The organism is Bacillus sp. SRB_331, from assembly GCF_003264175.1.
Taxonomy (GTDB): domain Bacteria; phylum Bacillota; class Bacilli; order Bacillales; family Bacillaceae_G; genus Bacillus_A; species Bacillus_A mycoides.
On sequence record NZ_NADV01000026.1, the window covers coordinates 1 to 57,671 of the forward strand.

Consider the following 57,671-nt stretch of genomic DNA (forward strand, 5'->3'; position numbering starts at 1 on the left):
GTTCAGTTTTCAAAGAACTTGTCTGCCGCTTCAAAAGCGACTTCATCATATTAACATCTTCATTTTTCGATGTCAACTATGTTTTGAATTTCTTTTTTGTCGTTTTCTGCGTTTCCGCATCAGCGACGTTTATTAATATACCATCATGGTTTTTAAATAACAAGTATTTTTTATAAAAAAATACAAAAAGTTATCTATCCTACTTTCTTCTATAGAAAGAACCCTTATCCTTTCTACTAAAAACATTCATTTTGATTGTATACAAGTTATTATACACTATCATCAACCAGGCAGTATTTCACAATAACTTCCTAACCTTTAGTCTTCTCCTTTTTTAATTTTATAATTACCATAGTTCTGCTTAAGAAGGACAAATAATCATTTAAATGTAGAGTAACAAAAAACGTGGCCACTATACTAGAGCAAAACTTTAATTCTTGATTTTTCTCTCCAATCAGGAATTTTGCTTCCACAAATAACAAACTTCCCCTCGAAATATTAAATCAAGATTATTGTTAGAATTTTTTTACATTTAATTAATGAAAGATATCCAATTTTTGTTATATAGTAAGAAAGTGCCCACAAAACTATAAATAAACTAATGGAGGAATTATTTTATGGATAGGTTAACAAAATTTTCATTAAAAAACCGAGCCGCTATTATTATTATGGTTTTTCTCATTTCCATACTCGGTGTTTATTCCGGCTCTAAATTACCTATGGAATTTTTACCAAGCATCGATAACCCTGCAATAACTGTTACGACATTATCTCAAGGGCTCGATGCTGAAACGATGACCAAGGACGTAACTGACCCCCTTGAAAAACAATTTCGTAATTTAGAACATATCGATGGCATCACTTCTTCCACACATGAGGGATTATCACGCATCGACATTGCATACACATCCAAGGCAAATATGAAAGACGCGGCACGCGAAGTCGAAAAAACAATTAATACGATTAAATTACCTAAAGATGTAACTAAACCTGTTGTTAGCCAATTAAACACTTCTATGATTCCACTCGCTCAAATTACCATCCAGAAGCAAAACGGATTTTCAAAAGCTGACGAAAAACAAATTGAGAAAGAAATCGTACCACAACTCGAAAGCATTGATGGTGTTGCCAATGTTATGTTTTTCGGAAAATCAACTTCCGAATTATCCATCGTACTTGATCCTAACCAACTAAAAGATAAAAACGTAACATCACAGCAAGTATTAACAGTTTTACAAGGAAAAGAAACTTCCACTCCAGCCGGAGCAATTACCGTTAATAAGGCAGAATACAATCTTCGTGTCATCGGGGATATAAAAAATGTAAATGACATAAAAAATATCACCGTTACACCTCAAGTAAAATTACAAGATGTTGCTCAAATTGAATTAAAACAACATTACGATACAATCTCGCACATAAACGGGGAAGAAGGAACAGGATTAATCATCATGAAAGAGCCGAGTAAAAATGCGGTTGCAATCGGAAAAGAGATTGATAAAAAGATTAAAGATATAAGCAAGCAATATAAAGATCAATTCTCTATTAAACTTTTAGCTTCAACTCATGAGCAAGTTGAAAATGCTGTTACTAGTATGGGAAAAGAAGTAATCCTTGGGGCAATTGCTGCAACTCTCATTATCTTAATCTTTTTACGCAGCTTCCGAACAACACTCATCGCTGTCGTTAGTATTCCATTATCTATTTTATTAACACTATTTTTACTCCATCAATCTAACATCACACTTAACATTCTAACTCTTGGTGGCTTAGCCGTTGCAGTTGGACGTCTCGTCGATGATAGTATCGTTGTCATCGAGAATATTTTCCGTCGTTTACAAAAAGAATCTTTCTCTAAAGATATTATTCTCGATGCAACAAAAGAGGTCGCCGTCGCAATTACCTCTTCTACTTTAACGACAGTCGCCGTTTTTTTACCTATCGGTCTCGTATCGGGAGTAATCGGAAAACTAATGTTACCTATGGTGTTAGCAGTTGTGTATTCTATACTTTCTTCCTTAATTGTGGCATTAACAGTCGTTCCACTTATGGCTTTTTTACTGCTCAAAAAAACAAAACGTCGCAATTCACATTCTTCACCGCGATATGTCACTACATTAAAGTGGGCTCTTTCTCATAAGTTTATCATTCTACTCACTTCTTTTTTATTATTTGCAGGATCGATTGCAGCCTACATACTACTTCCGAAAGCGAACATAAAGTCTGAAGACGATACAATGCTTTCCGTTAACATGACATTTCCAGGTGATTATGATTCTGAAGCTAAAAAACAAAAAGCCTTTGATTTCGAAAAGAAACTCCTCTCTAATTCTGATGTAACAGATGTTATTTTGCGAATGGGATCTAGCGAAGAAGATGCACAATGGGGACAGACAACTCAAAACAATCTTGCAACTATATTTGTAGTCTTTAAAAAAGGATCTAATATCGACCAATATATTAAAGAATTAAAAAAGGATCATAATACTTTTGAACCAGCTGAACTTGATTATATAAAAACGAGTTACTCTGACTCTGGAGGCGGAAACAACTTACAATTTAACGTAACCGCTACTAACGAAACAAATTTAAAAAAGGCCGCTAACATCGTCGAAACAAAACTAAAAGGTATGGACGATCTCTCTAAAGTAAAAACAAATATAGAAGACTCTAAAAAAGAATGGCAAATTCATATCGATCAAACAAAAGCGGAACAACACGGTTTAACACCAGAATTAGTAGCACAACAAGTATCATTCCTTATGAAGAAATCTCCTATTAGGGAAATCTCAATCAATAATGAAAAAACAACTATTATGATAGAACATAAAAAGGCATCCATTAACAAACAAGAAGATATTTTAAACACAAACATACTATCACCTATTAACGGACCAATTCCTTTAAAAGACATTGCAACTATTTCAGAAAAACAACTTCAAACGGAAATTTTCCATAAAGATGGGAAAGAAACGATTCAAATTACCGCAGAAGCTTCAAGTGAAGATTTAAGCAAAGTAAGCGCAGAAGTAAACAAGGCGATAGCCGACTTAGATTTACCTAACGGAGCAAAAGTAAATGTCGCAGGCGCTACTGAATCTATGCAAGAGAACTTCACAGATTTATTCAAAATTATGGGGATCGCAATCGGGATTGTATATTTAATTATGGTTATCACATTCGGGCAAGCACGTGCTCCTTTCGCGATTTTATTCTCTTTACCATTAGCTGCTGTCGGCGGTATTTTAGGATTAATCATTTCAAGAACACCTGTTGACGTAAATTCATTAATCGGCGCATTAATGTTAATCGGGATTGTCGTTACAAATGCTATTGTATTAATAGAAAGAGTGCAACAAAATCGGGAAAACGGTATGGAAACCAGAGAAGCCTTACTAGAAGCAGGATCTACTAGATTACGCCCAATTATTATGACAGCTATAACAACAATTGTCGCTATGCTACCACTCCTCTTCGGGCAATCTCAAGCAGGAAGTATGGTATCGAAAAGTCTGGCCGTCGTTGTAATCGGTGGTTTGGCAGTCTCAACCGTTCTTACATTAGTAGTCGTTCCCGTTATGTATGAACTATTAGATAAAATCGGGAGAAAAAGACGCTCCCGCAGAAAAATAAGCACTTCTACAGAAACACCTGATATTTAAACTAAAAGGCGTTATCTTCAATTATGAAGATAACGCCTTTTTATCCCTCTACCTATCCATAATCCATCACTTTTTTACCATACTTCTCTAGCGGCTCTCCAGAATCTACAATAAGATATTCACCATGTAAAGGCCTTTTACTGCCAGCCAGACATTTTTGAAATGCTACTTTTGTAATTTGACTTATCTTACGTTCACGCGTTTGTAACCTACGATTAATTTCTTCTATATTATTAAGATAACATTCAATATATTTATGTGTAGCCCCATACTTCCGACATAAACCTATTCCTTTTCAAGCATCCCCTCATAGAGACATGAGCTATCTAATATAACACTATGTTCTTGTTCCAACAAAAAACCTATCAGTTTCCACTCAATATCATAGGAGACTCCCCCAACAACTGTCGATTCACTCCCTCTTACCGTTAATGATTTTAATAAATGTCCGTAAAAAAACTCCCTGTTTATAAACAGAGAGTTCTTTTACGGACATTTATGCCGCTTTTACCTTCTTCGTCGTTTTACGACTTTTTTTCGCTCCTGTAAAACGCTTGTGTAATACAGATGCTACGAAACGAGAAATGATATTAAAGAGTAATACCATAATAATTAATACAGCTGCGGATTTTGTTGCAATTAACTTCGCATCCGGGATAATCCCTTCAGAGTTTAATTTCCAAATGTGAACAGCTAACGTTTCAGCTGGTCTAAATGGATTTAAAGGATGCGAGGGGCTCGAGAAGTCCGCTGCTGAATTTAAAATAGGTGATGTTAAACCCGCTGTATAAATTAACGCCGCAGCTTCACCGAATATACGGCCTGCCGCTAAAATAATACCTGTAATGATTTGTGGTAACGAAGACGGGATAATGATGCGGGCAATTGTTTGCCATTTCGTTGCACCTAGTCCAAGACTCGCCTCTTTTACATTATGAGGAACTTCAGAAATCGCATTTTCACAAACACGTGTTAAACCAGGCAAATTCAAAATAGTTAAAGCAAGAGCTCCACCCATTACTGTATATCCCCAGCCTGTCATGGTAACAAATACTAATAAGCCAAATAGTCCAACAACAATAGAAGGTAAAGACGCCATTGTTTCAATACATAAACGAACAAAACTTAAAAAACGACCTTGTTTTGCATACTCCGCTAAATATATTCCAGCCCCTAGTCCAAGAGGAATAGATATAATAAGTGTTATAACAAGCATGTAGAAAGAATTGAATAACTGTGGACCAATTCCCCCACCAGCTCTTGTATTGCTTGGTTCTCCGAATAAGAAACTAGGATCCCAAAATCCCCATCCCTTTTGCAGAATTTCGTACATTAAAAAAGCCAGCAAAGCTACAACTAAAGCTGCAACCCCATAAAAGATACCTGTCCAAACTTTATTTACCGTTCTTGCATTCATTATTATCGCTCACCTCTTTGACCAATCGCTCGAATTACTAAAATAAACAGGAATGAAATAACAAGTAAAATCATTGCTAACGTCCATAGCGCATTGTTCCAAGCTGTTCCGTTCAATGTATTCGTCATATCCATTGTCAGAATACCTGTTAACGTTGCTGTTGGACTATATATTCCTTCCGGTAATTTAATCGTGTTCCCGATTACCATTTGAACCGCTAACGCTTCACCAAAAGCACGCGCTAACCCTAAAACTATACCTGTTAAAATTCCTTGTTTTGCAGCAGGAACAATAACTCGGCTAATCGCTTGCCATTTCGTCGATCCTAGACCGTAAGAAGCTTCCAAGTAATCAAACGGAACAGAGCGTATTGCATCAGAGGCAATACTAGCAATAGTAGGTAAAATCATAATACTCAGGACAATAATACCCGCAATTAAACTAAATCCCACTCCACCGAACGAATCCCGTAATAGAGGAACCAAGATCGTAACCCCTAATAATCCGTATACAACTGATGGAATACCAACTAATAATTCTAAAACAGGCTTTAATACTTTATTCCCAAACTTCGGCGAAATTAAATTCATGAATATAGCAAGAGCTATAGCAATTGGTGCACTAATGACAACAGCACCTAACGACACAAGCGTCGAACCGACAATAAAGATGACAGCACCATACGTACCTTGATCAGCATTTGGATTCCATTTTGTCGAAGTTAACACCTCAGAAAATGAGATACCACTTTGCGTGAAAGATTGAATTCCTTTGCCGCAAATAAACGCAATAATAGCTAATGTAATAAAAACAATAAAGATACCGCAAAACGTAACAAGTGATCTACCTATATATTCACTCTTTACGTAATTAATTTGTTTTTTCCCCTTCATCACAGGACAGACCCCACTTCATAGATTGAAATGAACAGGACTGGCCTTGCAGCCAGCCCCATAAAATTTTATTACTTATTTAATTTAGACATTGGGATGTAACCCATATCTTCTACTTGTTTTTCGAAATCTTTACCTTTTACATAGTCAATGTAAGCTTTTGTCGCTTCTTTTGCCTCACCTTTAGTTACCATGTACTCGTAAGACCAGAATGGATATTTACCAGCAGAGATGTTTTCAACTTTCGGTTCAGCACCATCAATTTTCACAGTTTGCAATGCGCCTTTTTTATCGCCAACCATGTAAGACATTGCTAAATAGCTGATTGAACCTGGAGTAGAGTTAATCGCTTGCTCTACTGCACCGTTAGAATCTTGTGTTGTACCAGTTCCATCATTAATTTTAGCTTCTTTCATAACTGTTTTTTCAAATGTAGCACGTGTACCAGATGAAGCTGGACGATTAATTACATTGATTTTTTCATCTTTTCCGCCTAACTCTTTCCAGTTCGTCACTTTTCCAGTGAAGATATCTTGTACTTGTTTTGCTGTTAAGTTATCAACTTTTACATCTTTATTTACGACAAGTGCGAATGCGATACCCGCTACCTTGTTATCTACTAATTCTTTCGCTTTTTCAGCATCTTTTATTTTATCTGAAGCCGGAACATCCGAATTACCAATTTGTACTGCACCAGATGCTACTTGGTTAATCCCAGTTCCACTACCGCCACCTTGAACTTGAATAGAAACTTTTGAATTTTTCTCCATGAATTTCTTTCCAGCTTCCTCCGCAAGAGGTTGAAGAGCTGTAGAGCCAGCCGCTGCAATCGTACCTGATAATTCTTGTTTTGCATCGCTACCTTTAGCAGCTTCCTTATTATCCGTACTTTCTGCTTTTCCACATCCAACTAATGCACCTGCAACAACTAAAGCCGCTAAAGAAAATTTAATACCCTTTTTCATGATCATGTCTTGTACCCCCATTTGGATTATCACTTTTCGAATTCATCTTCTTTCGAACACAAATTCATTGTAGGACAACAATATTATGTGAGTGTTAAGCAATTTTTAAGTTTAAGTAAATAGAGATAACATCCCATAAAAGCTAGACATTCCAACATTTACAGTTGAAAAAGCCAACAAAACCCACACTAAACACGCAGTATTGTAAATTTATTCTTAACAATGTAAATCCAATGTAAATATTTTTCTTTATTTTGCCCTTTAAGTTAAAACTATATTTACAAATCCACTATATTTTTTAAATTTTACACTCTTACTTTATTTACATTAAGAAGAATTTCAGTAATATTTTTCGGGACAACTCAATAAATTGGAACAATTCTAAAAATATTTGAATATTTTTAAAGTACTAATTGACAGCATCATTAAATGTAGTCTACTATATTAGTATCAAAAAGTTTACCTAAGGAAACTTTTTAAACTAAAACTAAAAATATAGAGATGAGGTAACTTTTATGGTATCGGCTAATACTAAACCCCTTTCCGAATTCAGAACAGGGGAATTTGTACAAATTGAGAAGATACAATTAGAAGGAACTATGAAACGACGTTTATTAGATTTAGGCTTTTTTCCTGGAGCGACAATTAAAGTATTACAACGCAGCCCACTTGGAGACCCAGTCGCTTATCAAGTAAGCAACACAACTATTGCACTGCGTAGTGAAGAAAGCTCCCTTATTTTCGGGGTATTAATAGGAGATGATTTCAGATGAGTAACCATCGTATTGCGTTAGCTGGTAACCCGAATACTGGGAAAAGTACATTATTTAATACTTTAACAGGCTTAAAACAACATACTGGAAACTGGACGGGGAAAACTGTTTTAAAGGCTGAAGGGGAATATAAGCATGGTGGAAATATATATACAATAATAGATTTACCTGGAACTTACTCACTGTATTCAAATTCGGCAGATGAAGAAGTCGCACGAGATTATATTATATTTGAAAAACCAGAAGTAACTGTAGTTGTTATTGACGCAACTGCAATGGAAAGAAATTTAAATTTAGCACTCCAAGTGATGGAAATGACAAACGATGTGGTCATTTGTATTAACTTAATTGATGAAGCCGAGAAAAAAGGAATCATTATTGACGAAAAGAAATTAGCAAAATCACTCGGTGTGCCTGTAGTGAAGATTTCTGCTCGCAACCGAGTAGGCATTGGTCATTTGCTAAATGTCATCGCTAAAGTAGCAAATAAAAAACTCATTCCAACACCAATTAAAATTACTTATAATGAAAAAATCGAAAATATGATTCAAGAATTAGAACCACAAATTTATAAAGTGTTCGGCAATACGTATCCAGCACGTTGGATTGCGTTACGTATTTTAGATGGAGATAAAAATTTCTTAACTGCACTTCAAAAACATCATAACGAACCACTTGTAAGGGAGGTCGTAATAAATGGAATCTCACTCAGCCAGTAAAGCTCTTCCGCTGGACTATATTGTTCAACATGCACAAACACTTTCAAAAGAAGATATACGAGATGATATTGTCGGAGATATTTATCGAACCTCCGCAAGTATATGTAAAGAAGCTGTCCAATATACAAATACCGATAAATTGTATCGTTCTGAAAAACTAGATAAAATTTTCACATCTCCAATCTGGGGATTCCCAATTATGCTCGGTATTTTATCTATTGTTTTTTATCTTACAATTGCAGGCGCTAACGTACCTTCTGATATGATCGCTAAGTTCTTTGGCTGGATAGAAGGATATTTAACATCTTGGTTCCAAGCAGCGCATGCACCTGAATGGTTACATGGCATTTTAATACTTGGTTTATTCCGCGGTACCAGTGCTGTTATAAGCGTTATGTTACCACCAATGGCAATCTTTTTCCCTATGTTCGCACTATTAGAAAACTACGGATATTTACCACGTGTCGCATTTAACATGGACCGCTTATTCAAACGATCTGGTGCACATGGCAAGCAATCTTTAACAATGGCAATGGGATTCGGTTGTAATGCAGCTGCCATCATGTCAACACGTATTATTGAATCACCACGTGAACGTATGCTTGCAATCTTAACAAACAACTTCGTTCCATGTAATGGGCGCTGGCCTATGTTAATTTTAATGGCTTCACTATTTATGGCCGCTGGCTATACAGGAAGTATGCAAACATTTGTTACTGCAGGTGTCGTAGTTGGAATGGTTGTAATTGGTGTTATTATGACATTAACTGTTTCTTGGGTACTATCGAAAACAGCTTTAAAAGGCGTTCCAACTCACTACACACTAGAGTTACCGCCATACCGCAAACCAAAAATTTGGAATACAATTGTACGTGCAACACTCGATAAATCAATATATGTTTTAAAACGAGCTGTAGTTGTAGCTGCCCCTGCAGCTGCATTAACTTGGTTACTTGCTAATATTTTCATCGGTGACACAAGCCTACTTATGTATTTTGTAAACTTTCTAGATCCATTCGCTAAAATGTTAGGACTTGACGGCTTTATTCTAGCTGCATTCATTCTTGGGCTACCAGCTAATGAAATTGTCATCCCGATTTTATTAATGTCTTACTTATCAACTGGCGCTTTAACTGAAATAGATGATTTTAATCAAATTAAAAATCTATTCTTAGAAAATGGTTGGACTTGGTTAACAGCGTTAAACACAATGTTGTTCTCACTCCTTCATTTCCCATGCGGAACAACACTAGTTAACATATATAAAGAAACAAAAAGTGCAAAATGGACATTTTTATCGTTTGCAATCCCTACTGTTATTGCCATTGTTGTTACATTCCTCTCTACACAATTGGTACATTGGTTAGGTCTTGTATAAAAGCAAAGCATACATAGAAGGTATCCCCCTTCACCATATGCTTTGTGCATAAAAGAAACCTGAAATTCATTCAGGTTTCTTTTTATCTTTCCACGGCTGAGCTCCATACGTTGTGATTTTTTTATGAATAAAATATATGGTCCCCGGAAGAATCGCCATTAATATCGTGCAACTAATTCCTAGTCCAGTAAACAACTTAAATCACCTTATTTCACTCTCTTCGGTAAAGCTGAACCTGAATGCTCAATTGTCGGATGAACATGAACAGTAACCTCAGCATTACTAAAATAATTTTCACCTTGATCCCAATTCTTATCTATCTTCTTCCATTCTTTATAATTATGCCGCTTATATACTTCTCCTAACGCTAATACATCTACCTTATATTTTTTTTGAACAAGCTTAATCGATTTTTGGATACGCTTCTCCATTTCCTCCGCAATGGTTTTCTTTAATCGCTTTTCATTCATAATTTGTTTATGATCACTAAAATGTAACTCTGCTAAGGTCCCTTCCAAAGATAAATGGATATCAAACTTCGGTTTTGTAGCATTTTCCGTAGATACTTTAATCTTTCGGCGCATCTTATGAATTTCGTATGTAACAAGCTGACCTTGTTTACGGATAGTAAAGAACCCTCCAATTTTTTTACCTATTACATAATTCATTCCGAATGTTTCTTCTCCATTCAAACTGCCTACACACTTATTATCTTTTCCACGAAACAACGCTGCCCCGTTCATTTGTACCCCCTGCTTTGTTAGTTCGAGAATAGGTAATACGAAACTTTGGTTAGCAATCATTTTTTGCTGTACCTCACCAATTCTTGCAGCTTCAATCATTTGAGCATTTTTCGGAGGATGCTCAGCTAACATATCAATATACTGCGCCGGTAAGTTCTCAGGCTTGGCACTCTGCTTTAAAATAGCTTCTGCATTTTTCTTAGAAACGAACAAACGAATATTTCTTCTCATCTCGTGATCACGAATATATACATCTAACGTATTTTGTAAAACATATGGATTCGCTAGTAAATCTTTAGAAAAAATTATCACTTGTATATGCGGAAAGAATAATGAGCGACTAATTTTTTTAGCAATAATTCGTATTTGCTCAAAGACACTATCTGCTTTCGCACTAACATTAATATAATTTTCACTACCTCCACCTACTTGGCCACCTTGTTGCGCTAACTTACTGGGAAGTACCATCTGATACGTCCCTTTCATAATTGGATTTGATTTCTTTGCCTTCACAATATCGTAAGCTGCGCCTACTACAAATCCTCTTTCTTCTATTTCTTCTAGCTCAGAGCACCCACTTATAGATCCAGCTAAAACCATAACCATTATAATTTTAAGAAGGTGTTTCATTTCTACCATTCCTTCTTTTTATTTTATATACAATAAAAACTAACAAAGGCGCTAGCACGACAAAACCCATATCTATCCAAGCTAAATAAGTCCCATAACTTGACAAAGTATTCAAATTACTAGGTATCATATTCGCCATAAAAATAATCGGGGCACTTACAAAAATGAAAATATGTTTCTTCACTTTCGGAAACATAGCACAAAATAATAAAGATGCGACGTCATAATACATTGCTGTAGTGTTATAAATAGTAATAATCCAAGTAGTAAAAAAAATGGCATCAAATCTTTCTAAAAAACCTCCACCAATTTCAATTTCTTTACCCAATTCAATTGTTGGATACGTCAATCCACGGGTTGTCATATACGAAAAAACGCTAATACAAGTTACATAAATTAAAATGTATGACAGCACATTTACCATCACTGCTTTTGCAACTGCCATTGGCGCTTTTTTCGCTGCCTTATCGTTCAACATCACAGCATAAAACAGAGCTACCTCAAATCCGATAAATGTGAAAATAGAATTTTTAACTCCTACAGCATATTGACTTACGTTCGTTTGAAAAGCTGGTAGTAAATTGTTTATTTCCATTAAATTCACATTCAATAAAGAAAGCAACACTATCGCAATGAACACGATAGGTAAGAATAGAACATTTAACCTTACTAAAGCCGCTCTCGATCCTGCTACTCCATAAATAACAACTAATAAGAAGAAGAAAGAGAGTAGCTGTATTGGTGTATCACTAAATAAATATGTTTGTGAAATAATTGCAATCATTCGCGATTCATATGCGGTCAAAGCAGCAAATGTTAATACTAAAATGCTACTAATTGTGTATGCAACAGGCTTCGTCAAATGTGCACTTGTATATTGAACAAAGTTTTGTTTTGGGAATAAAATAGCTACCCTCGTTACAAACCAACCTAAAACCGCACATATCAATCCACCCAAAAGCAAAATAATCCAACCGTCCGAAAATAAAGTTTGCGTAGCAATATCTCGAGGCATAGATAATGCACCTATACCGATAATTGTTGACGATACCGCAAAACCAAGTTCCCGAGATCCAATTTCTTCATCCCCATATTCAAATGTCTTCAATTACTCTCGCTCCTTTGGACGTAATGTAGAGTCTTTCGTTTGTAAATATTCTGGTCTCTCTTTTAACATTGATTTTGGTAAGCGAACCAATTCTTCTTCCCAATCTTTATAAAAAGCAGGAGCAATAGGTGTTGTATACGGAACCCCAACACTCTTTAAATTTGTAATATGAACCGCAAGTGCAATAAGGGCTAAAATAATTCCATATAGCCCAAAAGCAGTCGCCGCTAAAACAAAGACAAAAAGTAAAATCCGAAACGTAATCGTAATGCTATATACAGGAAGTGAAAATGTAGCAATTGCAGTAACCGCAATAATAATTACTAAAAACGGATTTACAATTCCCGCATTTACTGCCGCTTCTCCAATTACAAGACCACCTACGATACCAATTGTTTGCCCCATCGGTTTCGGAAGCCTAATCCCGGCTTCTCGTATTAATTCCATCGTTAATGCCATCATTAATGTTTCTATATATGCCGGAAATGGCACCCCTTCTCTCGCTCCCGCAATAGAATAAGCTAGTTTAGATGGGATAAGCCCTTGATGATACGATACAAGCGCTACGTACATGGCAGGTAATAAAACAGCAGCAATACCTGATCCCATACGTAAAATTCTTAATAACGTTCCAATTACCCAACGCTCATAATGATCTTCGACAGATTGAAAAATATCAACAAATACAAGTGGAGCTATAAGAGCAAACGGTGATCCGTCCACTAAAATGGCCGCCTTTCCTTTCGCCAATGCAGCCACTATATTATCTGGTCTTTCTGTATTTAAAAACTGCGGAAACGGCGACAAATTATTATCTTGAATTAATTGCTCAATCGTTCCTGTCTCAAAAATGACATCTGTCACTATTGATTGAAGACGCCGATCTAGCTCTTTTACGATGTAAGGGTTAATAATATCTTCTATATATACTAGGGTTACTTCTTTCTGCGATCGCTTTCCCATAATATAAGATTGAAACCGTAACTTCGGATCACGTAAACCACGGCGAATTAACATTTTATTCACATTAATATCTTCATTTAATCCAACTCTCGGTCCACGTATTAAATCTTCTGTCACTGGCGGTTCTAGACTTCTTTTCTCCCAAGCCCTACTGTTAACAACAATAGCCGTTTGAATATTATCAATTAATATGACTGTATCCCCTGCTAAAACCGCATTTATAATATCTGGAAAAGTTGTCTTCCTACCGACTTCTGCAATAGAAATAAAACGATCCAATAATGTCTGAACCACAGCTGCTTCATTTGGTATTTCTTCATATTGAAGTGTACGAACTACATATTTATAAACATTATCCTTATCTGTCAATCCACATAAAAAAACAACCGCACAACGTGTAATGCTACCAGCAAGAGCAACTTCTCTAATTGTTAAATCATTAGGTGAACCTAACTCATCTCTAATTTCCTTCATAACTTCAAACAAGTTACCTTTTAGTTCTAACAATTTCCCCACCTAACTTCCTTTTCAACAAGTTTTTAGTTAGATTCCGCTAATAGAAGAAAATATATACAAAAAAAGAGCTATCTCTTTTCGAAGATAGCTCTAACACGCGGGTTACTTTTCTACTATTATATTGTCTGTCTTTATAGATACACTTTTCGTGAATCCACTAACTATAAACATCACAATAATATTAATTAACAATGCGACTATACCTACATTCAAATCTTTTATATATTGCGGGAAACCCGGAAACATTGTAGCTATAGTAGAACCAGATAAGGTGATATATGCAACAACTAACAGCCCAATCCCCATCCCTGCAATCGCTCCTTGCTTCGTAATAATTTGCCGAGGAAACAAACTACATACAAGTGCAGGGAAAAGTTGTGTCACTATACTGTATCCCATTAAAAGAAGTGCCCCTATTGTTTCTCCTCCTTTAAATGTAAACAATACTGCTACGAGCGTTACTACAGGCACAAATAATTTTGCAGCTTTAGCAACTTGTCTATCTGAAGCAGATGGGACCATCGTACGATAAATATTTTTCGCTAACAATGTAGAAGCGGCCATAACAAGCATAGATGCTGGAACTAATGCCGTTAATACCCCAGCACTACCAATAATCCCAATAAACCAAGGATCAAAAGTTTGAAGAGCAAGACGGAATAATGAAAGGTCTACATCCACTCCCTTTAACCCTGGAACTTGTAAAATAGCAGCAAAACCTGCAAAGAATACGAAAAGCAAAACTAAAGAATACAGTGGCATGATTGCCGCATTTTTACGAAATACTTTTTCATTTTTTGCAGAGAAAGCAGAGGCAAATGTATGAGGCCACATGTAGAAACCGAGGGCCGTTAATATAATAGTAGAAACAAACCAAGAAATACTCATTCCTTCTTCAGGTAAAGATAAAAACCCTGGTTTCGCAGCTTCTACAGCTTCGAACATCGGCTGAAATCCTCCATAATAATGATACGGTAAATATATACCTAAAAACATAACGATGAATAGTATCATAATATCCTTCAAAGCAGCTGTCCAAGCCGAACCATGTATACCTGAAACCATTACATATATAGTTATAACAATAGCGCCAATCCATACCGCAATAACAGGTGACACTCTTCCATAGGAAGCTTCCGAAACGATGATCCCTAACCCCTTTAGCTGTAAAACGAGATATGGGATGATAGAAATAACACCAATAATTGAAACAATTATCCCAAGCGTCTTACTTCTATATTTCTTCGCAAAAAAATCGGACTGCGAAACGAGGTTATGCTCTTTTGCATATTTCCAAATTGGAGGCAATAAGAAATACGATAAAATATAAGCTAATGCACCATACCCTAAAATATAAAAAGTAGGAGCTCCTTTACTATACGCCCAGCCACTTCCTCCTAAAAATGTGAATGTCGTATAAATTTCGCCTGCCATAAGGAGAAAAACGAAAATAGTTCCAAACCCTCTTCCTCCAACTGACCATTGCTCTAAATTCATATCTTTCCCACGTTGTGCTCGAATTCCTAAAAATAGTGCTAGAAATAAGAAGAAAATAATGATAAGTAATGCAGTCATTTTACGTCCCCCTTATTAGCAGGATCGAATACGTACACAAGACCCATACAAAGAGACGTAATGAGCACTGATAATAGTACCCAAAATAATAAAAATGGCATCCCCCATACGTAAGGAGTGACCGAATTTGCAAATACTGGTCCAAATACTAAACAAAGAACTGGAATAAGTGCTAGCACGTGTATTTTTTTCATCTCATTCTCCTTTACTTATAAAATTCATAATAGATGATACAAAGACTTCCACTCCAATTGGTAATGCGTCTTCGTCAATTGTAAAACGAGGGTGATGATGCGGATATATAATTCCCTTCTCTTCATTTCCTGCCCCTATAAAAAAAAACGTCCCTGGTGCCTTTTGTAAAAATGCTGAAAAATCTTCTCCTGCCATCGTTGGCTGTAAACGAACAACTCTTTCTCTTCCATACAGTTGTAATGCTGTATGTTCAATAAGCTCTGTAACTTCATAATCGTTCACAACTGGTCGATATCCATATTCATAAGAAAATGTATACTTAGCACCGTAGGATTCTGTAATATGTTTTACAATCCTTTCAAGCTTCTTCTTTGTTTCTTCTCTTAATTCATGCCTTAAACTTCTCACTGTCCCTTCAATCTCCGCTTGTTCCGGGATAACATTATGAGTTGTCCCAGAATGAAATTGCGTAACAGATACTACGAGAGAATCTAACGGATTCGTGAGGCGAGATACAATTTGCTGAATTTGCGAAACTACTTGCGCACCAATGGCGATACTATCAACTGTTTCATGCGGAATTCCAGCATGCCCACCTTTTCCCTCTATCGTAATTTTAAAAACGTCCGGCGCCGCCATCGCAGGACCATAAATTACACCTACTTTTCCAACCTCTAATGACGCCCAAAGATGAGCACCAATAATGTAATCCACACCTGTCATCACTCCCGCTGCGACCATTTCCTCTGCACCGCCCGGAAAGTTTTCTTCTGCATGTTGAAATAAAAAGCGAATCTCTCCTTTAACTTTCTCTCTTTCCTCTACCAACTTATGTACTACACCAAGCAATATTGCCATGTGACCATCGTGACCACACGCATGCATCACACCTGGATATATAGAAATAAAATCAAACTTATTTTCTTCATGAATAGGAAGAGCATCCATATCAGCACGAACCGCGATAGTTTTACCAGGCTGCCTACCAATTAACCTTGCCATTACACTATATTTAGTAGGCCTTGAGACTTCTAAATACGGGATTTCCCGAAGTATGTCGAATACAAATTGAGATGTTTTTTCCTCTTGAAAAGATAACTCTGGATACTTATGAAAATGCCTTCTCCACTCAATCAACTGATTCTTTGATAAAACAAGTTCCTTTGCGACATCCATTTCTCTTCTCCCCTTCTTTACCAAGTTAAATGTTATTATAGCGTGAATCGTTAACTTCTGAAAGAATTTTCAGAATTTTCTATAACAAATATTCAAAAAGAAAAAGCCACCTCAAGATGACTTTTCATTTTATAAAATAGTAATTGCTTGTTTCCCCATTTGCTCCCATGCCTTTTCAAATTCAGCACGAGGAACAGCTTTTCGTGGATTGTCTGCAAGAGGATCATTTACGTATACAAAGTTTTGATCATATCCAATTACTACAACACTATGCTCATAATATGTAATTTTCACTTCACCTGAACTCGTATTCCATGTTTCAAAACTACTTTCGGCTAATGGTTTAAACGTTGTATTAATAATTACCCATACTGGAGAACCAGAACTAATTACTTTATATAGATCTTGCACGTCTCTACCCGTTAAATTAATTACTTTTTCAGGAACATACTTTTCTGCTAAATTAAAAATCGGTTGATTATATACACCGTATCCCAGCTCAGCTTTCGTGTAAATATTTCCAACGAATCCCTCATACGGATTTCCATGCAAACCATCTTGTTTAAATGGAACGCGATGAATTTCACTAGCAAGTTGCATCTTATCTACTTGTACACCTTTATGTTGTAGTAGCATAGTTAAACTTGTCACTTCACAACCTCTAGGTAATTCAGGTAACTGTCTAATAAACGGAACCTCTGTAATCATTGCACTTTCTTTCATCTCAGAGAAAAGGTCTAACCGAAATTCTTGTGCCTTTTTCATAATTTTATCTTTCTCGAAAAAGAACACGACAGCAAATATAATACCGAAAATAAAAATATATTTTAACTTTTTCATCATAAACCAAACTCCATTATATCAATTATTTTAAAGGCACAACTCCTATCATTGTACCTTTCTTCTTACTAGTTTGCTAGAAAGATTCTGTGAATTATTATTCACAAATACCTTTTTAAAATTCCGATTGTTTTAAATAGAAAGAAAAAATATAATTTTTCAGAATTTTTTACTAAAAAACAAAATTATTAACCTAGTGAAAGAATAACGTTTCCTTCACTAGGTTAATAAACATTCTAAGGTATTTAGTCATAGTTAGTTTTTCCTTTACATACTCAGTTCACAACAAAATAAACCAAGTATGTTTTTCACCCCCACTAATGATTAAAAGCACCGAATAAAATCTAGTTAAAACATACAAAAAAATATGGGGGGAGGGACATATGAATCAACAAGTAGAACAAGCAGAATTAAAATAAAGCACACCACTTTATCCAATAGTTCCAATCGTAGCTTTCTCACTCAATTTCCTTACATTTGTTAGTTTAGCTTTCATTCCAAATCAGAGAATTGCTCTTTATTGCTGGGTTCCATTTATGATCATTTGTTACATTTTATACCGAGTTAAAGTTTCGGAAAGTTGTCACATTTGAGCAAAAAAGAAATATAACTTAGGTAACAAACTGAATATATTAAAAATTCAGTATTTTTCCTTATGATAAGATAATTTTTTTCTATTTATTGGGTATGTTGGTATAACTTTATTTATCTTAAAATTCCCACAATCACGTTTTTATCTGGAAAATAGTTTACAATGTTATCAAGTTACAAATGATATTCACCTTAAAAAGCGTGCATTTGTGTCTATTTTTTAACAATATAACAAAAACTATTGCCATCTATAAATTAATAGGTTTATATTGTTTTATTGGCATAGTTTCAATCCAAGGAGAAAGGAGATTTTCAATCGTGCAACTAAAGAAAGCATTTTGGAAGTTGGCTTCGCTTCTTCCGTTATCATTACTTCTGTTCCTCGGTGGCTGTGATAAAAAACTCGCAGTATTAAATCCGCAAGGACCTGTTGCAAAAGCACAGTATGATTTAATTGTTTGGTCATTCTTGCTTATGTCATTAATTATCGCAATTGTATTCATCTTGTTTACAGTCATCTTGATTCGTTATCGTGAAAAACCAGAGAATATGGACTATGAGCCACCTGATCAACATGGTAACACATTATTAGAAATCATTTGGACAATTATTCCTGTTATTATCGTTATCGCATTATCGATTCCAACAGTTAAAGCAACTTATGCTTCGGAAGAGGTTCCGCAAGAGTCCAAACATATTAAACCAGTTGAAATTTATGTTACATCTGCAAACTGGAAATGGTTATTTAGTTACCCGGAGGAAAAAATTGAAACCGTTAACTATTTAAACATCCCAGCTGGTGTACCAATTCAATTTAAACTGACTTCTGTAGGTCCAATGAATGCTTTCTGGGTACCAGAACTTGGTGGTATGAAGTATACAATGGATGGCATGATCATGGACTTATATTTACAAGCTGACAAACCAGGTTCTTACCTAGGTCGTAGCTCGAACTTCTCTGGTGAAGGATTTACTCACATGGAATTCGAAGTTGAAGCAAAAACTAAAGAGAAATATGATAAGTGGGTAAAAGAAGTACAAGAAACTGCCCCTAAATTATCAGAAAAGAAATATAACGAAATTATTAAACCTGGTGTAGTGGGGCGTATGACGTTCTCTAGTCACCACTTAAGTTATGTAGATCCAAAATCACTTGAATATTGTGATTACAACTACTACAAAAACAAAAAATAATAGCTATTATTCCAACAGATTGGAGTGAACACAGTGAAGCTTGATGAATTTTTTGTCACAGGTGACCCGATTATTTACGGAGCTGACGCTTCTATCGTTCTTGTGACATTAGCGATTCTTTTCGTACTAACAAAGTACAAAAAATGGAGATGGCTTTGGGATGAGTGGTTGACAACTGTTGACCATAAAAAAATAGGGACCATGTATATTATCTCTGCCGTTATAATGTTATTCCGTGGTGGTATGGATGGTTTAATGATTCGTGCCCAGTTAACATTCCCGGAAACAACTTATTTAAACGCTGAACACTATAACGGAATCTTTACAACACATGGTACGGTAATGATTCTTTTCATGGCAATGCCATTCGTTATGGGATTAATGAACCTTGTAGTACCATTACAAATTGGTGCTCGTGACGTTGCATATCCGTTCTTAAATGCTTTAAGTTTCTGGTTATTCTTTGTCGGAGCAATGTTATTCAACATCGCTTTCGTAATCGGTGGTTCTCCAGACGCTGGGTGGACTTCTTACTTCCCAATGGCAGGTACAGAGTTTACTTCTGGTGTAGGAAATAACTACTACGCAATTGCATTACAGATTTCAGGTCTCGGTACGCTGATGACGGGTATTAACTTCCTTGTTACTATTTTAAAAATGCGTACACCTGGTATGAAATTAATGAGAATGCCAATGTTTACTTGGTCAATCTTAATTACAACAATTATCATTATTTTCGCTTTCCCAGTATTAACAGTTGCTCTTGCATTAATGACATTTGACCGTCTATTCGATGCTCACTTCTTTACGATGGCGAGCGGCGGTATGCCAATGTTATGGGCCAACCTATTCTGGGTATGGGGTCACCCTGAAGTATATATTGTTATTTTACCGGCATTCGGTATTTTCTCTGAAATCATTAGTACATTCTCACGTAAACGTCTATTCGGTTACAGTGCGATGGTGTACTCGATGGTTGCAATTTCTTTACTAAGTTTCGTCGTATGGCTTCACCATTTCTTCACTATGGGTGCAGGTCCAGCGGTTAACTCATTCTTCTCGATTTCGACAATGGCGATTTCGATTCCAACCGGTGTTAAGATCTTTAACTGGTTGTTTACACTGTATAAAGGACGTATTCGTTTTACAGTTCCAATGCTTTGGTCATTGGCATTTATTCCAAACTTCGTAGTTGGTGGAGTTACAGGGGTTATGCTTGGAATGGCAGCAGCTGATTATCAATACCATAACAGCTACTTCCTAATTGCTCACTTCCACTACGTATTAATCGCAGGTACAGTATTCGCTATGCTTGCTGGATTCACATACTGGTATCCAAAAATGACAGGTCATATGTTAAATGAACGCCTAGGTAAATGGACATTCTGGATCTTTATGAGCGGATTTAACATCTGTTTCTTCCCAATGTACTTCTTAGGTTTAGACGGTATGACTCGTCGTATGTACACTTACTCTGAAAGTCTTGGATGGGGCTGGCTAAACCAAATCGCATCTGTTGGTGCTGTAATGATGGCTATTGGCTTCCTAATCCTTTGCTATAACGTAATTTGGAGTGCACGTCACGGTGAGCGTGACACAACTGGAGATCCATGGGACGGCCGTACACTTGAATGGGCAACTCAATCTCCTGTACAACATTACAACTTCGCGAAACTTCCTGAAATTAAAGAAGCTGATGCTTTCTGGTTCATGAAAAAACGTGGAGAAACAATTACACCAACAGCAGATGAATTAAAACCAATTCACATGCCAAGTAATTCTGGTGTGCCTATTATTGCGTCTTTATTCTTCGGTCTTGCAGGTTTTGCATTAGTATTTAGCTGGTTCTGGATTGCAGCAATCGGTGGTATTGGTATTTTAGGTTGCTTAATCTATCGTTCATTCGATTATGATGATGGCTACTACGTAAGCGTTGATGAAATTAAAGAAACAGAACATATAGCATGAGAGGTGAAATGACATGGCGGCTTTAGATAAAAGCTTACCTTTGGAATATCAATCCGAGCAAAGCAGATTGAATATCCTAGGATTCTGGATTTTTCTTGGGGCTGAAATTATGCTGTTCGCAACACTTTTCGCCTCTTATCTAGTCCTTGCTGGTCGTACGGCTGATGGCCCAACACCAGCGCAATTGTTTGAAGTTAAAACACTTTTAATTCAAACACTGTTACTTTTAACAAGTAGCTTTACATGTGGGATCGCAATTCACGAAATGCGTAAACACAATCAAAAAGGAATGTTAGCTTGGTTTATCCTGACTTTACTTTTAGGTGCAGGCTTCCTATTCTTTGAAATTGAAGAATTCATTTTGTACGTTGGTGAAGGTGCAACGATTCAAACAAGTGCTTTCTTATCGGCATTCTTCGTTCTTCTTGGAACGCATGGTGCCCACGTAACAGGTGGTATCATCTGGGCAACTTGTGTTATTATCCAAATTTTAAAACGAGGTTTAACACCAGTTACAGCTCGTAAAGTATTTATTATCAGCTTATACTGGCATTTCCTTGATCTTGTTTGGGTCTTTATTTACACACTAGTTTACTTGAACGGGATGGTGGCGTAAATGGGTCAAAATAACAACCAAGCAAACGGGCATGGGCATAGCGGATTCCCATGGTCACACGTTTTCGGATTTATTTTATCGCTTGCACTAACGTTTCTAGCGTTATACGTGGCACTTTACACAAACCTGCCACTTTCAACGATATTAACAACTATCATCATAATGGCAGTTGCGCAAGCGTTATTACAATTAATTATGTTCATGCACTTAAAAGAAGGAGAAGGAAGAATTCAAGTTCTTACAATGATATACAGTTTCTTCGTTGCAACTGCAACAGTTGGACTTACTGTATGGATCTTCTTCTCAATGTAATTTGCATGAAAAGACTGCTGGGATTCCTCAGCAGTCTTTTTTTATCCCCCATTAACGAGCAGTAAGACCCCCACTGATTAAAGTTTCACTTTATCCCCTCCCCTATTACATCCACATTACGGAATTAACAACAAAATCATGCAAAATATACTTATTATGACAAATGTTAAGAAAACTCTTTCTTTATGAAATCGAAACCATATCCGTTGCTTTTCTTCCTATTATATGGCTAAATAGTTACTATATTTATTTGAAGGGAGAGAACGCAATGGAACATCATTCTTCTGTTCTATCACTTATGGTTGTCGTCGCAATCGCGTTTTTCGTTCCCCTTTTGTTACAGCGCTTTAAATTAAAAGCACTTCCTGTCGTTGTTGCAGAAATTATCGCAGGAATCTTTGTAGGTAAAAGTGGATTTAACATCATTGAGCCCGATATGTGGCTTCAAGTCTTATCAACACTAGGGTTTATCTTCCTAATGTTTTTAAGTGGTTTAGAAATTGACTTTTCGATCTTTAAACAAAAAGGGAAAAAGAATACGACAAACGAACCGAACACATTCCAAGCAGCAAGCATTATCTTCTTGTTTATTTTCATTTTATCTTATGCCCTATCATTACTATTCGTATGGCTAGGATTCGTAGACAATGCAATGTTCATGACTTTAATTATTTCAACTATTTCTTTAGGTGTTGTCGTACCAACATTGAAAGAAAATAACTTAGGAAAAACCGCAATCGGGCAAATCATTTTATTAGTCGCTGTTATTGCAGACTTAGTTACAATGATTTTACTCGCTGTATTCGTCGGATTAAATTCCGAAAGTGGCCAAAGCATGTGGCTTCTACTCCTTCTATTCGGTGCTGGTATTGTAATTTACTTTGTCGCAAGACGGTTTAAAAATATTCCATACCTAGAAAGCTTAAAAGCCGGTAGTGTACAAATTGATACACGAGCTGTTTTTGCACTCATCTTAATATTAGTTGGATTATCTGAATCTGTTGGGGCAGAAAATATTTTGGGAGCCTTTTTAGCAGGTGTACTCGTATCTTTATTATCACCAAATGAAGATATGGTTGAAAAACTTGATTCCATCGGATATGGCTTCTTCATTCCTATTTTCTTCGTAATGGTTGGTGTAAATCTAGAAGTATGGTCTATTTTTAACGAGCCTTCTAGTATGCTAATGATCCCAATTCTAATTGTGGGACTCTTTATTTCAAAACTGTTGCCATCACTCGTCTTACGAAAATGGTACCCACGCAATATCGTACTCGGAAGTGCTATTTTGTTAACATCAACACTTTCTTTAGTTATTGCGGCTGCACAAATCGGTGAAAAGCTAGGCATCATTAGCCCAAGTTTATCAGCATCTCTTATTTTAAGTGCAGTTATTACTTGTATTTTTGCACCTATATTATTTAAAAAGATGTTTCCAAAAGTGGAAACACCAAAACCGAAAGTATCTATTATTGGTGCAAGCAGAATTACCCTTCCGTTATCACTTGATTTAAAACGTGAAGATTATAACGTAACACTATATATGATACGTCAAAATAAAATAAATGATGAGGAAGCGAAATCTCATGACTTCCCTATTGTAAAATTAGATGAGATTACTATTCAATCTTTAATGGGGCAAAAAGCTTTCGAAGCAGACCGTGTTGTTGTTGCGACAAGTGATGATGAACAAAACTTATTATTAGCAGAACACGCAAAAGAATTAGGTGTTGAACACGTCATCGCAAGTGTAGAAGATCCCCTTCTACAAGAAAAAGCGACTCAAGAACATATCGCTGTATTCTCGACTATTAACTCTACACGTATTTTATTACGTGCACTTATTGATAAACCGAGTCTCGTTCGCTTGATTACAACAGCAAATGAAACGGTGCGTGAGGTTGAACTACGAAGTAATAAATATAACGGCTTAGCACTTCGTCGCCTTCCGTTTCTAGGTGATGTACTTGTCATTCAAATTTACCGTGGTAATAAAGCATTAATACCACATGGTGATACGAAGTTACAGCATGGCGATACTTTACTTGTAACGGGTTCAAAAGAACATATTGATACAATGAAAAACATATTAGAATAGAAAATGCCCCTCACATAAATGAGGGGCATTTTTTCAATTTCATATGGTAAAATGTTACTATCACATATTATGGGGATGAATCACATTATGTCTATTTCAACTTTAGCTCTCTTATTATTAGCAGAAGTACTCGTCGCCATTATTCTCATCGGTATTAGCATTGAAATTTGTAGTTATGGATGGAAAAAATCGAATGGAATTAAGTACTTTTGTCTCTTAATTTCACTCCTTCTCGGAACCGCTAGCATACTAGGACTTCTCGTTGCACCCGCATATTTCTTCTTACAACTTATAGAAAAAGGCTTATAAGAAAGGATGATATTATGATTACAGTGAAACATATTGATGCATCTGAAACATACTTATTACGTCAAAAGGTTTTGCGCCCCAATCAATCATTAGAAGATTGTAAATACGATTCAGATTACGAAACAGACGCCTTTCATTTAGGTGCATTTTTATATGATGAACTTGTTAGTATCGCCTCTTTCTCTAAAGAAATACATCCTGATTTACAAGCTGGTACCCACTATCGTCTACGAGGAATGGCAACATTACCTAATTTCCGAAACCAGCATGCTGGCAGCTCCTTAATCCGTAAAGCTGAACAAGTCCTCCAAGAACGCGAAGCAAATATTCTATGGTGTAATGCGCGAATTACCGTAGCGGATTATTACAAACGATTAGGCTTCCATGAGCATGGTGAAATCTTCGAGATTGATCCAATAGGACTACATAAAGTAATGTATAAAGAAATATAAGAAAAGCTTTCTGCAATATGCAGAAAGCTTTTCTTATATTTCATTTTCACTTTTTATTTTTTTCATATATATGTATATAAACAAACTAGGAATTAAAAAGCAAACAAACATAATAACTCCTGTTATACCAATTTCCTTTATCGAAATATCCGGTGTTACAATGATACAAATAGCTAACAGTCCAATAACAATCCCTACTGGAATTAATAATAGTTTCATGAAATAACTACGTGATACTCCACCTGTATGCTCATATACCTCTACAGAATGTTTTAAATTTAAGAAGTTAATAACTACTATTCCGCCAATAAATATCATTAATAGATGAGAGACACTTTCATATCCGGCTCCTTGCACGACGTAACGATAAAAGACAATCCCTAATATCATAACGTTTTGCAGGATAAACGCCATTCTAATATGCTTTAACCCTTCAACCATTAAGCGCTCATCTTTCACGATTTTCATTAAATCACTCCTTTTCCTCCCAAAACAAATCATTCAATGTTTTATCTACTGCATAACAAATTTTCAAACATAAATCTAAAGATGGATTGTATTTCCCCTTCTCAATTAAACTAATTGTTTGCCTTGTGACGCCTACTTTTTCTGCTAATTGTTGTTGTGTTAAATCTAACTGAACACGTGCGACTTTTATTTTACTTACAGCCATTCATGTTCCTCCTCTGCCTTTATTGTAACATATATATTCCATTAAGTAATTTATATTTTACGTAATTGATTTGTTTTTTTCACTTTATTATACACAAAAAAGGAGCCTCTCATAAGAAGCCCCCTCTCCTATCTCTATACTATAAGAATAAATGACATCCAAATAAAATTGTAAATAAATATAGTAACGGATGTACTTCCATCCCTTTCCCCTTCACAATTTTTAATACTGGATACACTAAAAATCCAATTGCAATTCCATTTGCAATACTAGACGTTAACGGAATACCAACGAAAATTAAAAATGCTGGTAATGCATCTTCAAATTCATTCCAATTAATATCACGAATGCTTTGTGCCATTAAACTACCTACAATAATTAATGAAGGAGCTGTAATAGCAGCTACACTTGATAAAGACGCGATAACAGGGCTGAAAAATGCCGTTATAATCGTTAGACCAACAACTACAATACCTGTTAATCCAGTTTTACCACCTGCAGCAATACCAGCTGACGATTCAATCGTTGCTGCTGTTGGGCTTGTTCCGAAGATAGAACCTGTCGTTCCGCCAATCGCATCTGCAATAAACGCTTTGCCAAAACGTTTCTCTGTATTATCTGTAATTAAACCAGCTTGTTTAATTAAACCGAGTAATGCACCTGTCGTATCAAATAAAAGTACAAGTAAAAATGAAAATACAACACCATATAATCCATACTGAATTACATCTGAAAAAGCATTGATTGGATTTGAAACGATAATACCCTCTGGTAAATGAGGCATCGCTACAATTTTATCCTCAAACTTCAGTTGCCCCGTAAAGAAGGCGATAATTCCTGTCACAATCATACTAATAAATAATGCACCACTCACACGTAATACCATTAATACTGCCGCTAAAATTAAACCAATTAAAGTTAAAATAACGGCTGGAGAATGAAAATCACCAATCGTAACTAAGTTAGATGGATGATCCACGATAATTCCAGATAGACGTAATCCAATAAAAGCAATAAATAGTCCAATTCCACCTGCAATTGCATGTTTTAAACTGTCAGGAATTGCGATAATTAGCTTTTGCCTAAATGAAGTGAAAGATAATAAAAGAAAAATAATGCCTGTTACAAAGACTGCTGAAAACGCAATGACATATGTAATCCCCTCTGCCTGTTGAACAACAGAATAAGCAAAATATGCATTCATTCCCATAGCTGGAGCAATAACAATTGGATAGTTAGCTAAAAACGCCATACATAGCGTCCCAATAACTGTCGCAATAATAGTTGCCGTAAACGCTTGATCAAATGGTACACCTGCATCAGATAATATTTTCGGATTGATGACAAGAATATACGCAAATGTAAAAAAAGTTGTGATGCCCGCTAAAAGCTCTTGCTTCACAGAAGTGTTATATTTTTGTAATTGAAACATGGCTATGTACCCTTCCTACACCTGAATTATTATCACACATTCTTTTCTTACTAGTATGTGAGAAAATATAATACTTAATCTTAACAATCAATAAAAAGAAGAGTCAATATATTCTCTAATAGTGAGAATTTTAAGTTTAAGTCTGACAAGTTCAGATGTAGTACAGTTCATTTTGATTATTTTTGTAGCATAACAGATAGAAATGTTTTATAATTTGAAATAGTTAAATATTTAGGTAGCTCATTCTACAAGGGGGATTCTTCTTATGCAGCACACAAACAAATCTGGAACTTTAAATCGAGGTTTAAAAGAACGACATATTACTTTAATGTCACTCGGTTCGGCTATTGGCGTTGGGCTATTTTTAGGATCTGCTTCTGCTATTAAACTAGCTGGTCCTTCCATCTTACTAGGTTATATGATCGCTGGACTCGTTATTTTTTTCATTATGCGAGCGCTCGGAGAAATGGCAATTGAACAACCGGTTGCCGGTTCTTTTAGTAAATATGCTAATGATTATATCGGTCCACTTGCTGGCTATATTACTGGTTGGAACTACTGGTTCTTATGGGTTGTTACTTGTATGGCTGAAATTACGGCGGCTGGAATTTACATGCAGTACTGGTTCCCAGATATCCCGCGCTGGACTTGGGCACTACTCGCTCTATTATTAATGAGCGCTTTCAACTTCTTATCAGTAAAAGTATTTGGAGAACTTGAGTTTTGGTTTGCTCTCATCAAAATTGTCACAATTATCTGTATGATAGTAATTGGCTTTGGTATTATTCTATTCGGATTTGGAAATGGCGGCGTTGCAACTGGTATTTCAAATCTTTGGGAACATGGGGGCTGGTTCCCAAATGGCTTCTCTGGATTATTGCTTTCCTTACAAATGGTATTATTCGCTTATTTAGGCGTTGAACTAATTGGTGTTACAGCTGGTGAAGCTCAAAACCCGAAGAAAACACTCGCAAAAGCTATCGATAACGTATTTTGGAGAATCCTAATCTTTTACGTCGGGGCATTATTCGTTATGATGGCAATTTATCCTTGGAACGAATTTGGTGAGAAAGGAAGTCCCTTCGTACTAACGTTCCAGCAAATCGGTATTGCAAAGGCAGCAGGTATTATTAACTTTGTCGTTTTAACAGCGGCTCTTTCATCTTGTAACGGTGGTTTGTTTAGTACAGGCCGTATGCTATTTACACTAGCAAAACAAAAGAAAGCACCTGAACGATTTGGACGTTTAAATAAAAATGGCATTCCAAGTCAAGGTATTGTAGCAACTGCGATTGTTTTACTCGTTGGCGTTATATTAAACTATCTCGTTCCTGCAAAAGTGTTTACATGGCTAACTAGTATTTCAACTTTCGGGGCAATTTGGACTTGGGGTATAATATTAGTCGCTCAAATTAAATTCCGTAAAGGATTGCCAACTGAGAAAAAAGACAAGCTAACGTATAAAATGCCTTTACATCCATTAAGCTCTTACTTCTCACTTGGCTTCCTTGCACTTGTACTAGGTATTATGGCGTATTCAGAAGATACACGAATTGCATTAATCGTTGGCCCAATTTGGCTTATTGGCTTAGCTATCGTGTATTACATGAAAGGGTTTCATAAGATCGATGAAACACCTAATTCAAAGATTAGTTGAACAAGCTAGCCCTTCCTTATTAATTGGAGGGGATTTTTTATTGCCTATATAAATATTTCTCAACAAAATTCACGGTATTTTTACAATTTTTTAATATTTTTTACGTTTTCTGTCTTTATTTTTTCAGAAAAATAAATTACATTATTAAAGCACATATATTTATTATTAGGGGGATTCTTCTATGAAGAATAAAAAATGGATCACATTTTCTTTAGCAACAGCAATTACACTTAGTATGGGGAGTTCGTTCATACCGTCTACTTATGCCGAAAGCTCTGTAGACCCATCTCCTGAAATTGCTGCAAAAATTGTAAATCAAAACAATGGGAAAAAAGTATTATTCGATAATACGCACGGTCAAACTGCCGGGACGGCTGATTGGGTTATTGATGGCGGTTTTTCTGATTTCGGAAACGGCATTGCCCAAAACGGATATCATGTAAAAGAACTTCGTAAATCAGCACCTATTACATACGAAGATTTAAAAAACTACAATGTGTTTATCGTTCCAGAAGCTAATATTCCTTACAAAAAATCTGAACAAGATGCAATGTTACAATACGTGAAAAATGGCGGCAGTATCTTCTTCATTGCCGATCATTATAATGCAGATCGTAATAAAAACCGTTGGGACTCTTCCGAAGTATTCAATGGATATAGACGCGGTGCTTGGGATAATCCAGCAAAAGGAATGTCAAACGAGGAAGCAAATTCACAAGCTATGCAAGGAGTCGAAAGCTCTGATTGGCTATCCAATAATTTCGGTATTCGCTTCCGCTATAACGCACTTGGTGATGTTTCAGCTAAAAATATTGTTTCACCTGAACAATCATTCGGAATTACAGAAGGTGTATCATCTGTAGCAATGCATGCCGGCTCTACTCTTGCGATTACAAATCCAAAACTAGCGAAAGGCCTTGTATATCTTCCAGAAAATCCATCAAAATGGAATAACGCTGTTGATAGCGGCGTTTATAACGGTGGTGGCGTTGCAGAGGGGCCTTATGCTGCTATTTCGAAAGTTGGTCTTGGAAAAGCTGCCTTTATTGGTGATTCTTCTCCTGTTGAAGATGCTACGCCAAAATATGTTCGCGAAGACTCAGGTCAAACAAAGAAAACTTATGATGGTTATAAAGAAGAAAACGATGCTGTTCTATTAGAAAACATCGTGAATTGGTTAGCGAAGCAAGAAACATTTACAAGCTTAGATCAAGTGAGTGGTTTACAGCTTGATGCACCTACAGCTCTACAAACATTTGAACAACCAAGCTTATCAACAGAACCACAACCAGAACCTTGGAGCGCACCAAGTCAAGGTTACCAGTGGTTCAATACCAATACTTTCAAACCAGGTTCATACGGCTATAACAGCGCAGTGACAACGAGTGATTACGTAATTACTCACCCTAGCATTCTACCAAACAATGAAGTGTTCCAAATGAAGATTCAAGTAAATAACTTATTACCAAATACAACATACAATAATTATTCTTTAGGTATCTTCACAACTGGCGGAACACAGGTGGCAAAAGTTCAAAATACAAATGGCACTTGGCCGTCTTCTTTCGGATATAGCAGTACATTCTCTTTCATAACAAATAACCAAGGATCTGCTGAAAAAATTGTGAACGTACAACTTGATCCAAATACAACTGGACAGGCAACACTTCGTCTACGTCAAAACACAACAGCGAAATATAATGAAACTGTAACGATTAATAAAAAATAATGAAAAAGGCAATCCACATATGGATTGCCTTCTTCTCACTTCTCTTCTTTTGAGAAAAACATTCTTGAAATAACGATACCTATACTACCAACGATTAAGAATAACACCGCCCTGATCATCATCGACACCTCTGGTAGGTCGAGAAGGAATAACTTCCCTACTGTTACTACTAATACGACTAATCCAGCATATAATATTTCGTTCATCTGTCTATAACGGCCAAACCAAACTGCAAATAAAGCATATACCATCCATAATAATGATACAGATACGCTAATTATACTTCCATCTGTAGAAAGAACTTCACCGATCCTAGTAATTGTAATAAATACAATAACCATTAACGAGTAGAGCGCTATAGAGTAAACATATTTACCTAAACTCGCTAACACTTCTTTCGCTTGTATCATGCAATAATAGAACGTTCCTATTAAAATAATATGAGCGACAAACCCTGCTGAAATGAACTCATCAAACGGGCTAAAAATCGTCTGTACCATTCCAATCGCATAAATCGTTGCACCTACATACAACTTAATATTTTGCTTTACTTTAATAGCAGTAACCATACCGAGGAAACCTTGTAACAATAATACGATCGCTGCATTCACCAAACTATACTCGTATAAAATCGCTAAACTAAATGATCCCATTGCAAAGCCAAATATTAGATTTGAAAATACCGAATGTTTATTCTTCCTATATTCAAGTACAAACATAACAGCATGCACAAATGCACTTATAACTAATCCCCACGTTGTAAATTCAGGAATTTGAGAAATGGCTAAAATAAAGAAAACTGCATTCGCACTAAATATCGCCAATCGTGCTTCTTGTATAAACCTTCTCTCCGAAAACATATGCCAAAATAATAGTAAATGAATTGCACCGTATACAACTGTTAACTGTACTTGCACATTCTCTACTAATATTGACATAACAACAAAGAAGACAAATAGGACAATTGCCGCAACAACATAAGAAATCATATACAAGTACTTATAAAGGTTTCTCAATGCATACCATAATAGGCTAATTGTTAATATCGTCTCATAACTAAAGAAAATATACGTATTAGGAGTCGTACTATTTAACAAGAAAGGAACAAAAAATGCTCCCACCGCCACGAAAATAGCGAGATATTCCGATCTATATCTTTTCGCTAAATAAATCCCTAAAACAACCCATATAATGTTGCAAACAAACGCAATACTTGCAGGAATAAACTCATATAAATAATGTGCCGCAAACGTTGTTAAAACAATTCCCGTAATACTTCCTCCAGCTAATACTAACCCTAACGCTTGCCGCTCTCTTTTAATTTGTATATCTCCTACGTAATACAAACCGGCAGATAGTACTATACCAAACACAACTCGTATCGCTGGTGTCAATAATCCGGCATCTACCCCTGCTTTGAATAACCAAATAACGCCAAGTAGCATAATACCGACAAATATGCGTGGTAACCACGTTTGACAAAACTTTATAATATTAAATGGTTCTGGTTTAAATGCAGATATATCTACTTGTTTCACCTCTGGCTCTTGCATGGACTTCCTCGTCTTAACTACATCTTCTTGTAACTTTTCATTACTTACCGCTTCAATATATTCTTTCTTTTCCTTATTAACATTTTGTTGAACTTTATCTACTTCTATTTTTCTTTGTTTCGCTTTCAATTCATAAAGTGCCTCTTGCATCGTTTCAATTGCCGTTTCGAGTGCTTCTATTTTCTTATTCAAATCCTCCTTCATACGCTCCCCCCTCATCATTCATGTAAAACCTATATATTACCAATTACCTTTATCATACTCTTAGTCTATTCATTTTCAATACTATTTTTCCCAAAAAAGAAAGGTGTTTTCCGAAATAGGAAAACACCTCTTACTTATTTATTCTTATTTATAGCAATACTAACAATTACACCGAGGCAGACACCTACAAATGCCGGAACAATCCAACCTACACCTTCTGAATAAAACGGAAGCATTTTTAGTAGTGGTGTCCATTTATTCATCAGTACACTTTTGTTTAAAATATCAATCGCACTAAATACCGCTACGAGTCCAATCGTTACCGAATATACGTATACATACTTTCCAATATACTTATGGAATAACTCTAAAATAATAAGCGTTAGTGCAACTGGATAAATAAATCCAAGAATCGGTACCGATACTTTTAAAATTTGCGTTAATCCTAAATTAGCTAAAACCATACTAACAAAACTTAATATAAATGCCCAAACTTTATAAGATACTTTCGGAAATACACTTGTGAAAAATTGACTACAAGACGTAACAAGTCCGATGGAAACGCATAGACAAGCGACAGTAAAAATAAGACCTAATAAAACTAACCCACCTTGTCCAAATAATGTAGTCATAACTTGTGCTAACACTTTCGCACCGTTATCAAATGTACCCAATGAACCACTAATTGAACCAACATATCCAAGAATGACATAAATAATAGATAATAAAAGCCCTGCTCCAATACCAGCAATACTCATATATTTCGCTAAACCTTTATCATCCGCTACACCTTTTGCACGCAGAGCATTTGCAATAACAATCCCAAATATTAAAGCTGCTAACGCATCCATCGTTAAATATCCATCTAAAAATCCTTGGAACATAGGAGCTTGTCCATAATTTCCTGCAGGCTCTTTCACACCGCCTACTGATGTAAACATACTTTTTATAAATATAATAGCAATCATACATAATAATAAAGGCGTTAACACCTTTCCAAACAAGCCCATTAATTTAGACGGTGATAAACTTAACCAATAAACAATACTAAAGAAAATAGCCGTGTACAATAACAAAACTACGCTACCCGCTTCTGGGAACAACTGGCCTGGCCCCATTTCAAAAGCTAAACTTCCTGCACGTGGTATACCAAGACCTGGTCCAATAAATAAGTACACAATACACGGAAAAATAATTGCAAATGAAGAATGAACCCTGCCCGCTAACGTTTGAAAACTCCCTGCTTTCGCAATAGCGATAACACCTAATATAGGAAGCCCTGTTGCTGATATAATAAAACCTAACAATGCAATCCATACATGTTCTCCTGCTTCATATCCAAGGAAAGGTGGAAATATAAGATTTCCGGCCCCAAAGAACATAGAGAATAACATAAGACTAATAAGCAAAATTTCTTTTTTCTGTAACAATTTCATTTCTTTCTCCTTCTTCAATTTCACCTTACATGAAATCAATTCCACAAATAAAAAAATGCGGTAATCCGCTTCCTTACAAAGAAAACATAGTCCATAGTCTATCACAAAAGAAACACCCATTCTATAGCTATTTCCCTTTTCAAATTTCTTCTGAAAAATCAACCTTTATTGACTTATAATAGTTAATAAGGTAAAATATTAATCGTACAATACTATTAACTTTGTTTTTTGCTTGTGTCAGGAGGAAAATATTATGGAATCAGCGATACAACTAGAAAGAGAACAACAAAGAAAAAAGAAACATCCTCCAGGTTTATACTTACTCTTCTTTACAGAAATGTGGGAAAGATTTAGTTACTATGGATTACGAGGATTATTAACATTATATTTAACAACAGCTTTAGTAAGTGGTGGTCTTGGGTTTAGTCCCGCTTGGGCACTCTCTATTTACGGATTTTATACTGGTGCTTGTTATTTCACACCATTGATCGGTGGATACTTAACGGACCGTTTTCTAGGCAAACGAAAAGCCATCACAATTGGTGGTATAACAATGGCAATCGGTAACCTTACACTATTTGCCTTGCAAAACCAAGTCGGTCTATACCTCGGATTAGCGCTTATTATTATCGGTAATGGATTCTTCAAACCGAATATCTCTACACTTGTTGGAGAATTATACGAAGAGCACGATCCAAAACGTGATAGTGCATTTACAATTTTCTATATGGGTATTAACGTCGGTTCATTTTTAGCTCCACTCGTTTGCGGGTTTTTATCAGAAAATTTATTCAAAACAACAGTAGATGGCGTTGTTCATTTCGGATTCCGTTACGGTTTCTTAGCCGCTTCAATCGGAATGATCATTGGACAAATTTTATTTACAACACTATCAAATCGCTTCCTTGGTGATATCGGTAAAAAACCAACTCGCGATTTGCAAACGGATGCTGGACAACAAACAATAGGAAATACACCGTTAACAAAAAAAGAAAAACAACGTACAACAGTTATCGTCATTTTAACATGCTTTGTTGTCTTCTTCTGGGCTGGATTTGAACAAGCTGGTAGTTCGTTAACATTATATACAAACAAATTTGTAGACCGCTCTGTGTTCGGATGGGAAGTTCCAACATCTTGGTTCCAATCGGTCAATCCGTTATTTATTATTTTACTTGCACCAGCTATTTCAGCATTATGGGCGAAACTGGCAACTAGAAAAAATGGTGACATGAAAATCCCAACAAAAATGGGACTTGGTATGATCTTACTCGGTATCGGTTATATTGTTCTTGTTATCGCTACATTAAAAACAGGCAGTGACGAACATAACATTACAGAAAAAGCAAACTTACTATTTATCGTCTTTACGTATCTTTTCCATACGTTAGGTGAGCTATTCTTATCACCTGTCGGGCTATCAATGGTTAGTGCTCTCGCTCCAGTAAAACTAGCCTCTTTATTAATGGGCGTATGGTTAGCAAGCTCAGGTATTGCTAATATTTTAGGCGGGCAGCTTGCAAGCTTCACAACTTCACTTGGATATGCTGAAGTATTCACAGTTATTGGCGCTGTGGCGATCGTTTTAGGTTGTGTTTTATTATCAATTTCTAAGAAATTAGTGAAATGGATGGATTAAAAAAAGATGAGGAATTTTCCTCATCTTTTTTTACGCTTTCTTTCCCTTTTCTATTGCTTGTTCATACAAGCCTTTATGTTCTTTATATTTACTTGGAACGAAACTCTTATAGAAGAACGAAAGCCAGCTGTCTCCTTTTTTATATCCTTCTTCTCGAATTTCCGCTGCCTTTTTATTTGATTTAAATCCTTCAGTAAACCATTTCTTTAATGTTTCATTCTTTTCATACTTAGCAGGAACTTTTAAGTCGTAGTTTTCAAATGCATATGTATATCCAGCTTTTTCCGCTGCCTTTTTAGCAGACTTATATCCCTTTTCATACGCGGTTTCATATACTTTCACATATGTATCCTTTTCAGTATTTCCAGGTTTCTTTTCAGCTAATTCTTTACCAGCATTTTCACCGAGTTCTGCTTGCTCTTTTTCAATTTTTGCTGTTCTCTCTTTATTCCCTACTTGGAAACCTTCTGCAAAGTTCACCTTAAACTCAGGAGTAATTTGACTATCGTCCATTGTTTCTTGTGTTAACCCTTGCTCTTTACCTTTTTCAAAATGTGCTTTTTTCTGTTCTTCTAAAGACCATGCCGCAGCATACGCAGTTGTAAATGCTTGTTTATATGCATCTGACTTTCCAGCTACATGTCCTTCTGCATTATTCTTTCCTGCTTTAAAATCTGTCTCTCCGCTTTTTTGCCCTTCAGCTTGTCCCTTTTCAGCCTCAGCTTTACGCTGCGCTTCCTCTGCCTTACGTGCTTCTTCTGCTTTGCGTTGTTCTTCTGCAGCAAGCTGTCTCTCTTCCTCTACTTTGCGCTGTTCTTCTGCAGCACGCTGTCTCTCTTCCTCTGCTTTACGCTGTTCTTCTGCAGCACGTTGTTTTTCTGCCTCTGCATTGCGCTGCGCTTCTGCTTTTCTTTCAGCTTCTACAGCACCATTATTATTTTGGCTAGGAGCTGGACTCGTTGTACCACTATTAGAAGCTGGTTTATTGTGATAATGATATTCCCCGTACTGCAATCCCCATTTTTCACAATTTGTACGACACGTATGTCCACCATTAGCATCTGTACGTCCTGGATGTGCATAAGCAGAAATTGGCGCTACCAATAACGCTACACTTGTTGTTAAAAGAAGTTTTTTTACTTGCTGTTTCACTTTTATTCCTCCCAAAATCTAGAATCATTACTTTATTATATAAAAATAGAAAAATATTTAAATACCAACTGAAATATTCTTTTATTTCTCAACATTGGATAAAAAAGAAGGTTCACTCTTTAAAGAGTGAACCTTCTTTTTTCTTTATTTCTTAGCCTTTGTTCCTACTAAATCACCCGTAATAACAAAACGCTTAGAATTATCCTTAACAGATACACATGTAATAAGTGTTATCTCATCTTTCCCATGATCCTCTACAACTTCCCATTTATCAGGAGTCACTTCAGATACACCGGTAACAGTATACTCATACTCATTTGCATTGTCATACAAATAAATTTTATCGTTCTTCTTTAAAGTTGATACATCACTAAATAAAACACCTTTTTTTGACATATTATGCCCTGCAAGTGCATAATTCCCTTGTCCCATTACTTGATTTTCTCTTACAGTTGCCGCACCTGATAATAAATTCTTTTCAGTCGACGCTTTTAAAACAGGAAGTTCTAATGAGATGCTCGGAATTGAAATACGACCGATTACTTGTTTTTTATCTAACGATGCACTCGCTACTTCTGCCAAGTCTGGTTGATTAATTTTTGAAGCATCTACAAATTCTGTATCATGCTTTTCATATTCCATCTTTTGAACAGCTTGTACATTCGCTGTCTGCTTCTTCTCTGCATTATATCCATCATAAAATGGCTTTCCGATTAATACACCACCTACAACAAATAGAAGGATTGCTACTATACTATAAATTCTTTGCTTATTCATATACAATTCCTTTCCGTTACAAAATCTTACTCTATATAAAATGATAAGACAATATTGCTATATGTACAAGTATAAGCTGAAAAGAACCCTTCTTGCTAATTGCAAGAAGGGTTCTTTTTAGACTAATTTATTTCTGTATAGGGATACGTGGAAGACTGTCATTTGAATAAAGAAAATAGAAAATAGAATATACAGCGGGTATCCAGGAAGATATTCATTAATAAGAGGCGAAAGAGTTAAAAATCCAACTGCACAAGGTAACACATACCATAACGAAACAAAAGTTGTTCGACAAGCTTTCTCCGTAATTGCTTTCTCACGTTCATCTTCTAACGGAAATAGTAATGGATACATCCAAAAAGATAAATTCTTGTATTTTTTCTTTTGCATTCTATAAAAAATTGTAACTATAATAGCCCCAATAAATAATAAAACGAATGGTAATCCATTAAACCACACTTCAAATGGAAATTTCTCGTTTTTAATTATATCTGCGAGCTCTGTGACCACATTATAAAGTTCAACAAATGTCCAGCATGCTAGCGCCGTATAAAGCACGTTTACGATATAAGAAAAACCAATTCTATTCATCCTCTTCCCCCTCCTTATTTAAAACAAACACATCTTCCATCTTTAACTGGAACACATCACAAATTGTCAATGCTAATAACAATGAAGGAACGTAATCCCCTTTTTCAATTGCAGCAATTGTTTGTCTCGTTACTCCAACCTTTTCTGCTAACACACTTTGCGAAAAATTAAAACGAGCTCTTAATTCCTTCACTCTATTTAAAATGGTCAATTTTACCACCCCTCACTATTATTGTATGATACCCTTAACAAAATGTAAACTCAGCTTAACATTATTTTTACAAAAAAATCCAACTTTACGTATTGTAAAGTTGGATTACGTGTTAGTTTAAAATTGTAACTTTAACTGTTCTTCTACCCCAGCTACTCGATGAACCTTTATCTGGCATTAAAACATCAATTCTATGCCCCTTAATAGCTCCACCAGTATCTGCTGCAATTGCGACTCCATACCCTTCAACATTTACAGTTTTGCCCAATGGAATAACTTTTGGATCTACAGCAATTAATTTCATTCCTGGGTTTGCAGTTAAGTTATAGTGTCCCCATGCAGAAAATACTTGTTGACCTGGCGCATAACCATTTTCCGCTGGATCAGCTGTATAAGCTGTAGCTTCTACATAAATTTCTTTCCCACCAGCAGTTTGCTTAGAAGGTGGTTCAGGTTGTGCAGGTTCTACCTTCGAATTATTATTGGCAACTGGTTCAGCTGGTTTATTAGCTTTTTCTTGCTTTTGCTTTTCAGCAATTTCTGCTTGTGCTTTCGCTAAAGCTTCTTGCTCAGCCTTTGCAGCCGCTTCTGCTTTTGCACGCTCTTCTGCTGCGATTCTTGCTGCTTCTTGCTCACGAGCAATCGTTTCTTGTACTGCCTTCATATTTGATTCAATTTTAGCTTTCTCTTCTGCTGCTAAATTAAGTTGGCTTGCAACCTGATTATATTTAGCTTGAACTGTTTGTAAGTTATCTTGACGTTTTTTCAAGTTATCTTGCAAATCCGCTTGTGCTTTTGCTAATTTTTGCTTATCTACTACTAAAGATGCTTCTTTTTCGTCAATTGCTTTTTTATCTTCTTCAATTTGACGAAGATCTTGTTCTTGTAGACGTAAAATTTCTTTATCTGCTTCTAGAATAGTAGTAACTGCATTCATACGTTGTATGAAATCTGCAAAGTTTTTTGATTCTACAACAACTTCTACTACTAAACTCGTATTTGAGCTATTTTGAACAGAAACCATACGTTTTTTCATAATATCCTTACGAGCAAGGACTTTATCTTCTAAAACGATAATATCTGCTTTTTTTTGTTCAATCTGCTTATGTGTTTCATCGATTTTATGTTGAATAGCAGCTTGATCCTCTTTATTTTTTGCAATTGTATTATTTAAATTATGTAGTTCATTTTCGATACCTTGAATTTCTTTACTAACAGCTTGCTTCTCTTGCTCTTTCTTCTGCATATCTGCATCGTTTTGCTGCAATTGCTGTTGCATGTTGTTAAGTTTCTCGTCGTTTGACTCTGCTTTTACAGCGACTGTACTAGAAAGAACGATAATTCCTGCTAATACTAGACTACTGATTCGCTTAAAATAGTTCATAATCCGACTCCCTTCTTATACAGTTATACATGATTTATTTTACAGTTTGTTTACAGAACCATTAAATACAGTTTATTTTTCATGACAAAAAAAGAGAATTGTGAACAAAATGTAATAGATTCTTAAATATTTAACAATTCCTATATTTAAAAATCATAAAAGATGCTAAAATCCAAATATAGAGAAATTAAAAATCCTAAAGGCGGTTGAATTAAATAAAATGTTTACTCAAAAGAAATCACTCCAACATAAAATTGATCAACTAGAAACTCATATACATGAACTAGAAGCAGAATTAAAACAAAAAGATGTGGAAAAACAAGAAATTATATCTTCTATCCATAATCGTGTAAAAAGCGTTATGCAAGAGCACGAACTTGTAAATAGCCAACATCATACACTCCAAAACTTAATTCAACAATTGAACGCATGCTTTGAAAATGTTTCTACGCGTACTACACATTCCAACGAATTAAATAACGAAATGCTACAAAAAGAGCAAAACTTAATTCAATCTATTGAAGAAATTATCGATTGCTCTAATGAAGGAAAAGAATCCGTTCATCGCTTACTCATTGTAATTAATAGATTAGGTGAACAATCTCAACGTACTTCTAATAGTATGAATCATTTAAGCGAACGCTCTAAAGAAATTGAACAAATTGTAGAAGTGATTCAAAACATTGCAGCACAAACAAATTTACTAGCGTTGAATGCAAGTATTGAAGCTGCACGTGCTGGAGAACACGGTAAAGGATTTGCTGTTGTTGCTAATGAAGTAAGAAAACTAGCTGAAAGTACAGCTGAAAGTACAAAAAACATCGGTAACTTAACGAAAAAAATTCAAGAAGAAATTGAAAAAGCATATGAAAATACAAAAGATAATTTACATTTAGTTGATGAAGGTGTAGAAATGAGCGCTGATACTAACGCTAGAATTGAAAATATTTTAATGATGATTCAAACGTTACAAAGCGGTGCTACAAATGTTATTAAAGCTATTGAAAACCAAAAATCTTGTAACGATGATATATTACGAGAATTTGCAAACACACAACAAATGTTCCACAAATTAAATACTACTATTATGAATCATATTAATGATGCTGAGAAAGTCGATGTTCAATTAACGAAAAGTCTTGAAGAAACAGTAGTTTCTCATTAATAATAAAAATCCCTTATACTGTTATAAGGGATTTTTATTATATTTCGAATATTTATTTCTTCTCAATATTCATCCGTATTCTTGTTATAATGGACAAGTTGTTTCTTTCGACTAATAAACAAGGAGGTTATTATGGAACAATTTTACTACATTTTAAAATATTTAATTCTTGGTCTGTTCCAAGGACTAACAGAACCAATTCCGATTTCTTCAAGTGGTCACCTCGTTTTAGCACAGCATTTGCTAGGACTAAAAATAGAAGGGTTTAGCTTTGAGCTACTTGTTAATTCAGCTTCATTATTAGCTGTATTACTTATTTATAGAAATGACTTAATTCGTCTAACAAAGAATGGTCTATCTTATATATTCACAAGAGCAGAAGATGCAAAATCAGATTTCTTCTTTATTATTTACCTTGTTATTGCAACCATTCCAGCAGGTGTAATTGGAGTTTTATTTAAAGATTATATCGACCACTATTTAAAAGGTGTTAAAATGGTTGGGATTTCCCTTCTTATTACTGCTATCGGCCTTTGGATTATTCGAAACTTGCGTGGACGTAAAAATGATGGCGACCTTTCTATGAAAGATGCAATCATTATTGGTCTAGCACAAGCTTGCGCACTAATTCCTGGTATAAGCAGATCAGGTGCTACAATCGTGGCAGCAATGTTACTTGGTATGAAGCAAGAAACAGCTCTTCGCTTCTCATTCTTACTATACATTCCTGTTAGCTTAGGTGGTTTATTGTTAAGTATTACAGACATTGCAAACGATCCAAATTTAGATACATTATTTGTACCTTATATTGTTGCTTTCATCGCAACATTTGTCATGACATATATTTCATTAAAATGGTTTATGAACATTATGGCAAAAGGAAATTTAAAATACTTCTCTTTCTACTGTATTATCGTAGGTGTGCTAACTATCATTTTCTTATAAAATGAAACTTTAATCAGTGGGGGTTTTGTTCATCCCTCCTGATTATTAGCCCTCACCAATCGGGCTTTTACCGGCAGCAGGGCTCCCACCTAACTTCTTTGCTCCACCTGAATTTTGAGGTGGGAGTTTTACTGCCCACAAATAGCGGGATAAAAAACCACTTACTGCCCTCATACAGTAAGTGGTTTTTCCTTATGCATAAACTTTCTTTTCCTGACAATACAAGCGAATAACATGTGTTTTTTTTTGAAATAAATCATGTGTTAAGCGAATAATAATAAAATTTCGTTTTGTATTATCATCATGAACAAAAATCTGTTCCCCCTCTTGAAAACGCCATGCGCTTTCAAAAGTTGTAATATGATCCCCGCTTACCGAAAAAAGCTCATATTGCATATCATGTACCCTCTTTCAACTTGTATAATCATAATATCTTTATATTGAACTTATTATAACTTAATCTATTTTAAATTTGTAATTTTTTCTATTTCGAGCTATTTCAACTTTGTTTTACATTCTTTTAAGCGCTATAATGATAAACGAAATTTCATTGAAAGGAGCTTCATTTTGACTGCATATTTATTTCCAGTAAAAACAGCTTTTATTTTATTTCCTATTTTAGCAATGTTTCTATTAATTCCTTTTTTAATATTTAATTATCGAAAATACGGTTATTTAAATAAATGGCGCTCATTTATTTTATACTCATTATTACTTTACTTATTAAATGCCTATTTTCTTGTTATTTTGCCGTTACCACAAACGTATGATACTTGTAGCCTACAACCCGCTAATACACAGCATATGCAACTCTCACCATTTTATTTCATACAAGAGATTAGTAATCATACATCGGCAATTTTAACGAAACCTACTACTTATTTCTTGTTATTAAAAGAATCTGCATTTTTACAAGTTACTTTTAACGTTCTATTAACCGTTCCATTCGGTATTTACTTACGTTATTATTTCCGACGTAGTTTCTTCCAAACAGTGTGCATTTCTTTTTGCCTTTCACTGTTCTTTGAATTAACACAAGTAACTGGATTATATGGTATTTATAATTGTGCATATCGCTTATTCGATATCGACGATCTGTTTTTAAACACACTAGGCGGCGTAATCGGTTTTATCATTGCACCAATATTTACGTACTTCCTGCCAAAAACAAGCGAATTAGATAGTCATATTGATTTGGAAACGAAACCAGTCGGATTCGTTCGTCGTCTCCTCGCTATGCAAATTGATTGGATTTTCTTATCTATCGTTGTACCTTTCATTAAAAACAAAGGAAACTCACTATTTATTTCTAACATCCAATCTTATACAAATGTATACGAACTCCTTTTCATTACATGTTCAATCTTAATTTACTTTATTATCATCCCATATTTTACAAATGGAAGAACAATAGGGAAAGCGTTGCTTCGTATTTACATTAAAGGACAAGCAGAGCGTATTACACTAAAAGAATTATTCATTCGTTACGGTATATTCTATTTCATTTTAGGTGGAATCAATTACATTCTTTCTAGTAGCTCTATTTTAAATCATACAGAGCCTTTAGTATTACTAGTTATACTGTTATTCCAATTTGTAATTAACGGGCTATTTATTATTCATGTTTTATTACATGTATTTAGCAGTGATAAATTACTATTTTACGAGCGTATTAGTCATACAAGAAATGCAATTACACTTAAAAAAGCTGACAAATACTAATTTGTCAGCTTTTTTTCATAATCGTAAATAACTTTTCTGTATAAGGGCTTAAAAATATTCCTGTTTCATCTAGTGACTTCCTCACTTTTAGAAACGAATGCAATTCTGAATATATATTTTGCAATTTTTCGTACGTTAACGTATGCATTTTCCCCCAATGTGGGCGCCCTTCATACTTTAGAAAAATTTTCTCCACTTCACCAAAATAAGCGGCATACTTCATACCTTTATACATATGAACAGCTATATATGCTGAATCTCTTCCATATGCTGGACTGAGCCATATATCATCACCTCTCACGTAGCGGCATTCAATCGGGAAGTGCACCTTATACTTTTTCTTTTCAATAAGATTTGAAATTTCTTCTACAACAGCCCTCATATCCTTTGAAGGGACACTGTACTCCATTTCATAAAATGGAACTGTACGTGATGTAGCGAACACTTCATAGCTTGGTCCAATTATTTTCGTGTTCGGTACAGCCTTAGCTGATAATCGGCTTACTCCTTTACTTATAGAAGGAAACCATTTACACCCTTTAGATAATAAAGAGAACATCCTATTTTCAAGTAACTCCACCTTTAGTTTATGCCATTTCAAATCACTTTCTTTACTCGTTGTTTCGTTTGTAAATTTCACTTGTACTTCATCTGAATAAGGAAAAACGAAAAATTCAAAATGACGATTCTTCTTATATTCTTCTAGTTTGTTCATTACAGTAGACAATGATTGTTTTTCACTTTCATAAACAAGCGAATACGCTGGGATAACCTTCAATTTTATCTTTACAATGATACCTAGCATTCCAAGCGACAACTGAAATGCTTTCCAATATTCGGCGTTCTCGGTTTCTGAACAAACTATACTCTCACCTGTTGATAAAACTGCCGTGATCTCTATAACTTGTGTTGATAAACTTCCAAATGTAACACCCGTCCCATGAGTCCCCGTACTAATCGCTCCTGCAATAGATTGTGAATCAATATCCCCTAAATTTTCTTGCGCATAACCTTTTTCCTGAAGTAACTTCCCTAAATCATGTAGCTTTGTTCCCGCCCATACTTCAGCAACCTTCTTCTCTGCATCAATATTCACAATGCCCTTCAATTCATCTAAAGAAACTAAAATTTCTTCCGTTTGCACAAGAGGTGTAAACGAATGACCTGAACCGACAACACGAATTTTCTTTCCTTTTTTTCGTGCAAGCCCCACAACTTCTACTACATCTTGTATACTTTTTGGATACATCGTATAATGCGGCGTTCCTTCTACATTCCCTGTCCAATTTCTCCATTTTTGTCCCTTTATAGAAAGCATTGTCCATCCCCCCGATATGTTGAATACTCTCCAACAATTTCCCCTTGTTTAATGCGATACAAAATAGGAAAACGCTCGCATGACTCCCCAGCTTTACTATGGCGAAACAAGATAGAATCTCCTATATCCACTCGTTCCTCGCCGTTATAAAAAATTGGCGTTTGCACTTCACCAGCACCTTCTAAAGCTAATAGTTTTGCACCATGCGGCATCCAAACCTCAGGCTCTTTATCTTTACCAACTGCACCTGAGGCAATATATCCGCCACCTAGGCAAGTATAAATAAAAGGATCCGGTTTACGTACAACTGGTAAAGCAAATCCGGCAGCTGGCTGAAATTTTACTTCTTTATAATAATCAAACAGTTTAGGAGAGTAAAAGGCGGATCCTACAGTCATCTCCGTAACTGCGTTATCTTGCTCAGTTGTTTTTATACTTCCTGTTCCTCCCCCATTTACAAATCTTAGTTTAATACCAAGGTTTTGTATTTCTTTTACGATACGTCCTCTTCTTTCTTTAACCTCTAATACTGATTTCTTCTTTAAATACGAAACCACTTTACTTTTCATCCATTGATTCGGTATATTATCCCCCACCCCAGCAATTTGAGCTTCATATCCCATTACACCATCTAGTATTAAATATGATGAGCCCTTCACCTTTTCTACTATTTTCAAAGCGCTCTGCACATCTTTTACCGGGGATCTTTTTACACCAAAATGAAATTTCAAAAAACGACTACTCATATCAATATCCAAACAAACGCGAAAACACCCTTTAGACTTCTCAGCAATTTTTTCTAAATAAGTAATATGGTCTTCACAATCCACCATACAAGTTATAATGTGCCCTTGCTTTGTCAGCAAACTAATTTCATGTAAAGCTCTTTCATCATAAACAGGATATCCGAGCAATAAATCATTAAATCCTTGTTCAATTAAAAACAAAGCTTCTCTAGGAGAAAAACACATAATACCTTGAAAGCGATTATTTGCAGCCAAAATCTTTTTCATAATTGGAACAGAGCGTAATGATTTACTCGCTATACGAATCTTCTTATCTCCACTTAACTCTATAATCGATTGAATGTTCCTCTCTAAAGCCACTTCATCTAAAAACGCACACGGTAATGGAACTTCCTTAAAAATTCCTCTATCCACAGTTTTCTCTCCTCTTCTATATATGTCTTATACATATTGGAAAGAAAGAATGATTTTCCTGTTTTCAAATAAAAAAAGTTTCTTCTTTACGAAGAAACTTTTTTAAGACTACTCTATTTCATAGAAATAGTCGCCTCTACTGGATAATGATCAGAGTAATCATTATACGTATATTTTTGGAACCATGAAGTAACAGACCACTTTGGAGATTTCACTTGTAATACGTTATTCTCTACGAATGACGGATTCGCATGATCTTTACTCGCAATAATATAATCTAAATGTTCAGCAGGTGCATCTGGATAATTGTATTTCGCAATACTGTTTGTCGTCGCATCCCAAGTTGCTGTATGTCCCGTATAAGATGGAATTGACGCATGCAATGTTTTAAACATGGATGCGTACTCTGAATTGCTATTATTCTCAGCATTTATTTTATTTACATTCATATCACCACCAATTAACACATACTCGTTATTTGGTATATTTTTATTTTTAATAAACTCTTGAATTTCTTGTAGCTGTTTTGTACGTACAGATGCTGGCGAAGTGTTTCCACACATACTATCTTCAGCTTGTAAATGAGTCCCAATCACATGTACAAAACGATCATTTTTCTTAACTTTTGTGTATACAAATCCTTTATTTGATAAGTTATCTGGTCCACAGCCTTTTTCGAATACATATTGAATCTTTTCAACAATTGGCCATTTACTCACAATCGCTACACCTCCATCTTCAGGAGTCGAAGATGAATAGTTTCCTAACGTCTTATCCCACTCGCTTCCACTACTACGACCTAATACTGCCGTTTGATTTGGATATTCTTTCTTCAAATTTCCTAATAAGCGATTTGAAGCACTATTATCAAACACTTCATTTAATATAACAACATCCTGATTCTTTATATAATCTGCTGCTCCAATTAAATCAGCGCGCTCACTTTGTCCCCAGTTCGGATATAAGTTTGTTGATAGCATGTACACATTATGCGTCATCACTTTTAAAGTATTATTTTGATTTGTAGACGTTTCTGCTTGAACCGAAGATCCACTATATAAAGCTCCTAAACCAATCCCAAAGCTAAGTACCCCTTTTAGCAATTTACTTTTCACGTTTCATACCTCCATGTACTGTGTAGTGATAAAAAGGCCAAATACTCTATTCTGAGATTTGACCTTTTTCAAATATTTAACGATTTCCGTACGTATCAAACCAAAGCTGAATGTATCCAGCAGTAACACGTTGTGCATCCATTAATCGCGTACCTGTCATTGGTGTAACTTCAGCGCGCCATTTATCTGCATATTCTTGTGATACAGCTGCTTTCACGAACCAATCTTTCGTATTATCATTTACAATGCCAGAGTAATCTTGTTTCGCAGCTACTGCCGCTCCATGAATCCAATCTTCTGGATTTGTACCTTTCCAGTTCCAATATCCATTTCCATCCGTTACTTTATAATTATCTTTTATCGTATCTACAAAGTTTTCATATTTAGAATGGAATCCTTGTGGATACGAAAGATTTGTAAAGTTTGCCGCATGCATCGGTTGATTTACATCTCCTAAATAATGAAGAGATAATCCTAAATAGAAGAATGCTTGTTTCATATCTTTATTTTTGTATGACTCACCAGCTAGTTTGAAATATTTAGCACCTGTTTCCTTTGCCTGTTTTGCAAATGGAATATACGTTTTTCCGTTGTCTGGATCATAGAAGTGTGAAGCAAATGTGCTATTATCATAATAAGGATTTTCATAGTCAGCAGCATAAATACCGTTCTCTAACTCCGTACGCCATTCATTTAATAGTGCAACTTGATCTTGTTTTACAAGTGTTGTATTACGAGACATAATATCCATTGCACGGTTTACAATCCATAAATGAGAGTTTACGCCTTCTTTATGCTTATCTTCAGCAGACCAGCGGTGAACTATATTTATTCTACTTCCCCCATCATTTTCATGAGCAAATGCAACACTTTGTAACGGAGCTACTAATGTAATAGCTGCTGCTAAAGCAAGTACTTTCTTTTTCATATAAAATCCTCCATTTTTTAATTGAATTATTGTAAACTTTTTGTTAGGATCCTATGATGTCGTCTGGTTAACCTATGACTAGAATATCCCACCTTTCACGAAATTTCTATCACTAAATTAAAATATGCAAATGTTCATATCATTATAACTTTATACATAGTGAATATAATAATTGAATGCACTTACATTGTAATAAAATATTGTTAAGCTACTGCAAATATTTGTCTAAACTAATGTAAAAAAGAGTAAAGCGATTAACCGCTTTACTCTTTTTTTCTTTTCGATAATACACTTGGCAGTTGCACATTAACTGCCAATTTATGAATAAATCCAAACACTAATCCAATCCCGATAAATATGTATAAGATCGTAAATACCTTTCCGAAATCAGTTTGCGGACTAAAATTTCCATCACCGACAGTCGTCAACGTAACCACACTAAAATATAGAGCGTCAAGAGGACGTAATCCTTCAACTGTACTATAAAAAATCGTACCAGATGTTAATGTTAAAAATGTTAATACGAATAATACTTGAAATTCTTTATCTTTCCACGCTCGTAAACAAGCTTTTAGCATCCGTTTCAATGTCAACATAAATGAAAGCATTAGACTTCCCCTTCCAAACAAAATACCTTTAGTTAAAGGAAAGTCTATCACCTTTCTGTATAGAAAAAAAGTAGCCCTCTTCTATTTCTAGAAAAGAGCTACTTTTACTATTCTCTATTATTTAGGTGAAACAAGAATTTTCACTTGTGTTTTATCTTTTACAAGTGCTTCAAATCCTTCTTCAACAACTTGATCCACTGTAATTTTTTTCGTAATTAACTTCTCTGCTTGAATTTGGCCAGAGCTAATTAATTTAATAACAGCTGGGAAGATATGACGGTATCCAAGAATACCGATAACTTCTTTTTCTTTTAATACAAGGTTGTTTGGAGTAATTGTCGCATCTTTTTCCCATACACTAACAATTACAGTTTGGCCTTCAAAGCTTGTACTTTCAATCGCTTGACGAAGTACTACTTCAACACCTGTTACTTCAAAGCTCACATTTACACCTAAACCATTTGTTAAGTTGCGAATTTCTGCTAGTACATCTTGAGTTGCTGGATTTAATACGTAATCAGCACCTGCTAATTTAGCTAGCTCTTGACGTTCTTTAGAAAGTTCCACTGCGATAACAGGAGTTGCTCCTGCTGCTTTTGCTGCTTGGATTACAAGAAGCCCAATCGGACCACAACCAAATACAGCTACAGCTTCACCCTCTTTTAATTTACTTTGACGTACTGCATGAACTGCTACTGCTGCTGGTTCTACAAGCGCCCCTTGTTCATACGTCATTTCATCTGGAATATGATGAACCATATCTTCTGGTACTACTGTATATTCAGAGAAACCACCGCCGTCTCCACCAAGACCGTGGAAAACAAGCTGTTCACAAACATTGTAATGTCCATGTTTACAAGCTTCACATTTACCACAAGAATAAATTGGTTCTACAACAACGCGGTCTCCCACTTTATGAGATGTAACTCCTTCACCAATTTCTACTACCTCACCACTAAACTCATGACCTAAAATAACCGGTGCTTTTACGTGTGTTAATGGATGTTCTTCTGTTGGAATAAAAATAGGTCCTGCTAAATATTCATGCAAGTCTGTCCCGCAGATACCACACCATTTAACTTTAATCTTAACTGCTCCTGGTCTTACAGTTGGTTCTGGTACTTCTTCTACTCGTACATCACGTTGATTATGCCAAAGTAATGCTTTCATTTTACACATCCCTCTCTATGTATATACTTAACCTGGTGAAGTTTACAAATCTATTATAATACTTTCATCCATATATTTCAAAAAAACAATCTCATTTCCACTAAATTTTAACAAATAACGTTCAATATTTTGTCACTTTGTACTTTTTTCCACATCTGTTAATGCTAATTTCATTGCGGTTGAAATTAGCATTATGCCATAATAGCATAGGAGAGGTGAATATCGCTTGAAATATTTTATTTACTTTATTGTTATCGTAGCGTTTTTAGATACATTTTCACAATTACCTATTATGAGTACTTTCGCTCAAAGTCTTGGAGGAACCCCTCTTGTTATCGGACTAGTTATCGGTATGTACTCATTCGCTAATATGATCGGTAATATTATCGCTGGAGCCGCTGTCGATAAATTTGGCGCAAAAAAAATCCTTTATATAAGCATGGGAATTACGAGTTTCATAGTCTTGTTATACACCGTTGTTCAAAGTGGTGAACAACTATTAGTTGTGCGCTTTATGCACGGTTTTAGTGACGGATTTTTAATTCCTGCTGCCTTTACGTTTTTATCAAAGCAAACAAATTCAGCAAGGCAAGGTAAGGCAATGGCTCTATCTGGTGCTGCTGTTGGAACAGCTGCAATCGTAGGACCTGCTTTCAGCGGTATTATGAAAGCAACAGCTGGTATAGAGTGGGTGTTCATTACTATTTCTATTTTAATGGTCCTTGGTACAATCGTATCTCTATTCTTCTTACCAAATAACGTATCAAGAAAAGATACATCAAGAACTCAAATGATGAACAAAGAAGATATGATTGAACTATTGAAATCAGAACCGTTATTACAAGCATATATTGGTGCCTTCACATTAATGTTTTCACAAGGAATTGTCACGTATATGTTACCAGTAAAAGTTGAGGCTTTAGCACTTAAAGCATCTACAACAGGCATGATGTTAAGTGTATTCGGAATTACCGCTATCCTCTTCTTCTTACTGCCAACAAATCGCATTTACGATCGATTTAATCGTTCAAAACTAATGCTAATCGGGATTGCAGTAATGGCACTAGCATTATCTTTACTCGGATTATTTGCAACAAAAGGCATGCTCTTTATCGTTATGATGATTTATGGAATTGGGTTCGCTATCCTCTTCCCAGCAATTAATGCTTTACTTGTTGAAAATACGACAGATAGTAACCGAGGGAAAGCATTCGGATTGTTTTATGCATTCTTCTCGTTAGGAGTTGTTGCTGGATCCTTTACAGTTGGAGCAATCGGAGCATCACCTAGCGCTAGCTTCGTTATCGGAACTGCATTCTTGTTAACATTTGCTGGAATGATTTTTGTAAGAAGCAAAGTAAAAAAGACAATGATGGGTTAATTCCATCATTGTTTTTTTTAAAATGCATATTGATATAACCCGTAATATAATGGCAGCGTTGGGATAATACCAATTAATTTGAATATAAAAGGTAACGGGTCATCCTTCTCTTCATATAAACGTAAAACAAAAACGGCACTCAAAGTCCAAATAACACTAAACAGGAAGATGCATTTCCAAACGAGTGGGGTTACTATCTCTACATCAAAGACAAAACCAAATAGCCCAATCCACGTGATTATAGTCACCACAAAATCAAACTTTTGAATTAGTGTTTGAAACATGTCTCTTACTAGCGAAGTTATAGTTAATATCGCTATAATTACTAAATAAACTTTCCACAACATAATGATAAGCTCCTATTCAACTTTTGACTTTCAACAAGCCGTATTTAATAAACAATATGGCATTATATTTTTCATAAAGATAATACAACGGATAACAAAATAAGAAGAAAATAAGTACAGTTGGTACATCATCTATAATAGAAAAATATTTTACTAGTAATTCCTTAATACTCTCTCCAATCATAATAAACAGTGGAATTATACAAATTGCCGCTAATATTAAACATGGTGTGATCCTCATTTCTTTTAATTTCACCTTACAGTGTGGACACCTGAATGAAAAAGGATGCGGGAGATCAATAATATGTTGTGCAGTAATATTCCCTTCACACTGTGGACATTCAATTATTTCTTTCATTTAGTTCACTCCTTTCTATCCATAAAAAAGAGCCCTATCGAATAGAGCTCTTTGATTGCCGAATATATCACTTTTGTGTATAGCCAAATAACAATGTAAATAAATTAAACTGTAAAGGCAATACTACATTTCTTCTTCTACAAAGAAAGTGTATAAATACCGACGATACTTCGACAATTTCCTCGGAAATATTTCCTTTACCCACATAATTTGATACACTACATATGAACAGACAATTGTATTACATAAGCTAAAATAATAACTTAATGTACAAATTAAAAAGCACACTCTTCATATGAAGAATGTGCTTTTATGTTATTAACGTTTAATCCAAACAGCGCCTGCCGATTTATCCTCTGCCTGTCCAACAACTTGGAATTTAAGTCCAAGGTTTGGAACTTTTCTTCCCGCGTCTGCAATTTGTTTGTTACTATATACTTTTGAATCATCAAAAGTTGTAACACCTTGTAATCCAGAATAGTTAAACTGTCCACGTGTTAATGAATTTGCACTCCATGCGGGTGTTTGATCAAATGAAAAGGCAGCGTCTGCAATTTGCATGCCTGTATTACCATACGCTGGTTTCCCGTTTAAATTACCAACAAACGCTTCTGGATGAGAGTCTACAACACCAAGGAAGCCTTCACCTGGATGTACCCCAACCCAGTTATCTTTGAAACTATCATCTGCATACCAAACGACAAGACCAGTATTATACACCGGACCTTTTCCTGCTTTTAATCCATTATCTGATCCAGCATAGTTTCTCCACTCTAAATAATAATAATGTTGTTTCTTCTCTGTCCCATCAGAAACAACGAATCCATTTAACTTCATTTTAGACTGTCCTTCTGCGTCATCAGAAAATACTACTTGTCCATCAACTGTTACATTTACATTATCCATCGCGAAACCTTTATATGTTACAGCTGGATCTGTAATATAGTCGAATTGTAGTTTCACTTTCTTCCCTTTAAATTGACTTAAATCGTATGATTTATCAATCCATTTTCCATCTGTCGTGTCTTTATCTCCTTGTACTACTTTTTCTCCAACTCTATCAATTAACGTCTTCGTTCCATCTTCTGTTACAGCATGTACTTCGATGAAATCACACTCTGCTTCTAACTCATAATTTGCTTTATAATCGAATTTTGCATTTGTTCCTTTTGTTAAATCAAAGAATGGTGTTTCTAATGTTGTATGCATATCATCTCCTCTTGTACTATAATATGCATGCTTTCCAAACTCCGGTTTAATTGTTTCAACACTTTTACCTGGTAAGTTAACACGTACAACGCCTGGACGATTGGATTTCGTAACACTTTGATCAATATATGTAGGAACTCCTACACCACGCTTAATTTTATCGTAATCTACTTCTAAAATTTTTGCCCAGTTACCACCCATATTTTTTTGTAAGAAATCTTTATTTTGTGGTGAGAAACTAGTTGGCTCTGTTCCTGCGATTTTTCCTGTCCAGCTACCTCCACTCATTAATGACCACGCTTCAACAGGTGAACCAGTTCCAGTATATTTCGTGTCATATTCATCCGGTAAGCCAAGGTCATGTCCAAATTCATGCGCAAATACACCTACTGCTCCATCTTCCGGTTCAATTGTGTAATCATGCGCTGCTACTTTTCCACCAAAGTAATCTACATTTGATTTTGTACCTTCAATCGCTACTGGATCTATTGCTAATTTTGAACGATGTGACCAAATTGCATCATCACCTAATTTACCGCCACCAGCTTCTTGACCAACACCAGCATGGATTACCATTAAATGATCAATTACACCATCAGGTTCATTTGGATTTCCATCACCATTTGTATCATATCTATCAAATTGATCAAATTGAGATAAATCTAACCCTTTCTCAGCAGCTGCATGTAAAGCTTCTTTCACTAAATCACGCGCACCTTTTGGTCCTTTATTATCGTGACCGCTACTACCATCAGCACCATAATCAGCGGCTTTACCTGGAACAGTTAACCACTCTGTTACATATCCGTCTGTCGTATAACTACCACCAGACTGTTCTTCATAATATTGCTTAAATGTTTTTACTTTCGAACCATCAAATAATGTGTAAGGCTCATTACCAAATAACATTTTTTGATAATGTTCTCTACTAAAATCTTTCGAATACATATAACCTGGTGTTTGCTCAATATTATTATGTTTATAATCACTAAATTCAACGAGTAACACTAACACTTTATCATTGCGGACAGGTCCATTATATGGAGCTTGTTTCGCCTTAGAAGTTGGAACTTTCCCATCTAATTGCTTTTTATTTGGCTCCGGCTTTTGATCAGGGTTAACATTTTTTTCAGCTTTCTTTACTTTTTCCTTTTCTTCCATCTTCTTCTCTTTTACCTTTTTCACGAAATCAGATGCTTCTTGATTCGCATCGGGAAGAATTTCTTTATTCGCCTGATCCCCTTGTTTCTTTTCAATATATTGCTCTACGGCCTTTTTTGTCTCTTCTTTAGACGATGCTGGATTAATTGTTCCTCTTTCTTTCAGCGCTTCCGCTAAACGATCTTCTTGAATTAAGTTATGATCAATTGGCGTTGTAGACACACCTTTTTTTGCTGACGTTTCTGCATATGCTAACGGAGCACTCATTACAGCTGAGCATCCGATGAGTGTTGCGATCGTTAATGATGACAACACTTTAAATGGCGCTTTTTTTCTCATTTTAATCCTCCCCTTGTATCAATCTTAAACTTCAGATAAAAATATGTAATCTATCCTCCCTTGTATAATAAAAGACATGATTCTATAAGAAATAAGCTTTCTGTTATAGAATCATGCCCTCCAGTTTTCTGGTCAGACCCTCTATCTTTTTATGTCGAAATGTGAAAAATAAAGAGTGATTTGTATATATTAAATAGCTTATATTAAAAATTCAAAAGACAATATGCACAATTGCATGAAAATTCTTTCAAACAAAAAAAGAACCCAAGTTAATTAAACTTGGGTTCTCCATTTCGTATTATTTCTCTTGTGTTTTTTCCCAATCAGCTAAGAATTTCTCAATTCCTTGATCTGTTAATGGGTGCTTCACTAATGAAGCAATTACGTTTGCTGGGATTGTTGCAATATGTGAACCGTTTAATGCTGCTTCTGTTACGTGAACACTATGACGTACAGATGCTGCAATGATTTCTGTTTCAATGCCGTGAATTGCAAAGATTTCTGCGATTTGGCGAATTAAGTCCATACCGTTATGACCAATATCATCTAGGCGACCTAAGAACGGTGAAACGTATGTCGCACCAGCGCGAGCTGCAAGTAATGCTTGCACTGCTGAGAATACTAATGTAACGTTTGTACGAATTCCTAAATCTGAGAATGCTTTTACTGCTTTTAAGCCTTCTGTTGTCATTGGAACTTTTACAACAACATTTGGAGCGATTTTTGCTAACTCTTTTCCTTCTTCAATCATTTTATCAGCTTCTAAGCTAATTACTTCTGCGCTTACAGGTCCTTCAATAAAGCTGCAAATTTCACGAATACGCTCATGGAAATCTACGCCTTCTTTTGCTACAAGTGATGGGTTTGTCGTTACTCCAGCTACTACGCCTAATGCATTTGCCTCTTTAATTTCGTTAATGTTTGCTGTATCAATAAAAAATTTCATTTGTTATTCTTCCTTCCTAATTTTCATTTTATATTTATTTATTTTTTCTTAATAAGCTCTAATTCAATCGGAATAAATTTGTCCACTTTTTTACCTTGTGTTATCTCTTTTGCTGTTTCCATCGCCTTCTCTCCGATTAATTCCGGTTTTTGAGCGACTGTTGCTGCCATACGCCCATCTTTAACCGCTTTTACAGCATCATCCGTTGCATCAAATCCAACAACGACTACATCCGTTTTACCAGCAGATTTTAATGCCTCAATTGCGCCTAATGCCATTTCATCATTATGAGCAAATACCGCTTTAATATCGCTATTTGCTTGCAAAATATTTTCCATAACGGATAACCCTTTTGCACGATCGAAATCAGCTGCTTGTTTTGCTACTACTTTTAAAGACTTATCAGCTACGTTATGGAATCCTTTCCCACGCTCACGAGCAGCAGACGATCCAGGTATTCCTTCTAACTCAGCGACATTTGTTCCTTCACCAACTACTTCCCGAATGTAATCACTAGCCATTTGACCACCTTCTACATTGTTGGAAGCTATGTGAGAAACAACTTTACCTGAATTTGCAACTCTGTCTACTGTAATAACAGGAACATTGGCTGCATTGGCTGCACTTACCGCTGAAGCAACAGCATCTGAGTCGGTTGGATTAATAACAATTACATCGACACCTTTTTGAATTAAATCTTCAACATCGTTTGTTTGCTTCGCTGCATCATTTTGTGCATCAACAGCAATTAATTCAATGCCGCTATCTTTTGCTTTCTTTTCTGCACCTTTTTTCAACGTGACGAAAAATGGATTATTTAAAGTTGAAACAGAAAATCCAACTTTAATAGTTTTATTTCGACCTTTATCGCTAGAATCCTTTGCCCATTCTGGTGGTTCCATTGAACAACCAGCAGTAACTACCATGATGCATGCAACGAGTATCAGTAACCATTTTTTCATGAATTGCCCCTCCATTACGCTTCTTTTCGACGATCAATTAGTACAGCTAGTAAGATTACAAGTCCTTTTACAACTTGTTGGAAGAAAGAAGATACACCTAATAAATTTAAACCGTTATTTAGTACACCAATAATAAGCACACCGATGAATGTACCAACAATCCATCCTCTTCCACCTGAAAGACTCGTTCCTCCTAACACAACTGCAGCAATTGCATCCAATTCGTAAGAAGTACCAGCAGTCGGCTGTGCAGAATCTAACCTTGATGTTAAGACAATACCTGCAAGCGCTGCCAAAATTCCGGAAAGACCGTAAATCATTACTTTAATTCTCGTAACATTAATGCCTGATAAAGCTGCCGCTTCTTCATTTCCACCAATCGCAAACGTACGGCGACCAAACGTTGTTTTCTTTAAAATAAAGTACAGTACTGCAAAAGCGATCATCATTGTAACGGCTGGCACAGGAATACCAAGGAAATAACCACGGCCAAACATTTGGAACATTAAATGATCACCAAGACCAGTGATCGGACGTCCGTCCATATAAACAAGCGTCAACCCGCGAAAAATAGTCATTGTTGCTAAAGTTGCAATAAACGGAGCTACTTTTCCCTTCGCAATAATGATACCGTTTACAATCCCCATTACAAGACCGGCTAATAATCCAACTGCCATTGCAAGGAACGGATCCATGCCACTTGCCATCATTCCGGCAACAAGTGCACTTGATAATGCTAAAATAGAACCTACCGATAAGTCAATACCCCCTGTTAAAATAACGAAGGTCATTCCAAATGCAATGAGTGCATTAATCGATACTTGGCGCAGTATATTAAATAAATTTGGAATTTCAATAAATGCTGGATTTAAAGCTGTAATTACCACGATAATTAATACTAACCCAATTAAAGAACCAAGTTGTTGTAATACATTCCCCTTCTTAGCCATATCTTACTCTCCCCCTGTAGCTAGTGCCATAATAGACTCTTGCGATGCCTGATCTTTCTCTAAAATACCACCGATTTTCCCTTCATGAATAACGAGAACACGATCACTCATTCCTAAAACTTCTGGAAGCTCAGACGATACCATAATAACGGCATCACCCTGCTCAGTAAGCTTATTCATAATAGAGTAAATTTCTTTTTTAGCCCCAACATCTACACCTCTTGTTGGCTCATCTAAAATGAGTAACTGCGGATGAATACCTAGCCATTTTGCAATTACAATCTTTTGCTGATTTCCACCAGAAAGAGATTTGACAGCTTGCTCTCCGTTTGCTGCTTTCACATTAAGAAGCTTCA

General features: G+C 35.6%; 51 protein-coding genes and 3 pseudogenes (1 of these 54 running past the window's edge). 19 read left to right on the top strand and 35 right to left on the bottom strand.

The window, feature by feature from the left end:
- Nucleotides 1–617 precede the first annotated feature (617 nt).
- Entirely contained in the window at nt 618–3,662 is a 3,045-nt protein-coding gene (locus B5P42_RS16810) for an efflux RND transporter permease subunit (RefSeq protein ID WP_113734728.1), read from the top strand.
- Between the two features lie 52 nt (nt 3,663–3,714).
- On the opposite strand, the pseudogene B5P42_RS32755 reads toward B5P42_RS16810, so the two are convergent.
- From B5P42_RS32755 to B5P42_RS16830, 4 genes and pseudogenes are all read right to left on the bottom strand, one after another.
- Nucleotides 3,715–4,109: pseudogene (locus B5P42_RS32755) on the bottom strand (P-loop nucleotide/nucleoside kinase family protein); the annotation flags it as partial.
- Between the two features lie 49 nt (nt 4,110–4,158).
- A complete protein-coding gene (gene pstA / locus B5P42_RS16820; RefSeq protein WP_002010630.1) occupies nt 4,159–5,079 on the bottom strand; it encodes a phosphate ABC transporter permease PstA in 921 nt (306 codons plus the stop codon).
- A 2-nt stretch (nt 5,080–5,081) separates the two neighbouring features.
- Nucleotides 5,082–5,972, bottom strand: coding sequence for a phosphate ABC transporter permease subunit PstC (gene pstC, locus B5P42_RS16825; RefSeq protein ID WP_002090872.1), 891 nt, complete (start codon nt 5,970–5,972; stop codon nt 5,082–5,084).
- Nucleotides 5,973–6,043: 71 nt separating this feature from the next.
- The gene (locus B5P42_RS16830; RefSeq protein WP_002114243.1) at nt 6,044–6,943 is read right to left on the bottom strand and encodes a phosphate ABC transporter substrate-binding protein PstS family protein; all 900 of its coding nucleotides are present in this window, start codon (nt 6,941–6,943) and stop codon (nt 6,044–6,046) included.
- A gap of 509 nt (nt 6,944–7,452) precedes the next feature.
- Here B5P42_RS16830 and B5P42_RS16835 point away from each other — a divergent pair.
- The 3 genes from B5P42_RS16835 to B5P42_RS16845 are packed head-to-tail and all read left to right on the top strand — an operon-like array spanning nt 7,453 to nt 9,807.
- Entirely contained in the window at nt 7,453–7,710 is a 258-nt protein-coding gene (locus B5P42_RS16835; RefSeq protein ID WP_002090873.1) for a FeoA family protein, read from the top strand.
- Entirely contained in the window at nt 7,707–8,429 is a 723-nt protein-coding gene (locus B5P42_RS16840) for a FeoB small GTPase domain-containing protein (RefSeq protein ID WP_002090874.1), read from the top strand. The genes B5P42_RS16835 and B5P42_RS16840 overlap by 4 nt, the downstream gene beginning before the upstream one ends.
- Complete coding sequence (locus B5P42_RS16845; protein WP_113734729.1) at nt 8,407–9,807, top strand: nucleoside recognition domain-containing protein; 1,401 nt, start codon at nt 8,407–8,409, stop codon at nt 9,805–9,807. The genes B5P42_RS16840 and B5P42_RS16845 overlap by 23 nt, the downstream gene beginning before the upstream one ends.
- Nucleotides 9,808–10,013: 206 nt before the next feature.
- Here the strand turns inward: B5P42_RS16845 and B5P42_RS16850 are convergent, their stop codons facing one another.
- The 7 genes from B5P42_RS16850 to B5P42_RS16880 form a co-directional block, all read right to left on the bottom strand.
- On the bottom strand, nt 10,014–11,180 hold the full coding sequence (locus B5P42_RS16850) for a Ger(x)C family spore germination protein (protein WP_113734730.1): 1,167 nt from the start codon (nt 11,178–11,180) through the stop codon (nt 10,014–10,016).
- The gene (gene gerLB, locus B5P42_RS16855; RefSeq protein WP_113734731.1) at nt 11,164–12,288 is read right to left on the bottom strand and encodes a spore germination protein GerLB; all 1,125 of its coding nucleotides are present in this window, start codon (nt 12,286–12,288) and stop codon (nt 11,164–11,166) included. Before gerLB ends, B5P42_RS16850 begins: the two co-directional genes overlap by 17 nt.
- Entirely contained in the window at nt 12,289–13,767 is a 1,479-nt protein-coding gene (gene gerLA, locus B5P42_RS16860) for a spore germination protein GerLA (RefSeq protein WP_088031272.1), read from the bottom strand.
- Between the two features lie 102 nt (nt 13,768–13,869).
- A complete protein-coding gene (locus B5P42_RS16865; protein WP_113734732.1) occupies nt 13,870–15,342 on the bottom strand; it encodes a sodium:solute symporter family protein in 1,473 nt (490 codons plus the stop codon).
- The gene (locus B5P42_RS16870) at nt 15,339–15,536 is read right to left on the bottom strand and encodes a DUF3311 domain-containing protein (RefSeq protein WP_113734733.1); all 198 of its coding nucleotides are present in this window, start codon (nt 15,534–15,536) and stop codon (nt 15,339–15,341) included. The genes B5P42_RS16865 and B5P42_RS16870 overlap by 4 nt, the downstream gene beginning before the upstream one ends.
- A gap of 1 nt (nt 15,537) precedes the next feature.
- Complete coding sequence (locus tag B5P42_RS16875) at nt 15,538–16,713, bottom strand: amidohydrolase (RefSeq protein ID WP_002167120.1); 1,176 nt, start codon at nt 16,711–16,713, stop codon at nt 15,538–15,540.
- A 129-nt stretch (nt 16,714–16,842) separates the two neighbouring features.
- Nucleotides 16,843–17,553, bottom strand: coding sequence for a C39 family peptidase (locus tag B5P42_RS16880; RefSeq protein WP_113734801.1), 711 nt, complete (start codon nt 17,551–17,553; stop codon nt 16,843–16,845).
- Between the two features lie 422 nt (nt 17,554–17,975).
- Between B5P42_RS16880 and B5P42_RS33145 the strand changes: the two are divergent.
- From B5P42_RS33145 to B5P42_RS16920, 8 genes and pseudogenes are all read left to right on the top strand, one after another.
- A pseudogene (locus B5P42_RS33145) lies at nt 17,976–18,168 on the top strand (amino acid permease); the annotation flags it as partial.
- A 294-nt stretch (nt 18,169–18,462) separates the two neighbouring features.
- On the top strand, nt 18,463–19,338 hold the full coding sequence (locus B5P42_RS16890; protein ID WP_002010605.1) for a cytochrome aa3 quinol oxidase subunit II: 876 nt from the start codon (nt 18,463–18,465) through the stop codon (nt 19,336–19,338).
- 33 nt (nt 19,339–19,371) lie between these two features.
- Nucleotides 19,372–21,306 (top strand): cytochrome aa3 quinol oxidase subunit I, encoded by a 1,935-nt coding sequence (gene qoxB, locus B5P42_RS16895; protein ID WP_002063826.1) that lies wholly within the window; start codon nt 19,372–19,374, stop codon nt 21,304–21,306.
- Between the two features lie 13 nt (nt 21,307–21,319).
- Nucleotides 21,320–21,922, top strand: coding sequence for a cytochrome aa3 quinol oxidase subunit III (gene qoxC, locus B5P42_RS16900; RefSeq protein ID WP_002029841.1), 603 nt, complete (start codon nt 21,320–21,322; stop codon nt 21,920–21,922).
- Nucleotides 21,923–22,234 carry a cytochrome aa3 quinol oxidase subunit IV gene (qoxD, locus tag B5P42_RS16905; RefSeq protein WP_002029843.1) on the top strand — a complete coding sequence of 104 codons (312 nt, stop codon included), beginning with the start codon at nt 21,923–21,925 and terminating at the stop codon, nt 22,232–22,234. It abuts the gene before it with no gap.
- Between the two features lie 268 nt (nt 22,235–22,502).
- The gene (locus tag B5P42_RS16910; RefSeq protein WP_033715635.1) at nt 22,503–24,332 is read left to right on the top strand and encodes a monovalent cation:proton antiporter family protein; all 1,830 of its coding nucleotides are present in this window, start codon (nt 22,503–22,505) and stop codon (nt 24,330–24,332) included.
- 18 nt (nt 24,333–24,350) lie between these two features.
- Nucleotides 24,351–24,641 carry a DUF4022 family protein gene (locus tag B5P42_RS16915; RefSeq protein WP_002090894.1) on the top strand — a complete coding sequence of 97 codons (291 nt, stop codon included), beginning with the start codon at nt 24,351–24,353 and terminating at the stop codon, nt 24,639–24,641.
- Between the two features lie 14 nt (nt 24,642–24,655).
- Nucleotides 24,656–25,093 (top strand): GNAT family N-acetyltransferase, encoded by a 438-nt coding sequence (locus B5P42_RS16920; RefSeq protein ID WP_002029848.1) that lies wholly within the window; start codon nt 24,656–24,658, stop codon nt 25,091–25,093.
- A 33-nt stretch (nt 25,094–25,126) separates the two neighbouring features.
- Here B5P42_RS16920 and B5P42_RS16925 read toward each other — a convergent pair whose 3' ends face one another.
- The 3 genes from B5P42_RS16925 to B5P42_RS16935 form a co-directional block, all read right to left on the bottom strand.
- Entirely contained in the window at nt 25,127–25,561 is a 435-nt protein-coding gene (locus B5P42_RS16925; protein ID WP_113734734.1) for a hypothetical protein, read from the bottom strand.
- A 4-nt stretch (nt 25,562–25,565) separates the two neighbouring features.
- Nucleotides 25,566–25,766 carry a helix-turn-helix transcriptional regulator gene (locus tag B5P42_RS16930; protein WP_000301182.1) on the bottom strand — a complete coding sequence of 67 codons (201 nt, stop codon included), beginning with the start codon at nt 25,764–25,766 and terminating at the stop codon, nt 25,566–25,568.
- Nucleotides 25,767–25,905: 139 nt separating this feature from the next.
- The gene (locus tag B5P42_RS16935; protein ID WP_002029772.1) at nt 25,906–27,198 is read right to left on the bottom strand and encodes an NCS2 family permease; all 1,293 of its coding nucleotides are present in this window, start codon (nt 27,196–27,198) and stop codon (nt 25,906–25,908) included.
- A 265-nt stretch (nt 27,199–27,463) separates the two neighbouring features.
- Between B5P42_RS16935 and B5P42_RS16940 the strand changes: the two genes are divergently transcribed.
- Nucleotides 27,464–28,855: an amino acid permease gene (locus B5P42_RS16940; RefSeq protein ID WP_044444512.1), complete on the top strand. Its 1,392-nt coding sequence runs from the start codon at nt 27,464–27,466 to the stop codon at nt 28,853–28,855.
- Nucleotides 28,856–29,036: 181 nt separating this feature from the next.
- On the top strand, nt 29,037–30,584 hold the full coding sequence (locus B5P42_RS16945) for a DNA-binding protein (protein ID WP_113734735.1): 1,548 nt from the start codon (nt 29,037–29,039) through the stop codon (nt 30,582–30,584).
- 35 nt (nt 30,585–30,619) lie between these two features.
- Here the strand turns inward: B5P42_RS16945 and B5P42_RS16950 are convergent, their stop codons facing one another.
- Complete coding sequence (locus B5P42_RS16950) at nt 30,620–32,341, bottom strand: DUF2339 domain-containing protein (protein ID WP_113734736.1); 1,722 nt, start codon at nt 32,339–32,341, stop codon at nt 30,620–30,622.
- Nucleotides 32,342–32,475: 134 nt separating this feature from the next.
- A complete protein-coding gene (gene brnQ1 / locus B5P42_RS16955) occupies nt 32,476–33,777 on the bottom strand; it encodes a branched-chain amino acid transport system II carrier protein BrnQ1 (protein ID WP_483295821.1) in 1,302 nt (433 codons plus the stop codon).
- Nucleotides 33,778–34,030: 253 nt separating this feature from the next.
- Here brnQ1 and B5P42_RS16960 point away from each other — a divergent pair, with 253 nt between their 5' ends.
- Nucleotides 34,031–35,416: a peptide MFS transporter gene (locus tag B5P42_RS16960; protein WP_003187245.1), complete on the top strand. Its 1,386-nt coding sequence runs from the start codon at nt 34,031–34,033 to the stop codon at nt 35,414–35,416.
- A gap of 30 nt (nt 35,417–35,446) precedes the next feature.
- Here the strand turns inward: B5P42_RS16960 and B5P42_RS16965 are convergent, their stop codons facing one another.
- From B5P42_RS16965 to B5P42_RS16985, 5 genes are all read right to left on the bottom strand, one after another.
- Nucleotides 35,447–36,568 (bottom strand): YHYH domain-containing protein, encoded by a 1,122-nt coding sequence (locus B5P42_RS16965; RefSeq protein ID WP_113734738.1) that lies wholly within the window; start codon nt 36,566–36,568, stop codon nt 35,447–35,449.
- 144 nt (nt 36,569–36,712) lie between these two features.
- Nucleotides 36,713–37,345, bottom strand: a complete 633-nt coding sequence (locus B5P42_RS16970) for a class A sortase (protein WP_002186970.1) — start codon at nt 37,343–37,345, stop codon at nt 36,713–36,715.
- 117 nt (nt 37,346–37,462) lie between these two features.
- On the bottom strand, nt 37,463–37,936 hold the full coding sequence (locus B5P42_RS16975; protein ID WP_113734739.1) for a DUF2178 domain-containing protein: 474 nt from the start codon (nt 37,934–37,936) through the stop codon (nt 37,463–37,465).
- On the bottom strand, nt 37,929–38,147 hold the full coding sequence (locus B5P42_RS16980) for a helix-turn-helix transcriptional regulator (RefSeq protein ID WP_000154011.1): 219 nt from the start codon (nt 38,145–38,147) through the stop codon (nt 37,929–37,931). Before B5P42_RS16980 ends, B5P42_RS16975 begins: the two co-directional genes overlap by 8 nt.
- 112 nt (nt 38,148–38,259) lie before the next feature.
- Complete coding sequence (locus B5P42_RS16985; RefSeq protein WP_113734740.1) at nt 38,260–39,531, bottom strand: 3D domain-containing protein; 1,272 nt, start codon at nt 39,529–39,531, stop codon at nt 38,260–38,262.
- Nucleotides 39,532–40,192: 661 nt separating this feature from the next.
- On the opposite strand from B5P42_RS16985, the pseudogene B5P42_RS33400 reads away from it, so the two are divergent.
- A pseudogene (locus tag B5P42_RS33400) lies at nt 40,193–40,696 on the top strand (methyl-accepting chemotaxis protein); the annotation flags it as partial.
- 132 nt (nt 40,697–40,828) lie between these two features.
- A complete protein-coding gene (locus B5P42_RS16995; RefSeq protein ID WP_002010553.1) occupies nt 40,829–41,641 on the top strand; it encodes an undecaprenyl-diphosphate phosphatase in 813 nt (270 codons plus the stop codon).
- Nucleotides 41,642–41,833: 192 nt separating this feature from the next.
- Here B5P42_RS16995 and B5P42_RS17000 read toward each other — a convergent pair whose 3' ends face one another.
- Nucleotides 41,834–42,037, bottom strand: coding sequence for a hypothetical protein (locus tag B5P42_RS17000; protein ID WP_113734742.1), 204 nt, complete (start codon nt 42,035–42,037; stop codon nt 41,834–41,836).
- A gap of 171 nt (nt 42,038–42,208) precedes the next feature.
- On the opposite strand from B5P42_RS17000, the gene B5P42_RS17005 reads away from it, so the two are divergent.
- Nucleotides 42,209–43,363: a VanZ family protein gene (locus tag B5P42_RS17005; protein ID WP_113734743.1), complete on the top strand. Its 1,155-nt coding sequence runs from the start codon at nt 42,209–42,211 to the stop codon at nt 43,361–43,363.
- A 4-nt stretch (nt 43,364–43,367) separates the two neighbouring features.
- Here B5P42_RS17005 and B5P42_RS17010 read toward each other — a convergent pair whose 3' ends face one another.
- From B5P42_RS17010 to bdhA, 6 genes are all read right to left on the bottom strand, one after another.
- Nucleotides 43,368–44,681, bottom strand: a complete 1,314-nt coding sequence (locus B5P42_RS17010; protein WP_113734744.1) for a D-arabinono-1,4-lactone oxidase — start codon at nt 44,679–44,681, stop codon at nt 43,368–43,370.
- Nucleotides 44,669–45,841, bottom strand: coding sequence for an amino acid deaminase/aldolase (locus B5P42_RS17015; protein WP_113734745.1), 1,173 nt, complete (start codon nt 45,839–45,841; stop codon nt 44,669–44,671). Before B5P42_RS17015 ends, B5P42_RS17010 begins: the two co-directional genes overlap by 13 nt.
- Nucleotides 45,842–45,954: 113 nt before the next feature.
- Nucleotides 45,955–46,956: a sphingomyelin phosphodiesterase gene (sph, locus tag B5P42_RS17020; protein ID WP_113734746.1), complete on the bottom strand. Its 1,002-nt coding sequence runs from the start codon at nt 46,954–46,956 to the stop codon at nt 45,955–45,957.
- Between the two features lie 76 nt (nt 46,957–47,032).
- Nucleotides 47,033–47,884 carry a phospholipase CerA gene (cerA, locus tag B5P42_RS17025; RefSeq protein ID WP_002029789.1) on the bottom strand — a complete coding sequence of 284 codons (852 nt, stop codon included), beginning with the start codon at nt 47,882–47,884 and terminating at the stop codon, nt 47,033–47,035.
- Nucleotides 47,885–48,147: 263 nt separating this feature from the next.
- Complete coding sequence (locus tag B5P42_RS17030) at nt 48,148–48,492, bottom strand: potassium channel family protein (RefSeq protein WP_002090921.1); 345 nt, start codon at nt 48,490–48,492, stop codon at nt 48,148–48,150.
- A gap of 117 nt (nt 48,493–48,609) precedes the next feature.
- The gene (gene bdhA / locus B5P42_RS17035) at nt 48,610–49,662 is read right to left on the bottom strand and encodes a (R,R)-butanediol dehydrogenase (protein WP_000645832.1); all 1,053 of its coding nucleotides are present in this window, start codon (nt 49,660–49,662) and stop codon (nt 48,610–48,612) included.
- Nucleotides 49,663–49,888: 226 nt separating this feature from the next.
- Between bdhA and B5P42_RS17040 the strand changes: the two genes are divergently transcribed.
- Nucleotides 49,889–51,043, top strand: coding sequence for an MFS transporter (locus B5P42_RS17040; RefSeq protein WP_002010574.1), 1,155 nt, complete (start codon nt 49,889–49,891; stop codon nt 51,041–51,043).
- A 17-nt stretch (nt 51,044–51,060) separates the two neighbouring features.
- Here the strand turns inward: B5P42_RS17040 and B5P42_RS17045 are convergent, their stop codons facing one another.
- From B5P42_RS17045 to rbsA, 7 genes are all read right to left on the bottom strand, one after another.
- Nucleotides 51,061–51,390 carry a hypothetical protein gene (locus tag B5P42_RS17045; protein WP_113734747.1) on the bottom strand — a complete coding sequence of 110 codons (330 nt, stop codon included), beginning with the start codon at nt 51,388–51,390 and terminating at the stop codon, nt 51,061–51,063.
- Nucleotides 51,391–51,406: 16 nt separating this feature from the next.
- Nucleotides 51,407–51,748, bottom strand: a complete 342-nt coding sequence (locus B5P42_RS17050; RefSeq protein ID WP_002125258.1) for a hypothetical protein — start codon at nt 51,746–51,748, stop codon at nt 51,407–51,409.
- 318 nt (nt 51,749–52,066) lie between these two features.
- A complete protein-coding gene (gene inhA2 / locus B5P42_RS17055; RefSeq protein ID WP_113734748.1) occupies nt 52,067–54,457 on the bottom strand; it encodes a M6 family metalloprotease immune inhibitor InhA2 in 2,391 nt (796 codons plus the stop codon).
- 298 nt (nt 54,458–54,755) lie between these two features.
- Nucleotides 54,756–55,403, bottom strand: a complete 648-nt coding sequence (gene fsa, locus B5P42_RS17060) for a fructose-6-phosphate aldolase (RefSeq protein ID WP_000667669.1) — start codon at nt 55,401–55,403, stop codon at nt 54,756–54,758.
- Nucleotides 55,404–55,441: 38 nt separating this feature from the next.
- The gene (rbsB, locus tag B5P42_RS17065) at nt 55,442–56,365 is read right to left on the bottom strand and encodes a ribose ABC transporter substrate-binding protein RbsB (RefSeq protein WP_002090926.1); all 924 of its coding nucleotides are present in this window, start codon (nt 56,363–56,365) and stop codon (nt 55,442–55,444) included.
- Nucleotides 56,366–56,379: 14 nt separating this feature from the next.
- Nucleotides 56,380–57,315: an ABC transporter permease subunit gene (locus B5P42_RS17070; RefSeq protein WP_001074641.1), complete on the bottom strand. Its 936-nt coding sequence runs from the start codon at nt 57,313–57,315 to the stop codon at nt 56,380–56,382.
- Nucleotides 57,316–57,318: 3 nt separating this feature from the next.
- A protein-coding gene (gene rbsA / locus B5P42_RS17075; RefSeq protein WP_113734749.1) for a ribose ABC transporter ATP-binding protein RbsA crosses the window boundary here: on the bottom strand, nt 57,319–57,671 show its end. Its footprint extends 1,132 nt past the window's final position; the window shows 353 of its 1,485 coding nt (coding positions 1,133–1,485); the start codon falls outside the window, past its right edge — the gene reads right to left on this strand; the stop codon is at nt 57,319–57,321.

What these genes read in the sequence shown, in the direction of transcription:
- B5P42_RS16810 (WP_113734728.1), top strand. Translation starts at nt 618, where the DNA reads ATGGATAGGTTAACAAAATTTTCATTAAAAAACCGAGCCGCTATTATT.
- pstA (WP_002010630.1), bottom strand. Translation starts at nt 5,079, where the DNA reads ATGAATGCAAGAACGGTAAATAAAGTTTGGACAGGTATCTTTTATGGG.
- pstC (WP_002090872.1), bottom strand. Translation starts at nt 5,972, where the DNA reads ATGAAGGGGAAAAAACAAATTAATTACGTAAAGAGTGAATATATAGGT.
- B5P42_RS16830 (WP_002114243.1), bottom strand. Translation starts at nt 6,943, where the DNA reads ATGATCATGAAAAAGGGTATTAAATTTTCTTTAGCGGCTTTAGTTGTT.
- B5P42_RS16835 (WP_002090873.1), top strand. Translation starts at nt 7,453, where the DNA reads ATGGTATCGGCTAATACTAAACCCCTTTCCGAATTCAGAACAGGGGAA.
- B5P42_RS16840 (WP_002090874.1), top strand. Translation starts at nt 7,707, where the DNA reads ATGAGTAACCATCGTATTGCGTTAGCTGGTAACCCGAATACTGGGAAA.
- B5P42_RS16845 (WP_113734729.1), top strand. Translation starts at nt 8,407, where the DNA reads ATGGAATCTCACTCAGCCAGTAAAGCTCTTCCGCTGGACTATATTGTT.
- B5P42_RS16850 (WP_113734730.1), bottom strand. Translation starts at nt 11,180, where the DNA reads ATGAAACACCTTCTTAAAATTATAATGGTTATGGTTTTAGCTGGATCT.
- B5P42_RS16865 (WP_113734732.1), bottom strand. Translation starts at nt 15,342, where the DNA reads ATGACTGCATTACTTATCATTATTTTCTTCTTATTTCTAGCACTATTT.
- B5P42_RS16870 (WP_113734733.1), bottom strand. Translation starts at nt 15,536, where the DNA reads ATGAAAAAAATACACGTGCTAGCACTTATTCCAGTTCTTTGTTTAGTA.
- B5P42_RS16875 (WP_002167120.1), bottom strand. Translation starts at nt 16,713, where the DNA reads ATGGATGTCGCAAAGGAACTTGTTTTATCAAAGAATCAGTTGATTGAG.
- B5P42_RS16880 (WP_113734801.1), bottom strand. Translation starts at nt 17,553, where the DNA reads ATGAAAAAGTTAAAATATATTTTTATTTTCGGTATTATATTTGCTGTC.
- qoxC (WP_002029841.1), top strand. Translation starts at nt 21,320, where the DNA reads ATGGCGGCTTTAGATAAAAGCTTACCTTTGGAATATCAATCCGAGCAA.
- qoxD (WP_002029843.1), top strand. Translation starts at nt 21,923, where the DNA reads ATGGGTCAAAATAACAACCAAGCAAACGGGCATGGGCATAGCGGATTC.
- B5P42_RS16910 (WP_033715635.1), top strand. Translation starts at nt 22,503, where the DNA reads ATGGAACATCATTCTTCTGTTCTATCACTTATGGTTGTCGTCGCAATC.
- B5P42_RS16915 (WP_002090894.1), top strand. Translation starts at nt 24,351, where the DNA reads ATGAGGGGCATTTTTTCAATTTCATATGGTAAAATGTTACTATCACAT.
- B5P42_RS16920 (WP_002029848.1), top strand. Translation starts at nt 24,656, where the DNA reads ATGATTACAGTGAAACATATTGATGCATCTGAAACATACTTATTACGT.
- B5P42_RS16925 (WP_113734734.1), bottom strand. Translation starts at nt 25,561, where the DNA reads ATGAAAATCGTGAAAGATGAGCGCTTAATGGTTGAAGGGTTAAAGCAT.
- B5P42_RS16930 (WP_000301182.1), bottom strand. Translation starts at nt 25,766, where the DNA reads ATGGCTGTAAGTAAAATAAAAGTCGCACGTGTTCAGTTAGATTTAACA.
- B5P42_RS16935 (WP_002029772.1), bottom strand. Translation starts at nt 27,198, where the DNA reads ATGTTTCAATTACAAAAATATAACACTTCTGTGAAGCAAGAGCTTTTA.
- B5P42_RS16940 (WP_044444512.1), top strand. Translation starts at nt 27,464, where the DNA reads ATGCAGCACACAAACAAATCTGGAACTTTAAATCGAGGTTTAAAAGAA.
- B5P42_RS16945 (WP_113734735.1), top strand. Translation starts at nt 29,037, where the DNA reads ATGAAGAATAAAAAATGGATCACATTTTCTTTAGCAACAGCAATTACA.
- B5P42_RS16950 (WP_113734736.1), bottom strand. Translation starts at nt 32,341, where the DNA reads ATGAAGGAGGATTTGAATAAGAAAATAGAAGCACTCGAAACGGCAATT.
- brnQ1 (WP_483295821.1), bottom strand. Translation starts at nt 33,777, where the DNA reads ATGAAATTGTTACAGAAAAAAGAAATTTTGCTTATTAGTCTTATGTTA.
- B5P42_RS16960 (WP_003187245.1), top strand. Translation starts at nt 34,031, where the DNA reads ATGGAATCAGCGATACAACTAGAAAGAGAACAACAAAGAAAAAAGAAA.
- B5P42_RS16970 (WP_002186970.1), bottom strand. Translation starts at nt 37,345, where the DNA reads ATGAATAAGCAAAGAATTTATAGTATAGTAGCAATCCTTCTATTTGTT.
- B5P42_RS16975 (WP_113734739.1), bottom strand. Translation starts at nt 37,936, where the DNA reads ATGAATAGAATTGGTTTTTCTTATATCGTAAACGTGCTTTATACGGCG.
- B5P42_RS16985 (WP_113734740.1), bottom strand. Translation starts at nt 39,531, where the DNA reads ATGAACTATTTTAAGCGAATCAGTAGTCTAGTATTAGCAGGAATTATC.
- B5P42_RS16995 (WP_002010553.1), top strand. Translation starts at nt 40,829, where the DNA reads ATGGAACAATTTTACTACATTTTAAAATATTTAATTCTTGGTCTGTTC.
- B5P42_RS17000 (WP_113734742.1), bottom strand. Translation starts at nt 42,037, where the DNA reads ATGCAATATGAGCTTTTTTCGGTAAGCGGGGATCATATTACAACTTTT.
- B5P42_RS17010 (WP_113734744.1), bottom strand. Translation starts at nt 44,681, where the DNA reads ATGCTTTCTATAAAGGGACAAAAATGGAGAAATTGGACAGGGAATGTA.
- cerA (WP_002029789.1), bottom strand. Translation starts at nt 47,884, where the DNA reads ATGAAAAAGAAAGTACTTGCTTTAGCAGCAGCTATTACATTAGTAGCT.
- B5P42_RS17030 (WP_002090921.1), bottom strand. Translation starts at nt 48,492, where the DNA reads ATGCTTTCATTTATGTTGACATTGAAACGGATGCTAAAAGCTTGTTTA.
- bdhA (WP_000645832.1), bottom strand. Translation starts at nt 49,662, where the DNA reads ATGAAAGCATTACTTTGGCATAATCAACGTGATGTACGAGTAGAAGAA.
- B5P42_RS17045 (WP_113734747.1), bottom strand. Translation starts at nt 51,390, where the DNA reads ATGTTGTGGAAAGTTTATTTAGTAATTATAGCGATATTAACTATAACT.
- B5P42_RS17050 (WP_002125258.1), bottom strand. Translation starts at nt 51,748, where the DNA reads ATGAAAGAAATAATTGAATGTCCACAGTGTGAAGGGAATATTACTGCA.
- inhA2 (WP_113734748.1), bottom strand. Translation starts at nt 54,457, where the DNA reads ATGAGAAAAAAAGCGCCATTTAAAGTGTTGTCATCATTAACGATCGCA.
- fsa (WP_000667669.1), bottom strand. Translation starts at nt 55,403, where the DNA reads ATGAAATTTTTTATTGATACAGCAAACATTAACGAAATTAAAGAGGCA.
- rbsB (WP_002090926.1), bottom strand. Translation starts at nt 56,365, where the DNA reads ATGAAAAAATGGTTACTGATACTCGTTGCATGCATCATGGTAGTTACT.
- B5P42_RS17070 (WP_001074641.1), bottom strand. Translation starts at nt 57,315, where the DNA reads ATGGCTAAGAAGGGGAATGTATTACAACAACTTGGTTCTTTAATTGGG.